Source organism: Gracilibacillus boraciitolerans JCM 21714, from assembly GCF_000521485.1.
GTDB classification, from domain to species: domain Bacteria; phylum Bacillota; class Bacilli; order Bacillales; family Amphibacillaceae; genus Gracilibacillus; species Gracilibacillus boraciitolerans.
Genome location: NZ_BAVS01000005.1, coordinates 57,672 through 115,342, shown reverse-complemented (window position 1 = coordinate 115,342; position 57,671 = coordinate 57,672). Strand labels below are relative to the sequence as shown.

The following is a 57,671-nucleotide window of genomic DNA, read 5'->3' as shown; positions in this document are numbered from 1 at the left end:
AAATCTCATTTCATAGACAATTTTCTTAAGCTGGAGGACATCTTTAGCAAATAAGGTGACACTCCATTCCCAATCATCAAAGCCCATGGAACCTGTAACAATTTGTTTGATTTCACCCGCATATTTTCTGCCGGTTAAACTATGCTCATACATTAATTGACGACGTTCATCCATTGGTAACATGTACCAATTATCATTACCTTCCCGACGCTTGTCCATTGGATAGAAACAAATGTGATCCCAATCTGGCAATTTTGGTTTTAGACGCGCGCGAACACCTGGATTGTCCTCTGGATTGTCATTCTCTTTTGACATATACTTCGATAATTCGACCACCGATACATAGGAATAACTAGGCGTGGTGAATTCTGCAAATGTTGATTTGTTAAAACGTAATTCAATTTCACTTAACTCTTGTATTGTAGGACGCAGGATCATTAAGATAAAGTCTGCCTTTTGGCCCATAATCGAATAGAACGCGTGACTGCCATCTCTATTTTCTGCTACATCTTCCCATTCGCGTAACATCGTCTGTAATTCCTCGACAGCCTGTTTACGTTCTTCTTCGGAGGCTTTTTTCCATTTTGTCCAATCTATTTTACGTAAATCGTGTAAACAATACCATCCATCCATTGTCTCAACTGCTTCTGGCATTTTGCTTCACTCCTTTTCAATGCTTCTTTCGTTTTAATATAACATATTTGGGGGGGAAAAATACTTATTGAAATGCTATAAGCGCTGATCAATATTTGACAATCGTATGAACATTTTTTGAAAAAAACAGGAAAAAACGCCTTCATTCCATCTCACACTTTCATTATGACACAAAAAGGCGTATCATATAATACAGATAATAAAATGGAGGGTTTCAAACATGAGTGATTTGTTTACGGATATAAAAGGTAGATTAGCAGGGAATGCAAGGAAAATAGTATTTCCAGAAGGTTTGGACGAACGAATTTTAACAGCAGCTAGTGCATTGCAAAAAGAAGGATTGGTAACACCTGTATTAGTCGGAATTAAAGAAAAAATAGAACAGAAGGCAACGGAATTAAACATTAATATTTCTGATGTGGACATATTAGATCCCAGCATATACGCAGACTTTGAAGAGATGGTCACCGCTTTTGTGGAACGACGTAATGGGAAAAATACAGAAGAAGATGCCCGCAAGATGTTATTAGATGAAAACTATTTTGGGACGATGCTTGTCTATATGAATAAAGCAGATGGTTTAGTAAGTGGTGCTGCTCACTCAACGGCTGACACTGTAAGACCGGCACTGCAAATAATTAAAACAAAAGAAGGCGTCAAAAAAACGTCTGGTGTATTCATTATGGTCCGTGACGAGGAGAAGTATGTGTTTGCAGACTGTGCGATCAACATTGCGCCTAATAGTCAGGACCTCGCAGAAATTGCGATAAGCAGTGCTGAAACAGCGCGTCTCTTTGATATTGATCCACGTGTAGCGATGCTAAGCTTCTCGACTAAGGGATCCGCAAAGTCAGAGGAAACAGAAAAAGTATCTGAAGCGGTATCAATAGCAAAAGAAATTGCACCAGACCTAACACTAGATGGTGAATTTCAATTTGACGCAGCATTTGTACCATCCGTCGCTGAGAAAAAAGCGCCAGGATCTGTCCTAAAAGGAGATGCAAATGTATTTGTTTTTCCAGGACTTGCAGCAGGTAATATAGGCTACAAAATCGCTCAACGACTCGGTGGATTTGATGCCGTTGGTCCGATCCTGCAAGGTTTAAATAAACCAGTGAATGATTTGTCACGAGGCTGCAGCAGTGAAGACGCCTATAAATTAGCATTAATTACAGCAGCTCAAGCATTAGATGCACAGTAGATTTCTACTGTGCATTTTGCTATACTTTTGGGAAACAGGAAAGGAGAGGAAAAAGTGATTCCAACCCATTCAATTAAATATCAGCAATACCAGGCCCTTCTCAACCTCCTCCCAGAGCATCATCATGAATATCCACAGATAATGGAACAATTTCGTATGATAGATGTAGGAGAGACAAGTGAGGATAACCTCGAATCTTCCTCGGACAAGCAAATGTTTCTTCGCTAACTTTTATTAAAAGACTCCGAGTCGAACAGCATATCCCTTTTCAAATCGATTGGATTGTATTAGCTCCAGGATTTCGTGTACTGTTTGAAGTGAAAGGTCATAATGGTGAAATTTATTTTGATGCAAAAGCTAATCAGCTAACACGCGTGAGAGAAGGTACTACAGAATCCTTTACCGATCCAATTTTACAGGTGGACCGTCAATATGCTAATCTTAGAACTTTTTTTATCGAACAGCAAATCGAACTTTTACCTACTTACCGTTTTGCTGTCTTTGTTAATCCTAAGGTTATTTTAAAATTATATGACTATCCAGATTATGAACGAGTAATAACTGGACAGTCCGTCCCCCCCTTCATCTTAGAAAAACTAGCAAAAAAGCATCCAACAAACCTCACTGAAACCAACAATCAATCTCTATCCCAATTTCTCATCGAACATCATTGTGAACGATTGAGTCCAATACTGGAAAGATATCATATTTTGTGGGAAGATCTTAAGAAAGGAATACCTTGCCCGCAATGTCAAAGACGTCCGATGATACGTGAACGTATGCGTTGGCAGTGCTTAGCATGCGGAACCCGCAGTACAGATGCTCATTATCCCATCTTGTATGCTCTAGCATTACTAATGCAGAACAGATTGACGACAATATTAGTGCAACATTTTCTTCATCTGGAATCACTAGAAGCTACAAGAAAGCTAATCAAAAGAGCAGGGTATATTAAATTTGGCGTGAGGAAAGCTGTGTACTATTCTCATCCGGATTTATTGATAATCACTAAAAGTAAAAGTGGCCATAAAACTATTGAAAGTGGCCATAAAGTATCAAAAAGTGGCCATAAAAGGACATGAAGCGGCCATAAAAAGTATCAAAAGTGGCCATAAAACACATAAAAGTGGCCATAAAAAGGAGCCATACGCCATGCTAGCATTTGAAAAGCTACTTATTCATCGATTCAAGATGCCGCTTAAGCATCCATTCTCAAATAACATAACTACTATTGAAGAAAAAGATATTCTGATTATCGAATTGATCGATGCGTATGGAATCAGAGGTTATGGGGGGGAATCCGTGGCATTTGCCTCACCTTGGTACACGGAGGAGACAACAGATACAGTCCAGTATATGATCGAGCATCATCTTTGGCCATTGATCAAACATCAGCAGATGAAGCATCCATCTGAGCTGCAGCTTCAACAAGTCAGGCGCAATCATATGGCAAAAGCAGCGATCGAGGGTGCTGTCTGGGATCTTTTTGCGAAACGTCAAAAAAGCCGCTGTATCACACAATAGGTGGTATAACGAACAAAATTCCTGTCGGAGCAGCGATTGGCATCCAATCCGATGAATATCAACTGCTAACCAAGATTCAACAGTTGTTAGACGAGGGCTACCAGCGGATTAAATTAAAAATTAAACCAAATCAGGACCTTCATATCTTAGAAAAAGTACGCGAGCATTTCCCTGACACGCCACTGATGGTTGATGCGAATGCTGCCTACACATTAAAAGATATTGAGCATCTGAAACAGCTTGATCAATACAATTTGATGATGATCGAACAGCCATTAGCACATGATGATCTGATTGATCATGCCGAATTACAAGCACAGATCCACACGCCGATCTGCTTAGACGAAAGTATTAATACTTTAGCAGATGTCAAAGCCGCGATCGCACTAAAGAGCTGCAAAGTCATCAGCATTAAATTAGCAAAAGTTGGTGGCATCACAAATGCAATTGCAATCCACGATTACTGCGAACACCATCACATTCCGGTTTGGTGTGGGGGGGGTATGCTTGAAGCGGGGGGGGTTGGACGTGCACAGTCGTTGGCATTAGCCACCTTACCGAACTTTCAATTCCCGGCAGATCCTGGTGCGTCGAATCGATATTGGCACAAAGACATCATCACGCCAGAAGTGGAAGTACATGATGGTTATGTCACCTTACCGGATCAACCAGGCATCGGTTACGAGCTGAACCTGTCAGCACCTCAAAAAGTACTCATTTGAGTGCTTTTTGATTGCGCTCAATCATTTGCTGCATTCTTTTCTCAAAAATCAATAATTCATCACCGGTTAAATCCTCAAATACGACATCACCTAACATCTTCAATACACGCTGGATGCTATCCTCCACTGTCATTTCGACGCCGACTAACTCTGTTAAGGAGCGCATGGTATCTGGTACTACTTCTGGATAGGTAAATCGCTCAGAATCACGAGCCCCACCAGCTGCATAAAAGTCGCGAATTACTGCAGCCCGTTCGACCCCGCTGCCGCGAAGACATATATAAATTTGAACCGCGACACCTTTTTTGACACGACGTTGCGAGATTCCTGCAAACTTCCTGCCGCCAATACTTAAATCATAATCGCCTGGACAGTAGGATCCGACCACTTCAAACGCTTCAATTCCGTCGGTGACATCACGATACATATCCTTTACAAACGCAGTCATCAGCTCATAGCCCGAATGAATTCCCATTTCCGGAAAATCCGGCAAAATAAACGAAAAATTTAAGACATCCTGATCCAGCATCACCGCAAGACCCCCCGGAATTACGAATAACCACATCAAATCCTTTTTTCTGTAAAAGCGCCACTGCGTTGTCCACGTCAGGTAATCGACTATCTAAGATGCCGAGCACAACCGTGTTGTCATGGACCCAGAATCTGCACGCTGCCTCGTCAGCGCTGCGCCCAACGCTTTCACACAATGTATCATCTGCTGCAAAAGACGCCATCGCTGTCCCTAAAAGTGCTGGATCATGATGGTCGACAATTCGAATCCTTTTATTCTGAAAAAGTTGCTGCCAATCTTTCATAGTTTTCCTCCAAACCTTTTCGTTCACTTAAAACTATATTATACTAATAGTAAGAAAAAAGAGGAAGGTATTTGCCATGGCTTATAAAGATGAACAGTTACACGAGGAGAAAGTGTTCAAGGATCCAGTCCATCGCTATGTGCATGTGAGGGACCGGGTGATATGGGATTTGGTCGGCACCAAGGAATTCCAACGATTACGGCGGATTAAGCAGCTTGGCACGTCTTTTTTAACGTTTCATGGTGCAGAGCATAGCCGCTTAAATCACTCGTTAGGTGTCTACGAAATCGTAAGGCGGATTTTAATTAATTTTGAGGACAGGCCCAAATGGAATCAGGAAGAACGGCTGCTCTGTTTGTGTGCAGCACTCCTGCATGACTTAGGACATGGCCCTTTTTCCCATTCATTTGAAAAGGTATTTAAATTAGATCACGAAGAATTCACAAGACAAATTATTTTGGGTGATACGGAGGTCCATCAGGTATTATCTAAAGTAAGTGAAGGATTTCCACAAAAAGTTGCAGATGTCATTAACAAAACGTATCATGATAACTGGTAGTCAGTTTAATCTCGAGTCAAATTGATGCAGATCGCATGGATTATTTGCAGCGCGATGCCTATTTTACTGGTGTCAGCTATGGCCATTTTGATATGGAGCGAATTTTGCGTGTGATGCGGCCTGACGAAGATCAAGTTGTAATTAAGGAATCAGGCATGCATGCGGTGGAAGACTATATCATGAGCCGTTACCAAATGTATTGGCAGGTATACTTTCATCCCGTTACAAGAAGTGCTGAAGTAATTTTGACTAAAATTCTTCATCGCGTCAAAGAATTATATGGTCAGCATTATCCATTCAAAGTAAAGCCGACACCATTTACTTCTTTTTTTGAAGGGAAGGTATCACTCGCGGATTACATACGTCTCGATGAAGCAGTGGTGCTATACTACTTTCAGATGTGGACGGAGGAAGACGATCCAATATTACGCGATTTAGTCTATCGTTTTGTTAATCGTCGTTTATTTAAATATGTTGAATTTAATCCTAATTTGCAAATGAATGACTGGATGGAATTATATCAGCTTTTCAAAGAAGTTGATTTAGATCCTGATTATTATTTAGTCGTTGATTCGTCCTCAGACCTACCGTATGACTTTTACCGGCCAGGGGGGGAGGAAGAAGAGAGGTTACCGATTCATTTATTAATGCCCAATAATGAATTACGGGAATTGTCGCGTCAATCTGAGATCGTTGAGGCTATTTCAGGGAAAAAACGCACCGATCATAAACTTTATTATCCGAAAGATCTGATTGAAAAGCTTGCCGATGATCAACCTGAAAAAGAAAAAATAAAAAAAATCCTATATAAACAAGATCGTTAAATAGAAACAGGGGTGTTTTCATTGCTAGATAATCACGCAAAACTAGTTAAAGTAATTGCAGCAGCAGATGGAATAGTCGGCCGCAAAAAGTTACAAAAGATCATCTATATTTTAAAAAAACTTGGACTGCCGTTTGAAGAGAAATATACCTTCTATTTTTATGGACCATATTCTGAGGAATTAAGCCTGCAAATCGAAGAACTCACTAATCTTGGCTTTGTATCAGAGGTGAAGGAGAAAAAAAGTAATTATTACCAGTATCGCTACCAGGTGACAGATCAGGGTCAGGAATTTTTGGAACACTCGCTGGCAGAGGTGCCATTGGTCGAGTCTGTCGTTCGTGACATGAAGGAGCAGAGCTCTCGTTTTCTGGAATTAGTTGCTACGATGCTTTATTTTGATCATTTACCGAAAGAGGAAGTAGAACAAAAAGTACTGGAAGTAAAGAAAAAATCAAATTATACAACTGAGGACATGGAAGAAGCTTGGAACTTTATTGGAAAAATAACCCATTAAATAGATGGGTTATTTTTCTATTTAAGTGTTATTTATTGCTGCATGCATCACAAATTCATATCATTAATCAACTAGACGTTTGCCACCCACACCATAGTTGCGTTTGTCAATATCTTCGACAAATACGACAACCTTCTCACGAGCAGCTCCTGTTGTTTCCACTACTGCATCTGTTACTTTTTCAATTAACGCTTTACGCTGTTCATCTGTTCTTCCTTCTAACATCTGTACCGTTACATATGGCATATCAATCTCTCCTTCATTTCAATTTAATCTCATTGTATCGCAAAAAGCAAAAGAGGGGAAACAAAGAAGATGAAAACACCATTTCATACATGCTACAATAAAATAAACACAAATTGCGAAGTAGTGACAATTATGAAATTATGATAAGTGTAACGCAAAAGCTTCGTCCATTTACTTCGATTCAATAGTGTTCTACAACTTTTTGTGAAATTTAGCATCTTGTTACTTCGTAGTTAAGTTAAAATCTACAATAAATTAAGTTAATCATAACCAAAACTAACCAAGGAGGCACTATCATGAGTGAAGAGAAGAAAAAGAAGTCCAATCCGTTTACGATTATGAAGGATGATTCGACTGATGGTCATGGGGGGGATATGGAGTAGGAGCTGTGAGTTTAGAAAACATATCACCAGTAATTATTGATCCCAATGAAGATCGTGCCTTTGTCGACATGGGCGCGATGCATGCGAGAAGTGAAGTCGAACGCCGCGTGAAATTCATCCAGGATCGCGAAATAGTCAAAAACGGGAAACTTTACTGGATCGTCTGGGTAACCGTTGAAAGAGGTGAACATGGTCCCTATTTTTACGGTGTGACAGGTTGTGAAATTGTCGTAGACCGCTCGATCAAACGCGCCTATAAATCGATGCCAGAACACGTAAATAATATGGATAAATCGATGAAAGGCCATATAATAGTCGACCATATGGATGATAAATCAAAGCAATTATTAGCTGACTTTTTACGAGAATTCGACGGCGAAATGTGGAAAAACTCAACAGAGGAATTAAAACAAGCTTTACCCGAATAATGAACGTTTTGTGAACATTCGTTAAAAGTAGCCTTTTTCCCTTGTTCATTTGCCGTTTTATTTATAGAATATATAGACATGGTAACTCTTTGTTACTAGGACCGGAAGAGGCTGGGCAATTGCCCGGCCTTTTTCCGTTCTCTCAATTACTGTTCATCTTCCCCAGTCCACAGCCAATCCCACCAATTATCAATCAAGTCATCCTCCGATAATCTCATCAAATTCTTCTGGATGCTCATGCTGATCGTCCTCAATATGCAAGGTGCAATATTTTTCAGGTTCCGTTCCCTTTACAAAAAATAGCTTAGCGGTGTGGCTACATGTATCCGCAGCTAGAAATCCGGTATTTAAGTCAATTTCAACCTCGACTACATGCTCTGGAGGAACCTGTCGTTCCACCGTAATGTTCTCATGTGCCTTCTCCATGAAACTTGCCCATACTTCTTTTGCGTATTGATGATCACTCGTCTTTACAATTTCCCTGTTATCGTCATAGCCAACCCAAACGCCGGCAGTAAGAGATGGACTAAAGCCAATCATCCAATTATCCACATTGGTGGTACCTGACTTTCCAGCATAGTCATTGCTTAGCTTATTCGCAATCGAGGCGCCAGTAACACTCATATAGCCATTTAATTCTTCGCGAAACATGCCTTTCATTAGCTCTGAAATAATAAAAGCATACTTTTCATTAAGTATCTGGCCATCATCTTCTTTTGAAAACAGACTCCATCCATCCGTTTTTGCTTTAAGCTCATCTCGATCAAATAACACCTCACCATGTGCATCGGTCACTTTTGTAATCGTATGACCTTCTAACTCCTGACCGCCGTTCGCAAGGATGCTGTATCCCGTTACCATTTCCTTAACAGAGACGACCTCTGTGCCTAATGCTAAGGAAGCAACAGGCTCTAATTCGCTTTCAATTTTAAATTTTTCCTTGGCTACACGGACAAAGCGCTCAGGTGTGACATACATGTTTGTTTTGACCGCAAAGATATTATCAGATGATGCGATTGCCTGTGCCATTGTGATCGGCTGATTCGCATAATAATCATTATAATTACCTGGCTGATATATATTACCATCCGCCAGTTCAAATGTCGTAGGTTTACTCATTAATGTCGTGGCAGCAGTCATACCATTTTCCAATGCAGCATAATAAAGAAATGGTTTAAAAGCAGAACCTGGCATTCGCTTTGCCTGGGTAACACGGTTAAAAGGAGAATCTTCATAATTTCGGCCACCGACAAGCGCCTTTATCGCCCCTGTCTCAGGTTCCATCGCCATCGCGCCAATTTGTATGTCCGGATTATCGACAATCGTATCTGTCGCTGTCTGGAGAGCCTGTTGCTGCATCGTATTCAATGTGGTATAAACCTGATAGCCACCGGAACGAATTTCCTCGATATCAATCTCTAAGATATCTTTGAGCTCTTCTACAACCACATCCTGATAATAGGGAGCAATTCCCTTGGTAATAATGGTACGTTCGTCGGAAAATTGTAAGGGCTCATTTATCGCTGTTTCGTAAGTTTGGGCGTCGATGACCTGCATATCATATAAGTTGTTCAAGATGAATTCCTGACGGGTTTTTGCGTTTTCCAAATTATGAAAAGGCGAATAAAGAGAAGGACCTTTTGGAATACCTGCTAGCATCGCTGCTTCGGCCCAGGATAGCTCCGACGCGGATTTAGCAAAAAAGTACTTACTCGCCGCCTCAATACCATAGGCACCATGACCGTAATAGATCGTATTTAAATATCCTTCTAATAATTGATCCTTATCATAGAACATTTCTAATCGTATTGTATAAAATGCCTCATATAATTTTCGTTTCCATGTTTTTTCGTGTGTTAAATAAAGGTTGCGCGCATATTGCTGTGTAATTGTACTGGCACCTTCCTTCAATGACATGGTTTTAATATCCTTCCAAATAGCAGAAGCAAGACGTTTAAAATCAAAGCCGAAATGATTGTAAAAATATTGATCCTCTGTCCAAATCGTAGCCTTTTCTACACGATCATCTATCATATCCAAGGGCATCCAATATCTTTTCTCGGAACCAAACTCTTCCCCGATCACTTTCTGGTCTTCACTGTAATAAATCGTGTTTTGTGGCCGATCTAACGAAGGAGGGCCAAGTAAAAAGCTGGCAATTAACAGAACGGCAGAAAAGGAGCCAACTAATAAAAATAAAAAAATAAAAGCTTTCCATAACCGCCGTTTTTTCCTTCGACTTCTCCGACCCATCCCATTCCCCCCCTCCTTCGTTTCTTTCCTGAAATATTTAAAAAATCCAGTAGTAGCATTATGGTGCAAAAATGTAGAGTATAAACATAACAATTAAGGAATTACTTGATTTTTTGCTAAAAAACTCTAGAATAGTATTGTTTACAGTATACAAATATAAAAGTGGATATAGATTAAAGGAGTCGATCAAATGGGACTGTGGTTCACAGAAAAACAAACAGATAATTTCGGTATTACTGCCAAGATTAATCAAACGTATCATACAGAACAAACGGACTTTCAAAGGCTGGATATGGTAGAAACCGCAGAGTGGGGGGGTAATATGTTGTTACTTGATGATATGGTGATGACAACAGATAGGGATGAATTTGTCTATCACGAAATGGTCGCACACGTGCCATTGTTTACGCACCCCAATCCGAAAGCTGTGTTAGTAGTTGGTGGTGGCGATGGTGGAGTCATTCGCGAGGTACTTAAGCATCCATCGGTACAGAAGGCAGTTTTAGTCGAAATTGACGGAAAAGTGATCGAATATTCAAAGAAATATTTACCAAACATCGCTGGTAAATTGGAAGATCCACGTGTAGAAGTGCGTGTTGCCGATGGATTTATGCATATCGCCGAAAATCAAAATAAGTACGACGTAATTATGGTTGATTCAACAGAACCTGTGGGACCAGCTGTTAACCTTTTCACTAAAGGTTTTTATGACGGTATTTCGAAAGCGCTGAAAGATGACGGAATTTTCGTTGCCCAAACAGATAATCCATGGTTTAAAGCAGATTTAATCAAACAGGTCTATCATGATGTTAGAGAAATTTTTCCGGTTACGCGACTGTACACCGCGAATATTCCGACATACCCAAGTGGGTTATGGACGTTTACGCTTGGAAGTAAAATTCATGATCCCTTAAAAGTAAAAGATGACCGTTTCCATGAATTAGAGACGAAATATTATACACCGCAATTACATCGTGCATGCTTTGCATTACCAAAATTCGTGGAAGATTTGACAAAATAGGAGGATAAAAAATGCGCTTTGATGAAGCTTACTCAGGAAAGGTATTTATTAAGTCAAGACCAACACATGAAGATGCAAAGGCTATTATTTTTGGAATGCCAATGGACTGGACGGTGAGTTTTCGACCTGGTTCCCGTTTCGGCCCTAATCGAATAAGAGAGGCCTCCATTGGTTTAGAAGAGTATAGCCCATATTTAGATCGTCATTTAGAGGACGTCAGCTATTTTGATGCAGGAGACATTCCATTGCCATTTGGTAACCCTGCCAGAAGTATTGCGATGATCCGGGAATATGCCGATCAGATTATCGAAAAGGGTAAATTTCCGCTCGGACTTGGCGGAGAGCATCTGGTCACATGGCCGCTTATCGAAGCCATTTATCAGAAATATCCAGACCTCGCCGTGATTCATATTGATGCCCATGCTGATTTGCGTGTTGACTATGAGGGTGAGCCATTATCACATTCGACACCAATCCGGAAAGCATGTGAAAAAATCGGAGCAGAAAACGTCTACTCCTTTGGGATTCGCTCAGGGGGGGACAGGGATGAATTTCGCTATGCAGAGGAAAGTGGCCTGTATATGGCGAAATTTGAGGTCGCGAAGCCGTTAAAAGAAATCTTGCCTAAACTTGCCGGACGCCCTGTATATGTTACGATTGATATAGATGTGTTAGATCCAGCATTTGCGCCAGGCACCGGTACAGCAGAAGCAGGTGGTATTTCTTCAAGAGAAATGTTAGAAGCGATTCATGCGATTGCTCAATCAGATGTGCACGTAGTAGGCGCAGATCTTGTCGAAGTAGCTCCGAATTATGATCCGACCGAACAAACGGTGATAGCAGCGAGTAAATTTGTTCGAGAGATATTATTAGGCTGGGTCAAATAATTACATGTAAAAAAACCACGATTTATGATAAAATATGTTACGACTTAAAGACAAATTAGGGACATTACATGAGGAGAAAACAAGTTGTGCATAAATTTTTAGCAAATGTGCAGAAATGCCATTACATGTGATCTATCAGCAATTAAAAGGTCAGCCAAATGAATTAAGAGATATGAGTGAAATATGTCTGCTCAGTGAAAATGAAGATAACCAGCGGACGGCGATGGAATATTTATATGTAAATGGTTTATACGATGAATTGAAAGTGATGACCGATAAAATAAAATATGCAACAAATACAACGAATCGAAAATCCGCAAAAATTTACCAGATTATGTATGAACGCAAAATGCTGAAGCCTCAACAATTAAAGCCGGAAACGCCTTCTAATTTTATAAAGGCAACTAACCGGTTGAAAATAATGAATGAAGATTATACATTAAGAATTCTGAGGGATCTTGTCCATATATATAGTTATTTTGACATGAAACAGTATGGAGAAATCGGCAGCTTTAACGAGAATATAAAACACCTTATGTTAGAGGTTAAAGATCCAATGCTATATGAGTTATTTGAATCGAGATTGAATGAAACATTATTTATCTATCATTGGAAACGAAATGAATTAATATTATCACGCAAATATGGGTATCAATTATTAAAGAAAACCAGTAATTACCGGAAACAAATTGATATACACAATATTTTAGCTCAGGGTTATTTATTTGAAAGTTATCAGCAGGCGATTCATCATGTTTCGCTTGCCCTCGAGATGGCAGAACAGCTTTCCTATGAACGCGCGATTTATGGGTTGAAGAATTTCACGCTGCCGTTTATTGCAGCTTATCATAAGAAAACGGAAGGTATTACAAGTGAAGATATTGCAGAGCAAGCTCACATTGCCTTGGCCGAAGGGGGGGATGTGGATAAATGTATCGGACTTTTAGAAGGCTTAGATACATTAACTCCTTTTCAACAATACTATTTAGGACAAGCCAAACAAGACAAAGGATTATTACGCAAAGCATATCAACGATTTATCGAAGAGCGAGATGATTATTTTTATGCTAGACTACCTTTAGAGGCGTTACATGCCCTTGATTACTAAAAGGATGTTTGATAAAGTGTTGAAATCTCCAGTATCGATTAAAATGACAACGGAAATCGACGATGAAGGACAAAAAGACATTAATGTGATAGAGCAGAAGGGTCAACTATATGAAAAGGATGATACCACTGTATTAACATTCAGTGAAAACAATGAACATGGCGAGCGAACAGACTCATTAATTACGATTTATTCTGATAGGGTAAGTGTGAAACGGTCTGGAGCTGTATCCATGCTCCAGAAATTTCAAAACGATAAAGTAACTGAAACCAGCTATCGACACCAATTCGGAACAATCCAAATGACAACTGAAACAGATGAAATTATTTATACTCCCCCCCCGCTGGATCTCCAAGAGGGCAGACTGTTTATTCGCTATTCGACAAGTCTTAATGGTGATAAAGGAAGGCGTCATCGATTAACGATTACGGTAAAAAAAGAAAACTAATGGAGGAATAATTATGAACGTGATGCAACAAATGCAGGAAAATCTGAAGGCCGAAATAAGACAGGCTGTACTTGCCGCAAACGTAGCATCAGAATCAGAAATTCTTGCAGTTGTGCTGGAACAGCCAAAGGATAAAGCGCACGGTGATTATGCGACGAATATTGCAATGCAGCTTGCAAAAGTAGCTAAGAAGGCACCAAGACAAATTGCGGAAGATATCGTGGCACATATCGACCAGTCAAAAGGATCGATCAAAAGTGTCGATATTGCGGGACCGGGCTTCATCAATTTTTTTATCGATAATCAATACTTAACAAAACTGATCCCAACGATTCTGGAACAACAAGAGAATTATGGTTCATCAGATACAGGGAAAGGCGAAAAGGTTCAAGTTGAATTTGTTTCGGCCAACCCCCCCACCGGTGATTTACATTTAGGTCACGCTCGAGGTGCATCTGTCGGGGGATACATTGTGTAATGTTTTAGAGAAAGCTGGCTATGATGTCGCTCGCGAATATTATATTAACGATGCTGGTAATCAGATCAATAACCTTGCATTATCCGTACAGGCTCGTTATATGCAGGCACTAGGCAAAGAGTTCCCGATGCCAGAAGATGGCTATCAAGGGGGCAGATATTATCAAAATTGGTGAAACGTTAGTCAAAGAATATGGTGACAAATGGACGGAAAAGCCGGAACAGGAGCAACTCGCCTTTTTCCGTGAATATGGATTAAAAATCGAATTAAAAAAACTAAAGAAGGATTTAGAGCAGTTCCGTGTCAAGTTTGATCACTGGTTCTCCGAAACCTCGCTTTACAAGGAAAATAAAATCGAGCCGACTATTGATATCCTAAGAGACAAAGGCTATATCTATGAGCAAGACGGCGCAACCTGGTTCCGTTCCACAGAGTTTGGAGATGATAAAGATCGTGTGTTAGTTAAACAGGATAATTCGTACACCTATTTATCACCTGATATCGCCTATCATAAAAATAAGTTAGCGCGTGGCTTTGATAAATTGATTAATATTTGGGGGGGAGCAGATCATCACGGTTATATTCCACGTATGCGTGCAGCTATCCAGGCATTAGGCTATGATGCAGACACCTTGGAAGTAGAGATCATTCAAATGGTCAACCTTTTTGAAAATGGAGAAAAAGTTAAAATGAGTAAACGTACCGGCAAAGCTGTTACCTTACGTGAACTGATGGAGGAAGTTGGGATTGATGCGATGCGTTATTTCTTTGTCATGCGTTCAGCTGATTCCCATTTGGATTTTGATATGGACTTAGCGAAATCAGAATCAAATGATAATCCTGTTTATTACGTACAATATGCGCATGCCCGTATTTGTACGATGCTGAAACAGGCAAAGGAAAAGGGAATCGAATATTCACCGTCTAATGGACAATTATTGCAATCAGATAAAGCGGAGGAATTATTGAAAAAACTAGGGGGGGAATTCACCCAAGTCGTAGCAGACGCTGCCGTTAACCGGACACCGCATCGAATGACACAGTACATTTTTGAGTTAGCGGCCCATTTACACAGCTTCTACAATGCGGAAAAAGTTATTAATGAAGAGGACATGGAAGCAACCAAGCTCGTCTTGCCCTGATGGAAGCAGTCCGCATTACCCTGGCAAACGGTATGAAACTTGTCGGAGTAAACGCACCAGAAAGTATGTAACCCATAAAAAAACATATGACATCCTGCTCACAGCAGTTCAATTACTATAAAAATTGAACTGCTTATTTTTTATAGCATAGAATCAGTTCAGTGCTTATTAGAAGAAATGCTGGACCCATTCAAATAATCGGAATCCTAAGTAGATGCCGACAATGCCCATTATTCCTGCCAGTGCTGGAGGAGCTGGGATCGGCAGTTTAAGCAAAGCAAAAAGAAATCCAACAACTAAACCTGTAATAAGTGCTAAAAGAACTTGCATGTCTTATCAACCTCCATTTTCTATCATGATACTAACATCAAAAGTTTTACTTTATAAAAATGCTCTAAACGGAATCGTCAACCACATTAAAATCTTTAAATAAAGCGGCTGATGCTTCAGCCAACCCTTCGTCATGATTTTGCAGCTGCTTAGATCCTTCCTGAATACACGCTTCATTTCTTGAAAAATTGGATGCCCTTTCGTGACAATGATATTTAATTCCTGATTAAGGCGGAGACTGCGCCTGTCAAAATTAGCGGTGCCGATATCACAAATGCTCTCATCGAAAAATAACACCTTACCATGAAAAAACCGTCCTTATATAAATAAATGGCAGCACCAGATTTTTTCATTTTTTTAAGATAAGATAGCGCGGTTGCTTTGGTAAGCAAATGGTCCGCTTTATCTGGAAAAACAATTGTTACTTTTACACCTCGCTGTAATGCATCCATAAGAGCAAGATCGATTTTTTTAGTCGGGACGAAATAGGGGGGGAGCCGATTTCAATCGATTTCGATGATTGGGAGATAAATGTAATAATCTCCTGTTCCAACGCATTTCCTTCGGTGGCTAACACTCTAATATCTGGCGCATCCTTCAGATCATTCACGGTGATTCGCTGTATTTCCTCGCCCCCAATCGATATCAAAACTCTCTTTTAACACGTGTGTAATAGCCCCGGTAAAACGCAGATGATAATCACGCCACATGCCCAGTTTATTATCTTTCCCGACATATTCATTTCCTAAATTAAAACCGCCGACATAACTTATTGCTTCATCAATCATTAACACTTTCCGATGATTCCGCTGCTGCAAATGATAGAAAAAAGGAAAGATTGGAGGATTGCTTTTGCGAAATAAAACTTTATCCTTTAGCCATTTGCCACGGAAACGAAAGCTTCCAACCCAATCTGTCATCACTCTTACTTTTACCCCTTCCTGCTGTTTTTTATCAAGTAATGAGTAAAACTGATTGCCAATGCGATCATTTCGAATAATGAAAAATTGCAAATCAATAGAATTTCTGGCCTTTTCCATGTCTGTAAGCATGCTTTCGAACAATGCATCACCCGCGGTGAAAGATGTTACTTGATCGGCGTTAGTTAACCATGTCTTACTTTTATTTTGTTTGGCAATCAGTAGTTTACCTAGTTGAAAATCCAGAATTAGCAGAATTATTAGTTCAATAATAAAGATCATAATGTTGTCCCTCATTTCTATTCTTAATTTACCCAAAAAGATAAAGATCATTAGTAACTTAATGGATGCGTTTTTTTGATTATACGTTAACATATAGAGGGAATATATTAATCAAAAGAGGTGGATATCGTGCAAAAATTAGTATTCTTTGTAGGCGTGGCAGGTACTGGTAAAACAACCCTTGCAGAAAAAATATGTGAACAGATTCCCTGTGCATTTTTAGACCGTGATACAGTAGGGGGCCGTTTTGTCGAACGTTTTCTTGAAATGAATGATCTTGACCCCCCCAATGATCGCGATTCGGACTTTTATAAGAAGAATTTGCGTGATTTAGAGTACGATACAGCAAAAGATATATGTATTGAAAACCTGCGTGTTGGACAGAATGTTTTTATGATTTCTCCTTTTACATCCGAACTTAAAAATAAAGAATGGATCGAAGAAGTCATCACTGCAAGTGGAAAAACCAAAGACGAAATCGATGTGAAAGTAGTCGTTGTAACTTTACAGGATATCGAACAGCAGCGTCAGCGCATTGAAGAACGCGGTACAGAAAGAGACACATGGAAACTGGAAAATTGGAATTCCTATGAAACAAGAGTTAACTTTGTACCAGCGATTAATTGGGACATTCCACAAGACCATATCAACATATTTGACAACTCTGGTGATTTGACAGAAGCAAAGATTGAAAAGCTTGTCACTTTTATAAATAAATAGTTGCTTGAAAGATTGTTGCATTTCAATGAACAAAGCCATATAATATGAAAGTGGAACGTAACTATTCATTGGAAATTGTTTACATATAGATTTTGATAAAAGGAGTGCTAGCGCGTGGGCTTAAAGGATTTCACAAAAGCAGATGTAAAAGATATGGCATTTATCGATCTTGCAACATATGTGTTAGAAGATGAAAATAAAGCATTGGATTTTCGTAAGATATTTGATCGTATCGCAAAATTAAAAGGTTTGTCAGAAACAGAAAAAGATGATTGGATTGCTCAGTTCTATACAGACCTTAATATTGATGGGCGTTTTATGACAAAGGGATCAAATTTATGGGGGGGACTGAAAAAATGGTATCCTGTAGAAGAAATTGACGAGGATATCACACCAGTGCCAAAGAAAAAGAAGAAGAAAAAAGCAGCTAAGAAGAAAAAGGCACCAATTGAAGAAATTGACGAAACTGATGATTTGGATGAAACAGCTATTGATACAGACGTCGATGATTTTGATGATGATGATCTTGATACAGATGACGATATTGTAGATGATGATTTCGACTTTGATGATGATGACCTGGAAGATGATGATGATTTTGACACAGAAGATGACGATGACGAGGAAGACGAAGAAAAATAGTTTCAATAGATACTTGACTTTCCTTTAGCTTCTGAGTAAAATTTTTATTGGGCTCCATAATTTAATGGATAATATATAGCGTTCCCCCCCTGCTTAAGGGGGGGAGCGCTTTTTATTTTTTTATAAAGCCTGACATTACATATTGGCGTGGGAAACATCAATACTAGGCTATAGATAGAACAATTAAAATAGAAAGAGGGATCGAGCGTGACGAAATATATCTTTGTAACCGGTGGTGTAGTTTCTTCGATTGGAAAAGGAATCACAGCCGCATCTTTAGGACGTTTGTTAAAAAATCGCGGATTAAAAGTAACGATTCAAAAATTTGATCCATATATTAATGTGGATCCAGGTACGATGAGTCCCTACCAGCATGGAGAGGTTTTTGTTACGGATGACGGAGCAGAAACAGATCTGGATTTAGGTCACTATGAGCGTTTTATCGATATTAGCCTTAATAAATATAGTAATATTACTACAGGAAAAATTTATTCAACTGTTATCAAGAAAGAACGTCGAGGTGACTATTTGGGCGGAACTGTCCAGGTTATTCCCCATATTACCAATGAAATTAAAGATAAAGTGTTCCAGGCAGGGAAACAAACGAACGCAGATATTGTCATTACCGAAATTGGCGGAACCGTTGGGGGGGACATCGAATCGCTGCCTTTTATTGAGCAATTCGCCAAATCAAGAGTGATATAGGTAAGGAAAATGTGATGTACATTCATTGTACGTTAGTTCCATATATTAAGGCAGCTGCTGAATTAAAGACAAAACCAACACAGCATAGTGTAAAAGAATTGCGTTCCTTAGGAATTCAACCAGATGTGATTGTCTTAAGAACGGAACATGCGATAAGTCAGGACATGAAGGAAAAAATTGCTTTATTTTGTGATATCAATGAAAAAGCTGTGGTCGAATCTGGTGATGCCGATACATTATATCGTGTACCATTAGCGATGCAGGAACAAAATTTAGATCAGTTAACATGTGATCATTTTGGATTAGACTCGCCACCAGCGGATATGACAGAATGGAATGAATTAGTAGAACGTGTCTTACATTTATCAAAGAAAGTAACAATAGGTATTGTCGGGAAATATGTAGAATTACCAGATGCTTATATTTCTGTTGTAGAAGCTCTAAAACACGCCGGATTTACCTATGACGCAGATGTCGAGATCAAATGGGTTAATGCGGAAGATGTAGGCCCTGAAAATGTGGCAAGCGAATTAGGCGATGTAGACGGATTACTTGTACCGGGTGGATTTGGTGACCGGGGTATTGAAGGAAAAATCGAAGCGATCCGTTATGCCAGAGAAAGCAAGCTGCCTTTCTTAGGTATTTGCTTAGGAATGCAACTGGCAACCGTAGAATTTGCACGTAATGTGTTAGGCTTGGAAGATGCAAACTCGGCTGAAATCAATCCGAATACACCACATCCAATTATTGACTTATTACCTGAACAAAAGGATATTTCTGATTTAGGCGGTACTTTACGTCTTGGTCTTTATCCATGTCGACTTAAAAATGGTACCAAAGCCAAAGAAGCGTATGACAATGAAGATGTTATTTATGAACGCCACCGTCATCGTTTTGAATTTAATAATCAATATCGTGATCAAATGGAGCGAAATGGTTTTGTCTTTTCTGGGACGAGTCTGATGAAGAATTAGTAGAAACAATTGAATTGCCGGACCATCCTTGGTTTGTCGCTTCTCAATTCCATCCAGAATTCAGATCAAGACCAACCAAACCCCAGCAGCTATTTAAAGCATTTATCAAAGTAGCTGTAGAAAATACGAATCAATAATCAAAACATAAAAGCTAAGATAAAATGAATATGATAAAATGAATATGATAAAAGTAAAATCCGAATGATGATGCAAATTCTACAACGAGAGTTTGTTATCATTCGGATTTTTTCATTGCGTATTAGCTTTTGTAGCTATTTTGAAAGAATTTAAATGCTAAACAACCGCTCCGGCTTGCCCACTTTCCTTTCCGTGGGGTTTTTCCTTCAGCTAACTTTTTGAGCAAAAACCGCTCGAAAAAGTGGATCTTCAGGAAAAACGGTTCCCACAGGAGTGAAAGTGGGCGCCTTCGCTAATTAAAGTTCTACAATGTTGCAAGAGCTAACATATAGGAGCGATAGGATGGAATTCACAATGTTTATGTCATCATGTATTTAATCCTGGCATTTCCGTGAATATATTATGGCAATAATTTTATGCTGTCGAATTGGAAATATTCCATACCCATTCTTGCTAACATTGTAGCGCATTCCAACAGCGTAGGCGTCCGCTTCCACTCCTACGGGAAGTTTTTATCCGAAGATCCACTTTGGCTCGCCAAAGTTAGCTGAGGAGAAACCCGTGGAAAGGGAAGCGGGCAAGCCGGAGCGGCTGTTTAGCAGTTAAAACCTTTCAAAATGTCTAGAAGAGATTATGCACATATTCTCCTTAAAACGAGCAAGTTTATTTAATAAAAAGGTTCTTTTTTTAAAAAGATAATGAATTTTGCAGGATTTTTGATCAATATATCGAACTAAATTAAGTAGAAGGACATAATACAAAAAGAGAATAAATCATAATTTATTAGCATTCTATCAATAATTTTTACTATGCGCCGTGAAGACAGTATAGAGAGAAAAGGAGCTGGCTAAACATGAGCAAAACAGTATTAGTGGTCGATGATCAACTAGGGATACGTTTTTTATTAGAAGAAGTAATTAAACAAGAGGGGTTTCATGTCGAAGCAGCAGCAAATGGAAAGGAAGCATTGGACATGATAGTTGCTAATCCGCCCGATCTCATTTTCCTAGACTTTAAACTTCCAGTTATAGATGGGCCGAAAGTTGTGGAAAAACTAGAACAGCAAAATATTCATATACCGACAATTGTGATAAGTGGGCTTCCAGAGATAGCTGAGGAAAAAATGCAGCATTTTGCTTCCGTGGTTCAAACGATAGGTAAACCATTTCAATTAAATGATATTAGAGAGATTGTAAATAACTTATTAGACTAGTCAATTATTTTAAAAAAATACAAGTTTTTATAGAAAAACAATAAAGTAAGCGGTTTCTGTCGATTGTATTCTTGCACCTTTCCGTTGAAATTGGTATCCTATACTTGTGTGCAATCTTTCGTACGATGAACGATTGCTAAAACAATCTGATTTACATACCTTAAAGGAGGAGCAATTATGGCATTAGAATCAATGAAAGAAATGCTCGAGATAGCTAACAAAAATCACTATGCTGTAGGTCAATTTAATATTAATAACCTAGAGTATATCCAAGCTATTCTTCAGGCAGCAGAAGAGGAAAAATCTCCAGTAATTCTTGGTGTATCTGAAGGTGCTGGAAAATACATGGGTGGATATAACGTAGTAACAGCAATGGTAGAAGCTACAATGAAAGCACAAGGTACAACAGTTCCTGTAGCAATTCACCTTGATCACGGTTCAAGCTTCGAATCTTGTGCAAAAGCAATTCATGCAGGTTTTACTTCTGTAATGATTGATGCATCACATGATACATTCGAGGAAAACATTGCAAAAACTTCTAAAGTAGTTGAGCTTGCACATATGCACGGAGTATCTGTTGAAGCAGAACTTGGTACAGTTGGTGGTAATGAAGATGGAGTACAAGGTGGTATCATGTACGCAGATACTGACTGTAAAGAGTTAGTAGAACGTACTGGAATTGATTGTCTTGCACCTGCATTAGGTTCTGTTCATGGTCCATACCAAGGCGAACCAATTTTAGGTTTCAAGGAAATGGAAGAAATTAATACAATTGCAGGTGTACCTCTTGTTTTACATGGTGGAACTGGTATTCCAACAAAAGATATCCAAAAAGCGATTTCTTTTGGTACATCTAAAATTAATGTAAACACTGAAAATCAAATTCAACAAACGAAAGTAGTTCGTGAAGTATTAGAAGCGAATCCTGAAATGATTGATCCTCGTAAATACTTAGGACCAAGTCGTGACGCAATTAAAGATACGGTTATCGGTAAAATGCGTGAATTCGGTTCTTCAAATAAAGCATAATAATCATTTACTATTTAACCCTGTTCCAATAAAATGGAACGGGGGGTTTTTCTAAAAGTAAAAAGTAAACAAACTACTTCTCCATACTCTTCTGTTTTAAATAATTCACAAATAAGCTATAATAGAAATACATGCAAAAAACATTACATAATTTTGGCAGTTATGTGCAAATTAATGTTAAAGGACACCTTGGAAGCGAGGGAATAAATTATGCAGAAATTGCTAATAGAGGGCGGACATTTGTTAAATGGAAAAGTCCGAATAAGTGGTGCGAAAAATAGTGCAGTAGCGTTATTGCCTGCATCAATTTTAGCTGATTCGAAAGTAATTATTGAAGGGTTACCAGATATATCTGATGTAGAGACATTAAGTGGTTTGTTAGAGGAAATTGGTGGAAAGGTCGAAAGAAGAGGACAAACTGTACATATCGATCCGCTAGAAATGACAGCAATGCCTCTTCCAAATGGGCGTGTCAAGAAACTAAGAGCATCCTATTATTTCATGGGTGCGATGCTTGGGCGATTTAAGGAAGCAGTGATTGGTTTACCAGGTGGCTGTTATTTAGGGCCACGGCCGATCGATCAGCACATTAAAGGCTTTAAGGCATTAGGTGCTACGGTAACCAATGAACAGGGAGCCATTTACCTACGCGCTAATGAATTAAAGGGCGCGAGAATTTATCTGGATGTTGTAAGTGTAGGGGCAACAATAAATATTATGCTCGCAGCAGTCAAGGCTAAGGGTCGTACGATTATTGAAAATGCGGCACGAGAGCCTGAAATTATTGATGTTGCTACATTATTAACAAGTATGGGCGCGAGAATTAAAGGTGCAGGAACCGATGTGATTCGAATTGAAGGTGTGGAAGAGTTAATTGGTTGTATGCATACCATCATTCCCGACCGCATTGAAGCAGGAACCTATACAATTATGGCGGCAGCCCAGGGTGAGAAGGTATTAATTGATAATGTCATTCCCCAGCACTTAGAGCCTTTGCTCGCAAAGTTAAGAGAAATGGGGGATACAAATCGAAGAGGGCGAAGAACAATTATTAATCCACCGTGGCGTCAATTTAAAAAGTGTTGATATTAAAACCTTAGTACACCCGGGATTCCCAACTGATCTTCAACAACCTTTTACAACGCTATTGACAAAAGCCATGGGAACTGGCGTCGTAACCGACACGATTTATCAGGCACGGTTTAAGCATATCGATGAGTTAAGACGCATGAATGCTCAAATTAAAGTAGAAGGAAGTTCTGCGATTGTGCAAGGTCCTACTCAATTAGAAGGGGGCTAAAGTAAAAGCCAGTGACCTTCGAGCGGGCGCTTCCCTAATCGCTGCAGGACTTATGGCTAATGGTATAACTGAGATAACAGGCCTTGAACATATTGACCGAGGCTATGCAAATATTACAGAAAAATTAGCCAACCTTGGTGCTAAAATATGGCGAGAAGAAATGACAGAAAAAGAAATACAACAATTTCAAAATTCCTAAAAAAGAGACTCCAGTAGTCTCTTTTTTAAAGTTTGGTGAATAAAATAGATTTTTGCTCTTTTTTTTTGCTGAAATAATAGAAAATATGCTAAAAAAATCATTTTTCTTTAAAAAAAAGTTGAATATCTAGTTGGAACGATGTACTATATAGTAAGAATATAATAACGCAATTCAGCCATAAGTTTGCGTTCTTCCTTTCATCCTTACTTACTTCTATAGTAATGATGAGTCAAGCTTCCATCTCATACACTTCTTGAGATTTTAGGCGATCTCGGTGCTCCTTATTGAGTTTCCTTAACTGATTGATTAATGAAAGATAGTCCTATTTTTCCGTAATAGATCATTAAGGCAAAGAAAATGATAAGATTCCCCCCCACGTTTATAAAACTACAAACTGTAAATCTCTATTAAACAATGAAGATGGAATATATAAAATATAATTAGGTGTGGTGATTTTGTGAGTGAAGTAACAATTTCGGAATTAGAATCGTTAACATTAAAAGAGCTATATGCAAGAGCAAAGGAATATAAAGTTTCCTATTATGCAAAACTAACTAAAAGAGAGTTGATTTTTTCCATTTTAAAAGCACAGGCAGAAAAAAAGTGGCTTTCTGTTTATGGATGGTGTCCTGGAAATTATTCAGACGGAAGGGTTTGGCTTCTTACGTCCTATTAACTACTCTCCAAGTGCCGAGGATATTTATATATCTGCCTCACAAATTCGTCGCTTTGACTTGCGTAATGGGGGGGATAAAGTATCAGGGAAGGTCCGTCCCCCCCCTAAAGAAAATGAACGGTACTATGGTTTATTGCATGTTGATGCCGTTAATGGCGAGGACCCAGAGGTCGCAAAGGAACGTGTGCACTTTCCAGCGTTAACTCCCCCCCTGTATCCGGATCGATTAATGAATTTAGAAACGGATACGAAATTAATCTCAACCAGAATTATGGATTTATTAACACCTGTAGGTTATGGCCAACGTGGATTAATCGTTGCGCCGCCAAAGGCAGGGAAGACAATGCTGTTAAAACAAATTTCTAACAGCATCGCTAAGAATCATCCGAATGCAAAATTGATTATTTTATTAGTGGATGAGCGTCCGGAAGAGGTTACAGATATTGAGCGTTCTGTAAATAAAGATGTCGATGTCGTAAGCTCGACATTTGACGAAATGCCAGAAAATCATATTAAAGTTGCTGAACTTGTTTTAGAGCGAGCGATGCGACTTGTAGAACATAAAAAAGACGTGGTTGTTCTCATGGATAGTATTACGCGTTTAGCGCGTGCCTATAACCTTGTTATTCCTCCAAGCGGCAGAACATTATCCGGTGGTATTGATCCAGCTGCGTTCCATCGACCTAAACGATTCTTTGGTGCTGCCCGTAATATCGAAGACGGTGGAAGCTTTACGATTTTGGCAACAGCATTGGTGGACACAGGTTCACGTATGGATGAAGTTATTTATGAAGAATTTAAAGGAACAGGGAACATGGAATTACACTTAGACCGTAATTTAGCGCAACGTCGTATTTTCCCTGCTATCGATATCGCGCGATCAAGCACACGAAAAGAAGAATTACTGATTTCTAATAGTCACCTTGAAAAAATGTGGGCCGTCCGTAAAAGTATACAGGATTCTCCGGAATTTCTTGAACGGTTTTTACGTAAGCTTCGTTCAACGAAAAATAATGAAGAATTTTTATCCGTTCTTGATGACGAAATGAGAAGAAAAGGTACTGCTAAGAAAACGCATTAACATAAGTTTTTTAAAATACAGCTTGCAATCTTCAAGTGAGATTGATATAATTCTTCTGTATGAAAAACTCTGTTTCTTAAGGATTCAGGGCAAAAGGAGTGGACAGACATGAAACAAGGCATTCATCCAGAATACCATAAAGTTGTATTTCTTGATACAAGCTCAGATTACAAATTCTTAGGCGGATCTACTAAATCTTCTGCTGAAACAATTGAATGGGAAGATGGAAACAGCTACCCATTAATCCGTGTGGAAATCAGCTCAGCTTCTCACCCGTTCTATACTGGTAAGCAAAAAGCTGACAAAGTCGGTGGTCGTGTTGACCGATTCAAGAGAAAATACAATCTTGGCTAAAATGGTATTTTTAATTGAACGAAATATAACAGGATATTAATCCATAAAAACAGGCAAATAAACTAAAAATTTGCCTGTTTTTATATGGGACACGGGGGGGACAGGCTCTTATGCCCATATTACAAAAAATTCACTTCATTACTTAATATTATAAAAAACATGCTAAAATGATTAGATATAGAGTGAGCGTTGTAATAATGCAACAATATTGTTGGAAGGGGGCAACATCATCATGAATATAATGAAGCATGCCGGTTGGATAGAGCTTATTTGTGGCAGCATGTTCTCTGGGAAGTCAGAAGAGTTAATTCGCAGAGTGCGTCGTGCAACATATGGCAATCTATCTGTTGCCGTCTACAAACCGAAAATAGATAATCGATATAGCGATGAATGCGTCGTATCACATAATGGCTCTGAAATAATAGCAAAATCAGTCGAAAGAGCAATTGATATTCTCGAAGATATCTCAGATGATATCGACTTGATCGGAATCGATGAAGTACAATTTTTTGATGATGATATTGTCCATATTGTCAGTCAATTAGCAGATAAAGGTCATCGTGTTGTCCTTGCTGGATTGGATACAGACTTCCGTGGGGAACCATTTGGACCGATGCCGCAGCTTTTGGCTATCAGCGAATTTGTAACGAAACTCAATGCCATTTGTCCTGTTTGTGGTTCACCTGCGAGCAGAACGCAACGATTAATTAATGGTAATCCTGCTTCCTATCATGATCCGATTATATTGGTAGGAGCAAAGGAAGCATATGAACCAAGGTGCAGATACCACCATCAGGTACCAAATCATCCGAAAAGCAAGTTGAAGGTTCATCAATAAGCAAACTTTGACGCTGCCGGTAACATTGGATATACTATTTATACTGTTTGGTAACAGGATCGATTTTTTTCCGTTGTAAGCTTTTCGCGTCTTAGTTGCAGAGCTGCAGCGCCTCGAACCGCCGTTTTGACAAGCACTTACTGTAGAAAGAGGTGAAGAACGTGTTAGATCGTTTAGAATCCCTAGAAGCACGTTATGATAAATTAAATGAATTGTTAAGTGACCCGGAAGTCATCAATGATTCCAAGAAATTAAGAGAGTACTCAAAGGAACAATCTGATTTACAAGATATCATTACGGTATATCGTGAATATAAGGATGCTTCCTCACAAATAGATGATGCGAAAAACATGTTGGAAGAAGATTTGGATGACGAAATGCGTGAGATGGCTAAGATGGAAATCAGCGAACTTTCCGAGCAAAAGGTAGAGTTAGAGGAAAAATTAAGAATCTTATTACTTCCGAAGGATCCCAATGATGACAAAAACGTTATCATGGAAATCCGTGGCGCAGCAGGTGGAGATGAAGCGGCATTGTTTGCTGGCGATCTTTTCCGGATGTACTCTCGTTTTGCTGAAACAGAAGGCTGGAAGATCGACATTATGGATTCGAGTACAACAGGTGTAGGTGGACTGAAAGAAATCGTCTTTATGATCAACGGAAAAGGGTCTATTCTAAATTAAAATATGAAAATGGTGCCCATCGCGTACAACGTGTCCCTGAAACAGAATCGGGAGGACGTATTCACACTTCAACAGCAACGGTAGTGGTAATGCCAGAAGCCGAAGAAGTAGAAGTAGATGTTCATGAAAAGGATATCCGTGTCGATACCTTTACTTCCAGTGGTCCAGGTGGACAATCTGTAAATACAACAATGTCAGCAGTCCGTCTAACCCACCTGCCAACAGGTACGGTCGTATCGATTCAAGACGAAAAGTCACAAATTAAAAATAAAGAAAAAGCAATGAAAATATTGCGTGCCCGTATTTATGACCAAGTTCAGCAGGAAGCACAGGCGGAATATGATCAAACTCGTAAATCTGCAGTCGGTTCCGGTGATCGCTCTGAGCGTATCCGCACTTATAATTTTCCACAGAATCGGGTAACAGATCATCGGATTGGTTTAACGATCCAGAAGCTTGATCAGATTTTACAAGGAAAAATGAACGAGATCATCGAAGCATTGATTATTGAAGAACAAGCACAAAAAATGGAACAAATAGGTGAATAAGATGAAATCTCTCACCATTCATGAGGCCCTTCAATGGGCTTCTTCTTTTTTAGAGGAACATCATGCAGAAGCAAAAGTAGCGGAAATTCTATTGTTACATGAACTTCGTTATTCAAAAATAGAACTTATTAGCAATTTGCGTGAGCCAATAGATCAGATCATTCTCAAGCAATTCCAAAAAAACATTCAACGCCATGCCGATACCAAAGTACCTGTCCAGCATATTACAGGTGTCGAAATGTTTTACGGACGAACGTTTTATGTTAACCAGGATGTGCTGATTCCGCGACCTGAGACAGAAGAGCTCGTTTTCCATTTGTTAGCAAAGGTGACAAACGACTCCTTTTCCTGTGTCGATGTAGGAACTGGCAGTGGGATAATCGCGGTGAGTTTAGCAAAAGAGTGGGCAGATAAAACGGTTAAAATGATCGCAACAGATCTGTCAGATAAAGCACTGCACATCGCTCAGAGAAACGCTAATCAGCATCAGACCGACATCGAATTTTTCCAAGGAGACTTCCTGCAGCCATTAATAAACCACAATAGGAAAGTTGATATTATCATCTCCAATCCGCCATATATCGCGTATGAAGAAGCAGCGTCACTGTCAGAAACCGTTAGAAATTTCGACCCTGAGCTGGCCCTTTTTGCGGAAGACAATGGCTTAGCGGCATATCAACAAATTATCGAACAGGCACCACTTGTCCTGAATAAAAATGGAATACTCGCTTTTGAAATTGGTCATACTCAAGGAAAAGCTGTTACCAATCTGATAAAATATCATTTTCCGAATAGTAAGGTCGAGGTTATTCCGGATATCAATCAGAAAAATCGAATCGTCTTCGCAACAACATGATCTTCTTATTTAATCACGGGGGGGCCAAGCGTTTCTAAGACCCCACTGATCATATGCTCACTTTTTTAGTAAATTAATAGATTATAAGTTTAAAAGTTTTCGTAGTTGTCCACACTGTGATTAGACAGGGGGGGGAAACAAATATGCGAAAACTTATTTTATTTTCTGTACTCATTTTTCTTATTATTGGATTTTTTCCACAAAAAGTTGTAAGTAATGAACAAGCGTATCAAATGATCCCGGATGAAGCAATTCGCTTACGAATATTAGCGAACAGTGATAACGAGAAAGACCAGGAAATAAAACATGCTGTAAGAGATGCTGTGAATCAAGAGGTAACCAAATGTAGAAGATATGGATGATATTGAAGAAGCACGGACACTTATTTCGAGTCGAATCAGTGAGCTTGATCAAATTGTTGCCAATACTTTAGCAGAGGAACAAGTGAATAGTGCATTCAATGTGGAGTATCGTAAAGACGTCAAATTTCCAACGAAACTCTATGATAACTATCTTTACCCGGCAGGTGAATATGAGGCCATTTTAATCCAATTAGGAGATGCTGCAGGATCTAATTGGTGGTGTGTCGTTTTTCCTCCATTATGTTTTCTTGACTTTTCCTTTGGGACAACCGTTCAGGCAGAAGAAAAAGCTGATGATGATGATGACAAAATCAAAGAAGATCAGGAAGATCAAGAAGAAGAGCAAGAGCAAGAAGTAGAATATACTTTTTTCTTCTTAAAATGGTTTAGTTAATCATAAATCTATCATTTTGTCATAGAGTAATAATAAAACGAAATGATAGAGGTGTGAGAATGGAATTAAAATCAACGAAAGAACTCGACCAAGCAGCGTTCGAATCTTTTTTTAACGAAAATAGTAAAATGTTAGATGTGGATCAGGCAGAAATGAAAAAATACGGATACTTCCTTTATAAAGATCAGCAACCGACGGCGTTTTTTTCACTATTACCTGTCGACGGGGGGGAGTCTTATTGGCTGCGAACGCTGATGATCAAAAGAAGTCCATCCCTGATGTTACCTGTAACGATTATCCAATCCGCAGAGAACTTAACGAAAAGTTATGGAGCGAAGCATTTATTTATCCACAGTAAAACAGAAATCCTTAATCAGTTATTAGAACAATTAGGATATACCCAAACAGAGCAGTGTTTAGATCCACTGATTGAAGCAAATTGGTGGATAACCTCATTAGAATCTGTGGATAATTATGTGAATAGAATGGAATGATGAACGTTGTTATAACAGTGTTCTTAATTAAACCTGTGCATAAATCTCTTTTTATGCACAGGTTTTTACCTATCTGTGGAAAGATGTGTGGATAAGTATACTATGAATAGTAGTTGCTTGCAGAAATGTTAAAATATCTTCATACTATTTTTAGAATACAGCTAAATTGAGGGATAACAATGAAAACAAATTATTTAGATTCTACGGAACGATCATTAACAGTAGCAGCGGAACTATTAAATAAACAGGAAATAGTGGCATTTCCTACAGAGACCGTATATGGACTCGGTGCAGATGCAACAAATGAAGCAGCTGTTTCAAAAATTTTTCAGGCAAAAGGACGTCCGGCCGATAATCCGCTGATTGTTCATGTTCATGATCCACAGCAAATCACGGATTATGTTACAGAAATACCGGAAATCGCCCAACAGCTGATCGATGCATTCATGCCAGGACCGTTTACCATAATTTTAAAAAGTAACGGTACCGTAACAGAGACAGTGACAGCAGGCTTAGATACTGTCGCAATCCGGATTCCCAATCATCCGGTAGCACAGGCACTTTTGGCACAAGCAAATTTACCACTGGCAGCTCCGAGTGCCAATCTATCCGGGAAACCAAGTCCCACAACCGCCGAGCATGTCTACCATGACTTAAACGGCAGAATTGCAGGAATTATTGATGGCGGCGCTACAGGTGTTGGACTCGAATCAACCGTTGTCGATGCAACAGGCGAAATTCCTGTGATCTTAAGGCCAGGCGGAATTACAAGAAGCGAAATCGAAAACGTAATTGGAACGGTCGAGTTAGCAAACTCACTAAAGGTAACCCAACCAAAATCACCTGGCATGAAATATAACCATTATGAACCGGATGCACCATTATATCTAATCGAAGGCGACAACAATTTTTTTCAAGAACAAATCCGCCATTTTCAACAACAAGGGAACAAGGTAGGGGTGATTGCAAGCGCACCGTTAATAGATCAGTTACATGTCGATATTTCCTACCCGTGTGGTCACAGGGAGCACTTATCTGAAGTAGCAGCTAAACTGTATTATGCGCTGCGCTACTTTAATGATACCAGCGTCGACATCATCTTGGCAGAAACCTTTCCAACCCAGGGAATCGGGGAAGCCATCATGAACCGGCTTACAAAAGCCGCCACAAACCACCTAAAACAAAACATATAAATCCCCCCCTCCCCCCCGCATATGAATGGGACAAGGGGACAGGCTCGCTGTCCCACTTGTCTGTTCAATGACGAAGGGGGCTTTTAGTGTGTCAGCAATTGGTGAAGTGATATCGATTCTATGTTTAGCATTTGCGTTAGGAATGGATGCATTTTCTGTTGGTTTAGGCATTGGGATGCAGGAAATCCGCTTAAAAAGAATTCTATTAATTGGGTTTATAGTTGGTATTTTTCATGTTTTTATGCCCTTTATTGGCCTGTTTCTTGGAAAATTCTTATCCAGCCAGATGGAAGGTGTCGCAATAATAGGCTCTGGTCTATTATTATGCGCGATTGGCTTTCAAATGGTTTTTAATACGTTTCTCAAACAGGACAACCAGCTGTTAGCACCCGTTGGTATCGGTTTAATAATGTTTGCCTTTACAGTTAGTCTGGATAGTTTTTCAATAGGAATTTCACTTGGTTTATCAGGTGTCGCCACAGCTTTTGCAATTATCATGTTTGGCCTTTTCAGCATGGTACTGACATGGATCGCCCTGCTTATCGGCAGAAGAACGCATCATTTATTAGGTGCATATAGTGAAATTTTAGGTGGCAGTATTCTTTTTGGGTTCGGACTCCATGTGCTATTCTGATAATGTGATATAATGAAAGAAGCATCATTAGTTATGGAGGCAATCAAAATCATGAATATTTTGTTCGTTTGTACAGGTAATACGTGTCGAAGTCCGATGGCACAGGCAATTTTACAACGAAAAACAAATCATCACGTCCAGTCAGCGGGTATTTTTGCTGGACAAGGCAGTCCTGCATCAGAAGGTGCCAGTCAAGTCTTAAGACAGCAGGGAATCAGCTATGACCATCAATCACAGCCCGTTACGAAAGAACTGATGGAGTGGGCAGACCTGGTGCTAACGATGACACAGCAGCATCGGGACATGTTGAAACAAAACTATTCAGAATATGGTACAAAAGTATTTACGTTAAAAGAATACACAGCGTCAGATTATGAACAGGTATGGACGGCATTAAAAGAAGCATATGCGCAATTAGAAGAAGCTAAGCTAACCGACTCCGATGAAAAGGAACGATTAAGCCATAAAATCAAACAGTTAGAAGATATCGTTCAGAAGGTTGATGTTAGTGATCCGTTTGGCGGAAATCACATGACATATCAAAAAACTTATGAAGAATTAGATAAGTATCTTGCACTATTGATCAAAAAGTTAGAAAATATAGATAAGAGGGACTTCCTTTAAACTGAATGAGACAATTTTTTCTAAAAAAGGAGCAGGAAGAATGAAGGTTATTTTAGCATCTGATCATGGTGGAATTCATTTATCAAAGGAAATTGCATCACTACTCGAAGAACAAAACATCGAGTATGAGGATATTGGCTGTAATTGCGCCGATTCAGTCGACTACCCCGATTATGGCATTCCGGCTGCAGAGCGTGTCGCAAACGGAGAGTTTGATCGTGGTATTTTAATATGTGGTACAGGAATTGGCATGTCGATTGCTGCCAATAAGGTAAAAGGAATCCGCGCAGCACTTGTACATGATGTCTTCAGTGCGAAAGCAACGCGCGAACACAATGATTCCAATATGTTAACGATGGGTGAACGTGTGATAGGACCTGGCCTTGCCAGAGAGATTGTTCAAACGTGGTTAGGAACCGACTTTCAAGGTGGACGTCATGCGAATCGTGTTGGCAAGGTCACCGATTACGAAAATAATTAACAAACAGGAAAGAGGTGAGTATCCATGCAACTTGATCAATGGGCACAAGATCTGAGAGAGATAGTGGATGAGTGGATATCACTCGAATATCTTGCCAAAGGTGATTTATTCGTTGTCGGCTGTTCGACAAGCGAAGTGGCTGGCGAACGAATTGGAACAGCTGGCAGTGAAGAAGTGGCGGCGATCATTTTCCAGGAATTAAGTCGCCTAAAAGAACAAAAAGAAGTAAACTTGTGTTTTCAATGTTGTGAGCACTTAAATCGTGCGGTTGTCGTTGAAAAACAAGTGATGCGCGAACATAAATTTGACCAGGTCTCCGTGATGCCTGTGCTCAAAGCGGGCGGGGCAATGGCGGCATATGCTTATCAGCATCTAAATAATGCAGTTGTAGTAGAAAAGATTCAAGCAGATGCAGGAATCGATATTGGAGAAACAATGATCGGTATGCAACTGAAACCGGTAGCAGTTCCTCTTCGCTTTGAAAAACGCTATGTCGGTCACGCCAGAACCTCTCAAGCGAGAACGAGACCAAAATTAATTGGTGGTCCAAGAGCAGTATATCCACAATAAACGGATAGTAAATATGAACCTTTTTTCTCAATTTACGAATAAAGGTTCATATTTTATTGTTTTTATTCGTAAAAAGGTCTAGAATTATTTCCAAAATGATGTTATTTTAGTATAAGATGATTTAAATACGAATATTTGAAAGATACACCTACCAAACCAATTAGGGGGATCACAGATGGATCACGTTAAAAACTTTGATGTCGATGTTTTTCAAGCGATGGAAGACGAAAGAAAACGTCAGAACGACAAGATTGAATTAATTGCTTCAGAAAATTTTGTTTCGGAGGCAGTAATGGAAGCCCAAGGTTCCGTTTTAACGAATAAATATGCAGAAGGCTATCCAGGACGCCGTTATTACGGTGGTTGTGAATATGTCGATGTTGTCGAAAACTTAGCACGCGACAGAGCAAAAGAATTGTTTGGTGCAGAGCATGTCAATGTACAGCCGCATTCTGGTGCACAGGCAAACATGGCCGTCTATTTCACACTGTTAGAACCAGGTGACACCGTACTGGGAATGAACTTAAGTCATGGTGGACACTTAACACATGGCAGTCCGGTTAACTTCAGTGGAAAGCTGTTTAACTTTGTAGACTATGGTGTGAATGAAGATTCAGAGCAGATTGATTATGATGCTGTTCTTGCCAAAGCAAAAGAAGTTCAGCCAAAACTAATCGTAGCAGGTGCAAGTGCCTATCCACGACAAATAGATTTCGCAAAGTTCCGTGAAATCGCTGATGCTGTGGATGCGTATTTAATGGTGGATATGGCTCATATTGCCGGACTTGTAGCAACAGGTTTACATCCAGATCCTGTACCATATGCACATTTTGTGACCACTACTACACACAAAACGTTACGCGGACCTCGTGGTGGTATGGTGCTATGTAAGGAAGAATTTGCTAAGCAAATTGATAAAACCGTATTCCCTGGTATGCAAGGTGGTCCATTAATGCATGTGATTGCAGCGAAAGCAGTTGCACTTAAAGAAGCATTACAACCATCCTTTAAAGAATATGGGGAAAATATTATCAAAAATGCTAAACGTTTTGGTGAGGTATTAGAATCAGAAGGTGTACGCACCGTATCTGGTGGTACAGACAATCACCTATTATTACTGGATGTTCGCGGTTTGAATTTAACAGGTAAAATTGCTGAGAAAGCTTTGGACGAGGTTGGAATTACAACAAATAAAAATACAATTCCATTCGATCCGGAGAGCCCATTTGTGACAAGTGGTATTCGTGTTGGTACAGCTGCAGTCACCACTCGTGGATTTGGTGAGGCAGAAATGGACGAAGTAGCAAAAATCATCGCTCTCACCTTGAAAAATCCGGAAGATGAAGCGACACTATCTGAAGCACGTGAACGGGTGACAGCTTTAACAGCTAAGTTTCCTTTATATCAATAATAAAAAAGCTAGACAATTCGTCTAGCTTTTTATGTGTACAAAGGAAAGTGGCCATAAAACCAGTAAAAGTGGCCATAAACTCGACTAAAGTGGCCATAAAACCAGTAAAAGTGGCCATAAACTCGACTAAAGTGGCCATAAAAAATAAAGAGCTACCATCTTTATATTGAAAAATTCTAGATATTTTTTGATCTTGCTTGAAAGCTGGTCTTATTTTCAGTACAATTTCATGGATGAATAGTATTGAATTTAAGATAATAAGACCAAAAAAGGAGAGATTCCCTGATGAGCAACCTGTTTGTCCTAGACCATCCGTTAATCCAACACAAATTAACGTACATAAGAAATAAAGATACCGGTACAAAAGAATTCCGGGCACTAGTAGATGAAGTGTCTGCCTTAATGGCGTTTGAAATCACCAGAGATTTACCACTGGAGGAAACTACGATTCAAACACCCCGTAATGGAAGCCAAAACTAAAATACTCAGCGGTAAAAAATTGGGCTCATACCAATTTTAAGAGCGGGCCTTGGAATGGTGGACGGTATTTTACGATTAATTCCTGCAGCTAAAGTAGGACATGTTGGCCTATATCGTGATCCAGAAACACTAAAGCCGGTTGAATATTACATCAAATTACCTTCTGATATTCAAGAACGCGAACTTATTGTGATCGATCCGATGCTAGCAACAGGTGGGTCAGCAAATGATGCGATTGCCTCTTTGAAGAAGCGCGGCGCTACCAACATTAAATTGATGTGTTTAATTGCTGCACCAGAAGGCGTGGAAATGATTCAGAAGGAGCATCCGGATGTTGATATTTATCTTGGAGCCTTGGATGAGAAGCTAAATGAAAAAGGCTATATCGTTCCTGGATTAGGAGATGCCGGCGACCGATTGTTTGGAACAAAGTAAAAGTTCCATGACAAAAGCAATTTAAAAGAGATGAAATCCGAATGATAATACCAATTCCACGATGGAATTAGTTATCATTCGGATTTTTAAAATTTTAATAAGCAAAACAGCTCTGCTAACAATCCTCCATCCTTAGATGATTTCCAAAAACAATAAATAGTGTATAGCTTCTTCGCCATACGCAAACAATACTCCTAACTTATGACCAAGGAGTGCTGAAGTGATGTCCTTTTTCTTATCCCTTTTACTACTAGCTAATATCAATATCCAATCCCTCAACGAAGAACACTCCTTTATTATCGAAGTCGAGAACAACCCCCATCAGTTTGCCGAAGAAATGAAATCTGATTTCCCACGAGTAGAAATATTAGCGGTATATGATACGATATTTAACGGCGTGGCATTAAAAACAGACACCTATAATCTCGAGAATATCCAACGCAAAATGAAAATAAAACAAGTCTACCGATCGCAAACATATCAGACGCAGCAGCAACCAATTGAAGCAAATATTAATCAAAGTATCCCCTTCTTACTGCCCGAACCCCCCCTCCCGTTTACCGGAAAAGGGGGGGTAAAAGTAGGTGTGATTGATACAGGTATCGATCATCACCATCCAGACCTTCAGCAAAATTATCAAGGAGGCTATGATGTAGTCGATTTTGATAACGATCCAATGGAAACCACTATAGATCAAGGAATGCCTACATTACATGGTACCCATGTGGCAGGAGTTATTGCAGCTAATGGAAAAATGAAAGGTGTGGCACCAGATGCCGAGCTCTATGCCTATCGTGCTCTTGGACCTGGTGGAACCGGAACCTCCGTTCAAGTAATGGCTGCTATCGAACAAGCTGTCAAGGATGGAATGGACATTATTAATCTCTCGCTCGGCAATACCATCAATGGACCAGACTGGCCAACAAGTGTTGCGGTTAATCGTGCCACAGAAAAGGGAGTAGCCGTGGTTATTGCAAATGGCAATACCGGTCCAGAACTTTGGACGGTAGGTTCACCAGCGACAGCCGATCGTGTTATCTCAGTCGGCGCCTCCACACCAGCACTAAAGCGTCCCTATCTATATGATTCCTTTCAAGATAAAAAGATTGAGATGATTCCGATGCAGGGCTCTTCCGAATGGCAATTCACTAGAGACTTAGAAGTGACCTCACACAAGGAAAAGGCAAAGGACGCCATATTAATTATCGACCGTGGCAAAATTCCATTTGGACTGCTTGCACTTGAAGCAGAAAAGCAAGGCGCTGCAGCAGTATTGATTGCAAATAATGAAAAAGGAATCTTTCAGGGAGCATTAGATGCCCAAGTATCGATCCCGGTGGCGGCTATTAGTAAAGAAGACGGGGAATGGTTAAAACAGCATGCCGATTATCTGAAATTGGCAAATGAGCACATACAAGATACGATCACCGATTTTAGTTCGCGTGGCCCGGTTACAGTCAATTGGGCAATCAAACCAGAGATCGTGGCACCAGGCGCAAGCATTTTAAGTACTGTACCAAATGGTTATCAGGCATTAAGTGGCACAAGTATGGCAGCACCACATATTGCCGGCGTACTTGCCTTATTAAAAGAAGCCATCCAAATTGGACACCTAAGCAGTTAAAAGCGGCAATCCTTACAACGGCAAAGCCTTTTCCAGATTTTTCACCAACGGAACAAGGAGCTGGAAAAGTTGATCCAAAAGCGGCAATCGAAACGGATACATTAGTTTATCAATCGCTATTGCAATTTGGGAAACTGGAGAAGATAAACGAGCAGCGGATAGAAAGAATTGTCGTCGAGAATATCTCAGATCGTGCACAGAAATATTCCTTTTCCCTTCCGAAACAACAGCAGGATATTCGTTTTCAGTTACCCCCCCAGACGTTCACATTAGCGCCCAAGGCAAAGAAAGAGCTGGAAGTAAAAATGACGGTTAGAACCAGTCAATTGGATCAAAATATTAAACAGGGTTATCTCTATTTAAATAACATTCCACTTCCGTATATGTTCTTAACTGAAACTGCAGAAATACCGGAGGCGATGGGACTGGAATTCACGTTATCACCAATTGATTCTGCCTATCAATATCAGCTTTATCTAGTTGAGAATGCAAAAAAACTAACGATTGATTTATATGATGCCACAACATTTGCCTTTGTTACAAATGTTTTAGAATTAAAAGAGCCAAGTACAGGTGTCATCGAAGGATCAGTCGAATTAAATGAGCAAAAAGGAGAATATATTGCCAATATTAAGATAGAAAAAGAGTCTGATGAAACATATGACTATCAGGTACCAATTTGGTTGGAGTAATTGGTATGATTGATGTTTCGAAACACGAACGAATTGTCACAATTTGTTCGAAAAGTGTCTGAAAATTCAAAAAGACTATGATCAATAGGGGTAGCAAGTTATATAATGTAATTTGTACGTATATTCTTCATTTTTTTGCTGTAAAATCGATTGACATTAGTTTACCCCCCCTATTGTATGCTAATCTAGTGTAGATGATAAGGGTTACAAGGTTGATGTAAATCATAGCAGGTGCAACACATATATGCATACGCTAGCATTTCTTCTATTATACATAATCTTCACGTTCTTATTTTAGGAGTGATCATATTTCACCCAATAAGAAAAGCCCTTATTATGGAATGGCAATTTACAGTATGATTTTGTCACAAATTGTCGGTGGTCCATTAGTAGGTTTGTTTCTCGGCAGATTAGTCGATAACTATTTTTTCACAACACCACTTTTTCTGGTAATCGGTCTCTTTCTAGGAATTGGCGCCGGTTTATATGGAATTATTCATTACGTAACAGAAATAACGGGAGACGAGTAAACAATGGATCAATACAAAAAAATGATAACCCGTCAACGTAAATGGATGTTCTACCTTCTTGCTTTAATCGTTCTTGGCTGGGGGGGTTTCACACCTTTCACAAGAATATTCCTCGGACTTCTCCTGGGAACAACTTTAAGCCTTTATAATTTATGGGTAATGCAGCGTAAGATCGACCGGTTTGGACAAGCTGTAAGCGGTCAGGGTCGAACAACTGGAATTGGTACATTTACCCGATTAGCCACTGCAGCATTAGCGGTGATCATCGCGATGCGCTTTGAAGAACATTTCCATTTGATGGCAGTAATTTTAGGACTAATGACAACTTATGTTGTTATTATGATAGATTTTGCACTATTTAGAAAACAAGACTAGCAAAGGGAAGTGAGGTGAAGAAATTGGATCACGAATCACCGATGTATTTTGACCTGTTTGGGATACCATGGTTGGACTTTAACTTATCCACTACGATAATGACGTTTGTTTCTTCTGTGATTGTATTTATTATATGTACATTAGCAGCAAGGAATTTGAAAATGAAACCGACTGGCTTTCAAAACTTCATGGAGTGGGTAGTCGATTTTGTCAAAGGCATTATCGGGGATACCATGGATTGGAAAACAGGTAAAGTGTTTTTACCACTAGGTTTAACATTATTAGTGTTCATTTTTATTAGTAACATCCTTGGTGTAATTACCATGGGAGTATGGGGGACATACATTATGGTGGAAATCACCAACCTCAGATGCGACAATAACGTTAACTTTATCTGCATTAGTAGTAGTGTTAACGCATTATTATGGGGGTAAAAGTGAAAGGGTTCAAGGAGTATGCAAAGGATTATGTGCGCCCTGTGCCATTTCTACTACCGTTTAAAATTATTGAAGAATTTACTAACACTTTAACATTAGGTCTGCGTCTTTTCGGTAATATCTTTGCTGGTGAAATTTTATTAGGCCTAATAACAAAAATGGCGTTTATCGCTGCACCAATTACGTTTGTAGCTATCATACCGATGATGGCATGGCAAGGATTCAGTTTATTTATTGGTGCCATTCAAGCATTTATTTTCACCATGTTAACAATGGTTTATATGTCTCATAAAGTGAGTTCAGACCATTAAAATAATAATATCTAATATTTTTATACATTTTAAAGGAGGAAACAAATAATGGGAGCTTTAGCAGCAGCAATTGCAATTGGTTTAGCGGCACTAGGTGCTGGTTTAGGTAACGGTATGATCGTAAGTCGTACAGTAGAAGGGATTGCACGTCAGCCAGAACTAAGAGGTGCACTTCAAACTACCATGTTTATCGGGGGGGTAGCGTTAGTAGAGGCGATTCCAATTTTCGCCGTAGTAATTGCCTTCATGGTAATGTAATCATACTTAATCAGATAGAATGGCGAAGATCGTCTAAGACAACCTTCGCCATTCCTTTGTAAAAAGAAAAGCGAAGAGCGCCCGAATAGCAACGTACAAACTGGACTGAACCGGAAGGAGATAAAGGAAACACGGTGAGCTAAAAGCGAATCGATGTTGACTTATCGTACGGAGGTGAAGGAAGTTTGCTAGTTGCTGGGCGCTCGGAGCTAGAAAAAGAAAAGCGAACAGCGCACTTAATTCGAAATGTAATGGAATGCAGAAATAGATGATGACTAATTGTGGGAAGGAGTGAACACTGTGCAACTTTTAGAAAGTGGGTTCATCATTCAGGCAGAAATTGGTGGTTTGCAAGGTGGGAATATGTTATTCGCCATTATCAGTTTCTTGGCACTATTATGGTTATTAAGAAAATACGCGTGGGGTCCATTGATGAACAAAATGGAAGAACGCGAAAACCATATTGCGAATGAAATTGATATTGCGGAAAAAAACCGCACAGATGCTGAAAAAGCATCACGAGAAGCAAATGATCAGTTAAAAGCAACACGTCAGGAAGCACAACAAATTATTGAAGATGCGAAAAAAGCTGGCGTAGAGCAGGAAAAGGCGATTATCGAAGCAGCAAATCAAGCAGCAGCACGTTTGAAAAAGTCTGCTGAAGAAGATATTACACGTGAGAAAGAAAAAGCAATCGAAGCATTGCAGGCACAAGTGGCAACATTATCTGTACAAATTGCTACCAAAGTGATTGAGAAAGAAATTAATGCAAAAGACCAGGAACAGTTAATCAGTGACTACATCAAAGAGGTAGGAGAAGAGCGATGAGTAATACAAATGTAGCAAAACGATATGCAGAAGCTCTTTTCCAAATCGCTGTCGAAAAAGAAACGATTGATTTCCTGGAAACAGAATTAACTACTGTGAAGGAAGTTTTTCAAACAAATCAAGAAATTCTTCCATTCTTACAGCATCCAAAAGTAAATGTTAAAGAGAAAAAACAGCTTCTTAACGAAGCATTCGCAGGCTTTTCGAAGGATGTATTACATACACTTTCGTTACTTGTAGATCGTCACAATGAAGAAATTATTCCAGATGTAGTCGATCACTTTATTTCTTTTGCCAATGAAGCTAACGGAATAAAACAAGCAACAGTCTTTTCAGTTCGTGCATTAACAGATGCAGAAAAAGAAGAAATTTCCCAAGTCTTTACTAAAAAACTTAATGTAAAAGAATTAAAAATAGATAATCAAATTGATCCTGAGATTATTGGTGGAGTAAAAATCAAAGTCGATAACACGATATATGATGGCTCTGTTAAAGGAAAACTGGATCGTTTGGAACGTCAAATTGTAACAGTAAATTAGGAAACGATAGGGGGGGTGAAATGGCATGAGCATAAAAGCTGAAGAAATCAGTGCACTGATTAAACAGCAAATCGAAAGCTATGATGCAGACATCCAAGTAAGTGATGTAGGTACGGTTATTGAAATTGGTGACGGTATCGCACGTGCACACGGACTTGATAATGTAATGTCTGGTGAGTTGGTTGAATTTTCAAATGGTGTCATGGGTATGGCACAAAACTTAGAAGAATCTAATGTAGGGATCGTCATTCTTGGACAGTACAAAGATATTCGTGAAGGTGACGAAGTTCGTCGCACAGGTCGTATTATGGAAGTGCCAGTAGGAGAGGAATTAATCGGTCGTGTGGTTAATCCATTAGGACAACCAATCGATGGAAAAGGTCCAATCGAAACTACTAAAACACGTCCAATTGAATCTCCAGCACCTGGTGTAATGGATCGTAAATCAGTTTATGAACCAGTACAAACGGGGGGGATAAAGGCGATTGACGCTCTTGTGCCAATCGGACGTGGTCAGCGTGAGTTAATTATCGGTGACCGTCAGACAGGTAAAACAACGATAGCAATTGATACGATTTTAAATCAAAAAGGCGAAAACATGATCTGTATTTACGTCGCTATTGGCCAAAAAGATTCAACAGTCCGTGGTACAGTAGAAGTTCTTCGCAAACATGGAGCACTGGATTACACGATTGTAGTAACTGCTGGTGCCAGTGAACCTGCACCACTTCAATACCTAGCACCATATGCAGGGGTATCGATGGGTGAAGAGTTCATGTATAACGGTAAACACGTATTAGTGGTATATGATGATTTAACAAAACAAGCCAACGCATATCGTGAACTGTCCTTGTTATTACGTCGTCCACCAGGTCGTGAAGCATTCCCAGGGGGGGATGTATTCTACTTACACTCCCGTTTACTTGAGCGTGCAGCAAAACTTAGTGATGCCAAAGGTGGAGGTTCTTTAACAGCTCTTCCATTTGTGGAAACTCAGGCAGGCGACATTGGTGCCTATATTCCAACCAATGTTATTTCGATTACAGATGGACAAATCTTCTTACAATCAGACTTGTTCTTCTCCGGAGTACGTCCAGCGATTAATGCCGGTCTATCGGTATCCCGTGTAGGTGGTTCTGCACAAATCAAGGCGATGAAAAAGGTTGCAGGTACATTGCGTCTGGATTTAGCTTCCTTCCGTGAACTGGAATCATTCGCACAGTTTGGTTCAGATTTGGATAAAGCAACCCAAGCCAAATTAAATCGTGGGGGGGCACGTACGGTAGAAGTACTTAAACAGGGTCTCCACAAACCATTAGTAGTTGAAAAACAAGTAATGATTATTTATGCCTTAACGGAAGGATTACTAGATGATATTCCGGTAGCAGATATTACGCGTTTTGAAAATGAAATGATAACATGGTTAGACCATAACAAGAAAGATCTGCTTACAACAATTAAAGAAACAGGTAATTTAGCAGATACAAATGAAATGAATAATGCAATTGAAGAATTCAAAAAAACATTTGTAATTTCTGAATAAAAATCCTGTTCCATAGATCGCAACAAACGATCGTCAACCTTTTAGGAAAAGGCGGTGAAATATAGTGGCATCTCTTAGAGATATCAAAACGCGAATTAATTCCACTCAGAAAACAAAGCAAATTACGAAAGCGATGCATATGGTGTCGGCATCCAAGCTAAGTAAAGCAGAAGATTTTGCCAAGGCCTTTAACCCTTACAGCGATAAAATCAAAGAAGTGGTGAATAGTATTGCCGGTAGTGGTCAGGATGCAGAACATCCGATGCTTGAGCATCGTGAGGTGAAAAAGACAGCCTATTTTGTGATTGCCTCTGATCGAGGTCTTGCAGGTCCATTCAATAGTGGAGTACTTCGTGAAGTCTATCGCACGATTCAACAGCGACATCAGTCCAAAGAAGAGTATGCAGTGATTACTATTGGTAAAATGGCACGGGATTTCTTCAAAAAGCGCGAAATGCCTGTGTTAAAAGAAATTACTGGTTTATCTGATCAGCCCAATTTTGCAGATATTAAAGACTTAACCTCAGAGACTATTCAGCTGTTTATTGATGGAGAAATTGATGAATTAGTGATTGTCTATAATCATTTCATCAGTGCGATCTCACAAGAAGTAACTTCAAAAAAACTGTTACCACTTTCTGAGCTGAAAGAAGAGAGTGCTGGTACAACAAGTTCTTATGAATATGAACCAAATCAACAGGAAATATTAAATGTTTTATTGCCACAATATGCGGAAAGTTTAATTTTCGGTGCTATATTGGATAGTAAAGCAAGTGAGCATGCCGCCCGTATGACTGCAATGAAAAGTGCAACAGATAATGCAGAAGATATTATTGACGACTTGTCGTTACAATATAACCGTGCCAGACAAGCTGAAATCACTCAGGAAATCGCTGAAATTGTTGGTGGAGCAGCGGCATTAGATTAAAAATAAAGATATGCTAGGTAATCAATTAGTTAGGAGGGAAATCGATGGCAAAAGGACACGTTATTCAGATTACGGGACCGGTTATCGACGTTAAATTCGATGATGGCCAACTCCCTGCGATATACAACGCTTTAGTAATCCAGTATGATGTTGCAGGCGAAAGACGCGATCTTACAGTAGAAGTAGCACTTCACCTCGGAGATGATGCTGTTCGTACCATCGCAATGTCATCTACGGAAGGTGTACAACGCGGAGCAACAGTTACCGATATGAATTCGCCAATCACAGTACCTGTCGGTGATGTGACATTAGGTCGTATTTTCAATGTTTTAGGTGAAAAAATTGATTTGGAAGAAGAAATTCCTGCAGATGTTCGTCGTGATCCAATTCACCGCGAATCACCAAAATTTGAAGATTTAGCAACGGAAACAGTAATTCTGGAAACAGGTATTAAAGTAGTAGACTTATTAGCACCATATATTAAAGGTGGTAAAATCGGTTTATTTGGAGGTGCGGGTGTAGGTAAAACCGTACTTATTCAAGAATTGATCAACAACATCGCACAAGAACACGGTGGTATTTCCGTATTCGCAGGTGTTGGTGAACGTACACGTGAAGGAAATGACCTTTACTTTGAAATGAAGGACTCTGGAGTTATCAACAAAGCAGCCATGGTGTTTGGTCAAATGAACGAGCCACCTGGAGCGCGTATGCGTGTAGCACTAACTGGTCTTACAATGGCGGAGTATTTCCGTGATGACCAAGGACAGGACGTGTTATTATTTATTGATAACATTTTCCGTTTTACTCAAGCAGGTTCAGAGGTATCAGCACTATTAGGCCGTATGCCATCTGCCGTTGGTTACCAGCCAACACTTGCTACGGAGATGGGGCAATTGCAAGAGCGTATTACGTCAACGAATAAAGGATCTGTAACATCGATTCAAGCAGTGTATGTACCTGCAGATGACTATACGGATCCAGCACCGGCTGGAACATTTGCACACTTGGATGCAACAACAAACCTTGATCGTAAGTTATCAGAACAAGGTATCTACCCTGCGGTGGATCCACTTGCTTCTACATCGCGTGCCCTTGACCCTGAAATTGTTGGGGAAGAACATTATAATGTGGCGCGTGAAGTTCAACAGACGATTCAAAAATATAAGGAATTACAAGATATCATCGCGATTCTGGGTATGGATGAATTATCTGACGAAGATAAACTAACTGTATCCCGTGCACGTCGTATCCAGTTTTTCTTGTCACAGAACTTCCACGTGGCAGAACAATTCACTGGACAAAAAGGTTCCTATGTACCAGTACAGGAAACCATTCAAGGATTCCGCGAAATCCTCGACGGCAAATACGATGACCTACCAGAAGACGCATTCCGTCTAGTAGGACGCATCGAAGAAGTAATAGAAAAAGCCAAACAAATGGCATAAAGGGACACGGGGGACAGTTTTTTTATGTCCCACTGCCTTTTTCCGAGTTTATCAAGCCTAAGGAGGGGTTCTGTTGAAAACACTAACAGTAAGTGTTGTTACTCCGGATGGCCCTGTTCTGGAAGATTCATTTGAAATGGTTAGCTGTAAAGCTGAGAGTGGAGAGCTCGGGATTCTGCCAGGTCACATTCCGCTCGTTGCACCACTATCGATTAGTGCCGTGCGCCTAAAGGGAGAAAATCCACAACGGATCGCTGTAAGTGGAGGATTTCTGGAAGTTCGTCCTGATAAAGTGACAATTCTTGCACAATCAGCAGAGCGTCCTGACGATATCGATGTCAAGCGGGCACGTGCAGCGAAAGAACGGGCAGAGCGTCGTTTACTAGCTAAACAAGATGAAATAGATTTCAGAAGGGCAGAACTAGCACTAAAACGTGCTTTAAACCGCATCGAAGTCGTAGAAAATAAATAAGCAAAAGGACCGCCACCATCCAACAGGATAAAGTGCCGGTCCTTTTTTTGTAATAAAATAGGAAAGTAAATAAGCAGCTTTACTTTGTTATTGTAGTAGTCATTTTGATATGTAAGTATAGAGGAGACCGCCGCTCCGGCTGCCCACTTCCCTTTCCATGGCATTTTCCCGAATTGCACAATTCCGAATTTTACATAGTAGTTAGAGCACATTACTTATGTTAATGATAAAGACCGGATGATTTTTAAAGTTTTTCTTATATACAAAAAAATGTCAAGAAGGTATATATTGAGTAGAAATAACAAAATGAAAATCACATTTTGACACAGTTCTTAATTACATTTCCCGGGAAATATCAAATAAGGACGAATCACCCCCCCTATATATGTTAGAATAAAGGAAACTAGATAAAAAAGAGGGATTCATATGATGCAGACTTTAGCGCAAGAAGGATTAATTGGAATGCTGTCACACTTAATTTTTGTTATCATTACCTGGCAAGTGTTACAATCACTTAACTTTGACGAATTATTCCGTAAACATAAAGTGTTCGAAGCTAGAATATTAATTATATTTATCACCATTGCAATTGGTTCCACCGTAAGTAACTTCTTTTTAGATTTCCTGCAATGGGCCCAACAATTAATATACTTATTTTAAATAGCATACATACGTATAAATAATTCATTCCCTGCTCATACTTGAAGTAAAAAAGGAGTGCGGGAAATGAAGTATTTATTTTTATTTTTATTTTTATTCACATGGAGTAGCATTTTTGCGTTGCATGTAGAGTCCCATAAAGACACTAATAATGTTAAGCAAATAGAGGATATGCTGGAACTTGTTGATCAGCAAAACTTAAATCTATTAAAATGGCAAACTATTATAAAGGAAACTAGAGAAATTAATAATATAAATCAGTTTAAAGATCATCTTAAAGGGTATCAAATGAGTGTGACTAAAAATAAATCCCATATTACATTTACTAAAGACACCCAAGAAACAGGAGGTTTTAACGAACAGATATTATTAGTGAAAGCAAATATGCAAAACACTTATCAGGTGATTTATATAATCGAGTCATCTAAAACAACGACAGAAGTACTAGAAGCATACAAAAAACGAATGAATACAATTACTTCTGACTTATTTACAAAGAATGCCCAAACTTTCTCTTGTATAGAGGCATGGAAAAATGATATCATAGATATTGTGCGTTTTATAAATATTGTAAATTCAACATTAAAAATGTCAATAATCGACGAAACAAAAGAAAATAATTTTTATACGTGGACGGGCTACACAAAGAAATGGACAGATACGATACAACAGGATGAAAAAGAATTTAATATACAGATAGCTGTAAGAGCAGGATTAGGGGACAGAACAAATGTCACAATAGGAACACCTATCCTAATAAATGAATATTAATAATAATGAATATGGACTATAGAGGAGAATGAGCCTTGGAGAATATCATCGTTCGTGGTGGGAGGCAATTAAATGGTACTGTTAAAATAGAAGGTGCTAAAAATGCCGTACTACCTGTCATCGCTGCAAGCATAATTGCGAGCAAAGGAATAAGCATAATACATGAAGTACCTGCACTTGCAGATGTACAAACAATTAATCAAGTTATAAAACATATGAACGCAGAAGTTTCTTACGTTGGAAACACGGTTACAGTGGATGCAACTAAACCTTTATTAACAGAAGCCCCCCCTTTTGAATATGTCCGTAAAATGAGAGCATCTGTATTAGTTTTAGGGCCTCTTTTAGCACGTTATGGTCATGCGAAAGTAGCTTTACCAGGTGGTTGTGCAATTGGATCACGTCCAATTGATTTACACTTAAAAGGATTTGAAGCAATGGGCGCCAATGTCCATGTCGGTAATGGTTTTGTAGAGGTTTCCACAAAAGGAAGACTATTTGGAGCAAAAATATATCTAGATATGCCTAGTGTGGGCGCCACTGAAAATATTATGATGGCAGCTGCACTAGCAAAAGGAAAATCTATCATCGAAAATGCGGCTAAAGAACCTGAAATAGTAGATTTAGCAAATTATCTTAATAAAATGGGTGCACGTATTGTGGGCGCTGGAACGGAAACCATTAAAATTGAGGGTGTTGACCAATTGTATGGAGCAGAACATACGATTATCCCAGACCGGATTGAAGCAGGCACATTCATGGTTGCTGCTGCAATTACGCGAGGTAATGTTTTAATAGAAAATGCCGAGATGGAACACCTTCGTGCGTTAGTATCAAAAATGGAAGAAATGGGTGTTCGTGTTTTAGAAGAAAAAAATGGCATAAGGGTAATCGGACCAAAAACCTTACATGCAACAGATGTTAAAACATTGCCACATCCTGGTTTTCCTACGGATATGCAGTCTCAAATGATGTCACTTATGCTTCAGGCATCAGGTACGAGTGTCATAACAGAAACCGTATTTGAAAACCGTTTTATGCATGTGGAAGAGTTTCGTCGTATGAATGCGAAATTGAAGATAGAAGGACGTAGCGTGATTGTGGAAGGTCCAGTGAATTTACAGGGTGCAGAAGTTGCTGCAACAGATTTACGTGCAGGAGCAGCTCTTATATTGGCTGGATTAGTGGCTGAAGGATATACGAGAGTGACGTCACTTTATCATATTGATCGCGGATATGTTGATATTACAGAGAAATTCGCAAAGCTCGGAGCTGATATTGAGCGAGTAAATCAGATGGAAACTGCTTTTGTTACAGAACAGGACATGGCACACAAACAAATAGAAGTGCACTAAGATATGCAAGAGGACAGCTACTAGGCTAGTCCTCTTTTTTCTATTAAAAAAACAACTGTTTTGCAGCGTAATTGTGGTGAAAATAGTAAGATATTTGAAACATTTCTTCGCTTTCTACCTACATGTGTTTAGCTCATTTCTTTAAGTTCTAATCTTCTATTTTAGTGAATAAGATAGAGTAGAAGTACGAAAGAGATAGAGGAGGTTATTCATGTCAAAATGGAAGCAAAATAATCAACAAGCCAATTGGAAATGGCCACTGCTACTTGGAATTATTGCATTATTAACATTGATGTTTGTGATCCCGACTATAATCGTTATACCATTTAAGAGTGATCAAATGATCCAGGCATCGATCGAAACAGTAAATAACGACACACCAGCTAAAGAAGAAATAGCAGCATTAGAATCTCCTTTTGATGTCGGTGTTCTCCGCACTGCTAAAAATGAAGTCGAACAAATTCCATTAGAGGAATATGTAGCACATGTCATTGCATCCGAAATGCCAGCTGATTTTGAAATGGAGGCATTAAAGGCACAGGCACTTGCAGCACGAACCTTCATCATTAAATTTCTTATGCAGGAGAACACAGATAAGCTCCCAGGTGACGCAGATGTGAAAGACACTGTTGAACATCAGGTATATAAAAGCACGGATGAATTAAGGCAAATATGGGGGGCAGTGATTACCATTGGAAAATGGATAAAATTATGGGAGCAGTTACAGCTACCCAAGGACAAATTATAACGTACAGTAATGAACCAATTACCGCATCCTTCTTTTCAACCAGTAACGGCTACACGGAAAATTCTGAAGATTACTGGGAAGGAGAACTACCTTATTTACGATCTGTTAAAAGCCCATGGGATGAAGAAGTTTCTCCTAAGTTTATTGATCAGAAGATCTTTACAAGAGCAGAACTGGAAGCAAAATTAAACATCGACCTCTCGAATCAAATTGGAGATTTTCAATTAACAAGAACAGAAGGTCAACGAGTAGCAACTGCAACCATTGGGGGGGAAACATTTACTGGACGTGACGTTCGTGATCATCTTCAGCTTCCATCCAATGATTTTACGATTACAAAAAAATGATCATTTCGTATTTACCACAAAAGGGTACGGTCATGGGGTAGGGATGAGCCAATATGGCGCAAACGGAATGGCACAGGAAGGTAAAACCTATTCAGAAATTGTCGGATATTATTATCAAGGTACGCAAATTAGTACGTTAGAACAAGCAACACCGGCACTTTTAGTAAAAAAATAAGAAAATTCTCAAAACTATGTATAATTTTACCTCTATTTGATCACAATGGTAGCTGAGGTGATGCATAATGGAGGAAAACAAAAACGTTTCAAAAAAAAGCTGGAAACGTGTATTCAAGAAAAAATGGTTTTTTCCTGCTGTATATCTAGCGGTAGCTGCTCTACTTTTGACAGGTGTATTATGGTATCAGAATGCTATTAATCAGGCACCTAATATCGCAGAAGATATGGAAAATCAATTAAATGATTTAGCAGGGGGGGATCAAGAAGGTCAAGATCAGGAAGATGCAACAACGGTAATGCAACAACAGGAAGTATTGATGATGCCAGTTCCAGAAGACCTGCAAGTAGAAATTGTGACCAAATTTTATGATTATGGAGCAGATGCAGCAGATCAAGAACAAGCGCTTATTTTACATCAAAACAAATTTTATCAAAGTGATGGAATTGCAATCTCAACGTCTGATCAACAGTCATTTGATGTAAAAGCTTCCTTATCAGGTAAAATTGCGGAAATCGAACAGGATCCACTTCTTGGCAATGTGGTGAAGATGGAACACGAAGAAGGACTTACCACTTATTACGCAAGTTTAGGTGAGGTATTAGTAGAAGAAGGAAGTCAATTGAAACAAGGTGAGACAATCGGTACGGCTGGACAGAATATGATGGGTAAGGATAATGGGGGGGTTCATGTACATTTTGAAGTAAGAAAAGACGGAATTCCTGTCAATCCGGAAAACTTTATCAATCAGCCTATTCATAAAATTGTAGCACCTGATCAGTCAGAGAAAGACAAGGAAGCTACAGAAGAAGATACTGATCAAGGCACAGAAGAAAATGCAGATGAAAATGAAAATAAGCAAGAAGATGAAGATGAAGCAAACGAAACAGACAGCGGAAATCAATCATCTAGCGCGATGGAACATGCGTAACAATATACTCCCTGCCAAATGAAAAGGTGGGGGGAGTTGCTTTTTTGTCAAAAAAATTAATAATATCTGATATGTTTCCTTCTGTTTCCTACTTTTTCTACTCTAAAATTGATAAAAGGTATCAAAAGCTGTCGATATCGCCAACAATTTGACGAACGATTCTAGTAAAAAACTATTGCATAATTTCTCGAATGTGAAATAATTAATTATTGTGAAAGGAGATAATTTATGGAAAAAATAAACGGAATTTCTAGAATAATTATGGAATATCTTGAATCAGATAAACAACTCCAATTTCCGCAATTTCTAACGATGATTAGCTTAGATAACGATGAAGCAACCGAGTTAAAGATTGCTAAGGAATTTTTGTTTCATAGTCATTCTGATCTTGACAAGCGATTAGCCTTAGAGTACTTTTATATCAATCGTTGTCATCCAGAATTAATCTACTTTATTGAACATAATAATCATAGTTCGAATGAGTTAAATAGAGAAGCAGCGAAATTGTATCAGTTTATGCTAGATTTACGAAATGGTAAACCAACTCATAAAATCAGAGTAATTTCGAAATCGATTTCCCCCCCTAATCATCCAGAGCTGAAGTGCCTGAAATACTTCTTGAATATGGAAATAGATGTAAACGTATATCATTATGATCGCATCGGATATTATATCAATAAAGTACAAAATAAGCTGCGACAAATCGACAATCCACTCTATATCAATTTCTTCAAGCAGAGAATGCAATTAATTATGTTTACCTATTATTGGAAACGGAATGAATTAATTTTAGCTAGAAAGCATGCATATGAAGCACTGCAAATGCCACATCACGTCAAACAGAAAGCCCAACTTCATTTAGATTTAGCACTAAGTTATATTTATGAAGACTTCGAATCTAGTTTCTATCATATTGAAGAAGCTCTTTATTTAGCTAAATGCTTACAAGATCACGATACCTTAGACAAAATTTCGAATTATACGTATCCTTTTATTTGTGCAAATTTCGGCAGGATAGATGGCGTGACTACAAATGATCCCATCGAAGCTGCACATCTTGAAATTGTAAAAGGGAATCATCAACAAGCAAAGGAAATGCTTGAAAAACTGTCAATCTCAACTCCATTTGCGCAATATTACTTAGGTTTGGCTACGAAGAATCATCACTATTTTATCCATTCGTATCAACAATTTATGGAAATAAGAAATGATCATTTTTTGCGAAATTACCTCTTAGAGCTTCAGAAGGCCTGCATATATAGAAAAATATGGTAATAGGAGCAGAGTAGATCATGGTCAAACTAAACAGTTCAGATCCAGATTATGGCGATATTGGTTGAAAGAAGCGGGGGGGACAAAATTTATCTGATAAAAGTAAAATCCGAACGAGTACAAATTAAGCAATCAAAATTTGTAAACGTTCGGATTTTTAATTGCATAACAAAAAGATAATGTTCACTAACTGAAGCGACTATTACGCATATACTTCCTTTCAAGATGACTACTTTGATTTATAGGTTCTGCTACATTAGTTACTGCGAGTTATGCTACTTATCATATCAGCATTGTGGTGGAAAATATTTGATATATCCCTACCCTTTATACTTGTCCTACTCACACCGTCCTGAAAGTATCTGTCATATTGCCTCTCTAACGATAATATGATGATACAAATTATCTTTTATTTTGTCTGGGGGGGTGAGGATGTGATCGTTTTATCATGGGTGAATAATTGTATATAGTACTTGTCTCTGTTCACACCTTGGACTGACAACTTTTGGGAGGCGAGTGAAGTGCATGACTACATCAGAGAAAGAACATTAAAGATTGGCAGGTATATTATCGAAACAAAAAAAACAGTTCGAGTAATTGCCAAAGAATTCGGAGTCTCAAAAAGCACGGTTCATAAAGATTTGACAGAACGCTTACCAGAAATACATCCTGAACTTGCAAATGAAGTAAAAACGATTCTAACCCACCATAAAGCAATACGTCATCTGCGAGGCGGTGAAGCAACTAAAATGAAATATAAACTGCATGGAAAAAACGCGCCACAAGAAGCAGAACAACTCATCACCAAATAAACAAGAATGATTCCTCTCTAATTCAAATATACTCTTCCTTACATATGATCCCTATCCCATAAAATTAAGATAAGATAAATTCCAACAATTTTTTAAAAAAATTGACAAATTTTATGGAAAGTTGTATACGGCATTCTCCATTTTATGTTATTATATATAATTAGAGGTATTCAATATCATACTAACATAGAAATCTACTGCAAAAATATATAATAAAAATAAAATAATGAGATAAATCAGAGCATGGTACTGAAATAGGGAGGATTAACATTCATGTTTTCACGAGATATTGGAATCGATTTAGGAACGGCAAACGTATTAATTCATGTTAAAGGTAAAGGGATTGTATTAGATGAACCATCTGTTGTTGCGATGGATCGTAATACAGGTAAAGTATTAGAAGTCGGTGAAGAAGCACGTAAGATGGTAGGTCGAACACCAGGAAACATTGAAGCGATACGCCCATTGAAGGATGGCGTAATTGCAGATTTTGATGTAACAGAGGCCATGCTGAAATATTTTATTAACAAAATTAATGTAAAGGGTTTTTTATCTAAACCACGAATGTTAATCTGCTGCCCAACTAATATTACAAAAGTAGAACAAAAGGCAATTAAAGAAGCAGCTGAAAAATCCGGCGGTAAAAAGGTTTACTTAGAGGAAGAACCGAAAGTAGCAGCGATTGGAGCAGGGATGGATATTTTTCAGCCAAGCGGAAATATGGTCGTCGATATCGGTGGCGGTACAACAGATATCGCTGTACTATCAATGGGAGATATTGTGACGGCTCAATCGATTAAAATGGCTGGGGGGGATAAATTCGATGCTGAAATTCTTCAATATGTAAAGCGAAAATATAAATTACTGATTGGTGAGCGTACCTCAGAGGATATCAAAATAAATGTTGCCACCGTTTTCAAGGGAGCGCGTAATGAATCAATTGATATTCGTGGCCGTGATATGGTTTCAGGCTTACCACGGACGATTACGATTCATTCAGCAGAAATAGAAGAGGCTCTAAGAGAATCGATTTCCTTAATTGTCCTGTCAGCGAAATCCGTCCTGGAAAAAACGCCACCGGAATTATCAGCAGATATTATTGATCGAGGTGTAATTTTAACAGGTGGGGGGGGAGCACTATTAAATGGACTTGATCAGCTTTTGGCAGAGGAATTAAAAGTACCTGTCTTATTAGCTGATGAACCAATGAGCTGTGTAGCAAAAGGTACAGGCATCATGTTAGATAATATTGATAAACTAGAACGTTCTATTGTCTAATACATAAAAGAGATCGGCTTCACTTGAAGGGAGATATTAGCAATGCTCAGAGGATTTTATACGGCAACGAGCGGAATGATGGCGCAGCAACGCAGACAGGAAGTGTTGTCTAACAATATTACAAACGCTCAAACACCAGGATATAAGCAAGATCAAACGTCACTACGGGCCTTCCCGGAATTGTTAATTCAGCGTATGGAAAATCGCCAATTACCAACAACACAAAATCGTTCTATGCCAACGATGACTGAAATTGGTGCGATAAATACGGGTGTATATGTCCAGGAGACCATTCCTGATTTTGTACAAGGCTCATTAAGGGAAACAGGCGTTTCTACCGATCTGGCACTTGTACAGGGGGGAAACACCGGATGAAGAGGGTTCAATCTTTTTTAGTGTGCAAAACGGCGAAGGTGACGTACGCTATACAAGAAATGGAAACTTCACGGTAGACGGTCAGGGAAATTTAACGACAAACCAAGGACACTATGTCTTAGATGCGGCAGGTAATCCAATTAATACAGGTGGACTAGAATTCACGATCACACCAGAGGGAGTTATGGAAGTAGATGGTGCTGAGATTCCATTAGCAGTCACCTATACGGCCAACTCTAATGACTTAGTTAAAAATGGCCAAGATTTATTTGAATTAGCAGAAGATGGCGAAGCATTAATCGACGCAAGAGCCGTGGACGGGTTGCAATTCAACGTCCAGCAAAATCATTTAGAGAACTCTAATGTGGATGCAGCTCAAGCCATGACAGACATGATGCAAGCCTATCGTAGTTTTGAAGCAAACCAAAAAATCGTTCAGCAATACGATCGCAGTTTGGATAAAGCAGTAAACGAGATTGCACGACTTGGTTAAAAAAAAGGGGGGGTAGAAATCAATGACAAGAATAACCTTTCAAGCCGCCGCAACGATGGGGGGGCAATTACAAAAACGACTTGATAATATTGGTAACAATATTGCCAATCTAAATACAACAGGTTATAAAAAACGAGATGCTAATTTTTCCTCCCTATTGTCCCAACAAATAAACACGGAGCCTGATCCAACAAATGCGGATGGACGGCTGACTCCAGATGGATTACGGATTGGTGCAGGTGCAAAATTAGGACATACTAATTTTAACTTTGCCCAGGGATCGATCCAACGTACCGATCGAAATCTCGATGTGGCCTTGTTAGAGGATAATCATCTTTTTCAAGTAGCAGTTAATGAAAATGGGATCGAAGAGGTTCGGTATACAAGAGCGGGTAATTTTTATCTGACTCCATTGGAAAATGATCAGGTAATGCTTGTGACTTCAGATGCAATCCTGTTTTGAGTGAAGCAGGTGAGCCGATTATTTTGAATAATAATATGGAAGATCTGAAAATTGAAAACAATGGACAATTAACGGTAACGAGAAATGGTGTTCAGGCAGTGGAAGCTGAGCTTGGTGTTGTAGAGGCAGTGCGACCGCGATTATTAGAAGCAGCAGGTAATAATTTGTTTCGTTTGTCCGAGCAATCGCTTGAAAATTATCCACTGGAGACAATCATTAACGGTGTTGGTTTGCAGGATATACGTATCGATAGTGGGGGGGCATTAGAAGCTTCAAATGTCGACTTGGCACAGCAAACAACAGATATGATTGAAACCCAACGAGCCTATCAGTTTAATGCAAGATCGATATCGATGCATGATCAGATGAAAGGCTTAATCAACCAATTACGATAAAGTGAAATTACGATTAGTAGATGATTAGCACCGTGATAAAGTATGGTAGTTTTACCAATAAGGAGCCATCTCGTATGTCAAAGGAAACAAGATCAAAAAAACCAAATAAACAACAAACAGATGAACAGAAGCAAATAACAGATAATACACAATCAAAAAAAGAAAAACGAGCAGAAAAGAAAAAGCAAAATAAAGAAGAAAAAAAATATCTGCGTCGTGTGGTGCCAGTTTGGCTGAAAATTCTGATTGTCGTCGTGTTAAGTTTATTTGCTTTAATGATCGGTCTTATCATAGGCTTCAGTACACTCGGAGATGGTAGGCCTCTAGATGTCCTCAGATGGGATACATGGCAGCATATTATCGACTTTGTTCGCACAGAATAAAATAAAAAAATGCAAGGGATTAGGTTCTTAACCTAATCCCTTTATCATAAACCATATGCAAAAAAAAAGGAGTTACATAACATGGATATAGAACAAATAAAAGCAACAATTCCACATCGTTACCCATTTTTATTAGTAGATGCCATTATCGAACAGAATGAAAATCGAATCGCAGGAAAAAAGAATGTAACGATCAATGAACCATTTTTTCAAGGACATTTTCCTGATTACCCAGTAATGCCAGGAGTCTTAATTATCGAAGCGTTGGCACAAGTTGGCGCGGTAGCAATATTAAGTAAAGAAGAAAACAAAGGGAAAATTGGTTTCTTAGCAGGTATCGATAAATGCCGATTTAAACGTCAGGTAATACCAGGAGATACCTTACACTTAGAAGTAGAAATTATTCGCATTAAAGGACCAATTGGTAAAGGCAAAGCCGTAGCCAAAGTAGATGGCGAATTAGCATGTGAAGCAGAAATAACATTCGCCGTAAAATAACCCTAAGCATTCACTGAAAGACTTATATCTAATTGTTCCATGAGTCTCTTCTTAAAAAAAATTTATTCGCTGAGCATAGTTTATGAATTATTTGGTTATGCTAGTATTGAACAAGAATTTAAGGAGGACATCTAATGGAATTAAAATACGTCAAGTATCTCTCAGCATTTTTATTATCACTATCACTTTTAGTTGGTTGTGCACAAAGTGACGAAGAAGAACCAATAGAAGAAGAGCAACCAACAGAAGAGCAACCACAAGAAGAACAGGAACAACCGCAAGAAGGACAAGAAAATGAAGAAGCACCTGCAGGAGACGAAGAAGACGGAACTGGCGAAGACGTAGGTGAGAATGTAGAAGAAAATATGAATGAAACAGAAGAAAATATGGAAGACGCTGTAGAAAACGGTGATGATAAAATGAACGAGGAAAATAAAGAAGAATAAATGGAAAAAGCCAATCACTCGATTGGCTTTTTTTCAGCTGTAATAAATGATCCGACATTCAATCTAAAAAGTTTTTAACGTCATTATTTATTGCAGGAAATCTCTAATAGAAATTTTGTGGATTTCATGCAAATATTCATTATTAAATGAAATCTTTCGTTTTTTGTTAAAGGATTTTATGTTATAAGCAGTTATTGCATGAAATCATAGATAAGAAATGACGTCATTTTATGCAATAACGGGTTTTATTTGGTTTGTAGCACATTATCACAGCGGAGGCCGCCCGCTTCCACTCCTGTAGGAATGTTTTCTCTGAAGATCCACTTTTCCAAGCGATCTATGCTTGGAAAAGTTAGCTGAAGAGAAAACCCTACGGAAAGGGAAGTGGGCAGCCGAAGCGGCAGTATTACTGTATCAATAGTTCAAAATTGATATTTAGAAGTTAGTGCATAATATTTGAGTTATAAATAAGGATCGGACGATTTATGTCCGGCTTTTTTTTGTATTAG

58 protein-coding genes and 12 pseudogenes (1 of these 70 only partly in view) are annotated in these 57,671 nt (G+C 39.0%); 59 read left to right on the top strand and 11 right to left on the bottom strand.

The features are described 5' to 3' along the window. On the bottom strand, positions 1–654 hold the 5' portion of the coding sequence (hemQ, locus tag JCM21714_RS05785) for a hydrogen peroxide-dependent heme synthase (RefSeq protein WP_035722556.1). It extends 93 nt beyond the left edge of the window; only the first 654 of its 747 coding nucleotides appear in the window; its start codon is at positions 652–654; its stop codon lies off the left edge, out of view. A gap of 220 nt (positions 655–874) precedes the next feature. Between hemQ and pta the strand changes: the two genes are divergently transcribed. The 5 genes from pta (at position 875) to menC (ending at position 4,101) form a co-directional block, all read left to right on the top strand. After that, complete coding sequence (gene pta, locus JCM21714_RS05780) at positions 875–1,855, top strand: phosphate acetyltransferase (RefSeq protein ID WP_035722553.1); 981 nt, start codon at positions 875–877, stop codon at positions 1,853–1,855. A gap of 54 nt (positions 1,856–1,909) precedes the next feature. Next, positions 1,910–2,083, top strand: a complete 174-nt coding sequence (locus JCM21714_RS20065; RefSeq protein WP_158413471.1) for a hypothetical protein — start codon at positions 1,910–1,912, stop codon at positions 2,081–2,083. Then, positions 2,050–2,937 carry a nuclease-related domain-containing protein gene (locus JCM21714_RS05775; RefSeq protein WP_084040596.1) on the top strand — a complete coding sequence of 296 codons (888 nt, stop codon included), beginning with the start codon at positions 2,050–2,052 and terminating at the stop codon, positions 2,935–2,937. Before JCM21714_RS20065 ends, JCM21714_RS05775 begins: the two co-directional genes overlap by 34 nt. 70 nt (positions 2,938–3,007) lie before the next feature. Continuing rightward, on the top strand, positions 3,008–3,379 hold the full coding sequence (locus tag JCM21714_RS23825; protein ID WP_369403481.1) for an enolase-like domain-containing protein: 372 nt from the start codon (positions 3,008–3,010) through the stop codon (positions 3,377–3,379). Then, positions 3,331–4,101, top strand: coding sequence for an o-succinylbenzoate synthase (gene menC, locus JCM21714_RS05770; RefSeq protein ID WP_369403482.1), 771 nt, complete (start codon positions 3,331–3,333; stop codon positions 4,099–4,101). Before JCM21714_RS23825 ends, menC begins: the two co-directional genes overlap by 49 nt. On the opposite strand, the gene JCM21714_RS05765 is transcribed toward menC, so the two are convergent. Further along, a complete protein-coding gene (locus JCM21714_RS05765) occupies positions 4,094–4,630 on the bottom strand; it encodes a lipoate--protein ligase family protein (RefSeq protein ID WP_235182642.1) in 537 nt (178 codons plus the stop codon). The genes menC and JCM21714_RS05765 overlap by 8 nt on opposite strands. Beyond that, positions 4,554–4,916 carry a lipoyl protein ligase domain-containing protein gene (locus JCM21714_RS21005; RefSeq protein WP_235182641.1) on the bottom strand — a complete coding sequence of 121 codons (363 nt, stop codon included), beginning with the start codon at positions 4,914–4,916 and terminating at the stop codon, positions 4,554–4,556. Before JCM21714_RS21005 ends, JCM21714_RS05765 begins: the two co-directional genes overlap by 77 nt. Positions 4,917–4,992: 76 nt before the next feature. Between JCM21714_RS21005 and JCM21714_RS05760 the strand changes: the two are divergent. Further along, positions 4,993–6,299: pseudogene (locus JCM21714_RS05760) on the top strand (HD domain-containing protein). 21 nt (positions 6,300–6,320) lie between these two features. After that, entirely contained in the window at positions 6,321–6,815 is a 495-nt protein-coding gene (locus JCM21714_RS05755; protein ID WP_035722549.1) for a YwgA family protein, read from the top strand. A gap of 63 nt (positions 6,816–6,878) precedes the next feature. Here JCM21714_RS05755 and thmT read toward each other — a convergent pair whose 3' ends face one another. Next, entirely contained in the window at positions 6,879–7,061 is a 183-nt protein-coding gene (gene thmT, locus JCM21714_RS05750; protein ID WP_035722546.1) for a 2-hydroxymuconate tautomerase, read from the bottom strand. 296 nt (positions 7,062–7,357) lie between these two features. Between thmT and JCM21714_RS05745 the strand changes: the two are divergent. Next, positions 7,358–7,872, top strand: a pseudogene (locus tag JCM21714_RS05745) (YwhD family protein). 198 nt (positions 7,873–8,070) lie between these two features. Here the strand turns inward: JCM21714_RS05745 and JCM21714_RS05740 are convergent. Beyond that, positions 8,071–10,125, bottom strand: a complete 2,055-nt coding sequence (locus JCM21714_RS05740) for a transglycosylase domain-containing protein (RefSeq protein ID WP_035722544.1) — start codon at positions 10,123–10,125, stop codon at positions 8,071–8,073. Between the two features lie 190 nt (positions 10,126–10,315). Between JCM21714_RS05740 and speE the strand changes: the two genes are divergently transcribed. The 5 genes and pseudogenes from speE (at position 10,316) to argS (ending at position 15,280) form a co-directional block, all read left to right on the top strand. Beyond that, positions 10,316–11,146 carry a polyamine aminopropyltransferase gene (gene speE, locus JCM21714_RS05735; RefSeq protein WP_035722540.1) on the top strand — a complete coding sequence of 277 codons (831 nt, stop codon included), beginning with the start codon at positions 10,316–10,318 and terminating at the stop codon, positions 11,144–11,146. A gap of 11 nt (positions 11,147–11,157) precedes the next feature. After that, the gene (gene speB, locus JCM21714_RS05730; protein ID WP_035722538.1) at positions 11,158–12,033 is read left to right on the top strand and encodes an agmatinase; all 876 of its coding nucleotides are present in this window, start codon (positions 11,158–11,160) and stop codon (positions 12,031–12,033) included. 115 nt (positions 12,034–12,148) lie between these two features. Further along, positions 12,149–13,141 carry an AimR family lysis-lysogeny pheromone receptor gene (locus JCM21714_RS05725; protein ID WP_035722536.1) on the top strand — a complete coding sequence of 331 codons (993 nt, stop codon included), beginning with the start codon at positions 12,149–12,151 and terminating at the stop codon, positions 13,139–13,141. Between the two features lie 16 nt (positions 13,142–13,157). Further along, on the top strand, positions 13,158–13,589 hold the full coding sequence (locus JCM21714_RS05720) for a YwiB family protein (protein WP_052000421.1): 432 nt from the start codon (positions 13,158–13,160) through the stop codon (positions 13,587–13,589). Positions 13,590–13,602: 13 nt separating this feature from the next. After that, positions 13,603–15,280: pseudogene (argS, locus tag JCM21714_RS05715) on the top strand (arginine--tRNA ligase). Positions 15,281–15,377: 97 nt separating this feature from the next. Here the strand turns inward: argS and JCM21714_RS05710 are convergent. The 5 genes from JCM21714_RS05710 to JCM21714_RS05700 are packed head-to-tail and all read right to left on the bottom strand — an operon-like array spanning position 15,378 to position 16,741. Then, a complete protein-coding gene (locus JCM21714_RS05710; RefSeq protein ID WP_035722535.1) occupies positions 15,378–15,539 on the bottom strand; it encodes a XapX domain-containing protein in 162 nt (53 codons plus the stop codon). A gap of 51 nt (positions 15,540–15,590) precedes the next feature. Next, positions 15,591–15,836 (bottom strand): phospholipase D-like domain-containing protein, encoded by a 246-nt coding sequence (locus tag JCM21714_RS23820; protein ID WP_084040595.1) that lies wholly within the window; start codon positions 15,834–15,836, stop codon positions 15,591–15,593. Next, the gene (locus JCM21714_RS19755; protein WP_148294974.1) at positions 15,755–15,991 is read right to left on the bottom strand and encodes a phospholipase D-like domain-containing protein; all 237 of its coding nucleotides are present in this window, start codon (positions 15,989–15,991) and stop codon (positions 15,755–15,757) included. Before JCM21714_RS19755 ends, JCM21714_RS23820 begins: the two co-directional genes overlap by 82 nt. Beyond that, on the bottom strand, positions 15,967–16,149 hold the full coding sequence (locus tag JCM21714_RS05705; protein WP_035722531.1) for a hypothetical protein: 183 nt from the start codon (positions 16,147–16,149) through the stop codon (positions 15,967–15,969). Before JCM21714_RS05705 ends, JCM21714_RS19755 begins: the two co-directional genes overlap by 25 nt. Beyond that, a complete protein-coding gene (locus JCM21714_RS05700; RefSeq protein ID WP_035722530.1) occupies positions 16,142–16,741 on the bottom strand; it encodes a phospholipase D-like domain-containing protein in 600 nt (199 codons plus the stop codon). The genes JCM21714_RS05705 and JCM21714_RS05700 overlap by 8 nt, the downstream gene beginning before the upstream one ends. A gap of 129 nt (positions 16,742–16,870) precedes the next feature. Here JCM21714_RS05700 and JCM21714_RS05695 point away from each other — a divergent pair, with 129 nt between their 5' ends. The 19 genes and pseudogenes from JCM21714_RS05695 to glyA all read left to right on the top strand — a co-directional run bounded on the left by JCM21714_RS05695 (position 16,871) and on the right by glyA (position 34,860). Further along, the gene (locus JCM21714_RS05695; RefSeq protein ID WP_035722526.1) at positions 16,871–17,461 is read left to right on the top strand and encodes a P-loop nucleotide/nucleoside kinase family protein; all 591 of its coding nucleotides are present in this window, start codon (positions 16,871–16,873) and stop codon (positions 17,459–17,461) included. Between the two features lie 114 nt (positions 17,462–17,575). After that, the gene (rpoE, locus tag JCM21714_RS05690; RefSeq protein ID WP_035722524.1) at positions 17,576–18,103 is read left to right on the top strand and encodes a DNA-directed RNA polymerase subunit delta; all 528 of its coding nucleotides are present in this window, start codon (positions 17,576–17,578) and stop codon (positions 18,101–18,103) included. A 207-nt stretch (positions 18,104–18,310) separates the two neighbouring features. After that, positions 18,311–19,919: pseudogene (gene pyrG / locus JCM21714_RS05685) on the top strand (CTP synthase). 854 nt (positions 19,920–20,773) lie between these two features. Then, positions 20,774–21,133 (top strand): response regulator, encoded by a 360-nt coding sequence (locus JCM21714_RS05680; RefSeq protein ID WP_035722522.1) that lies wholly within the window; start codon positions 20,774–20,776, stop codon positions 21,131–21,133. Between the two features lie 177 nt (positions 21,134–21,310). After that, positions 21,311–22,162, top strand: coding sequence for a class II fructose-1,6-bisphosphate aldolase (fba, locus tag JCM21714_RS05675; protein WP_035722520.1), 852 nt, complete (start codon positions 21,311–21,313; stop codon positions 22,160–22,162). Positions 22,163–22,372: 210 nt separating this feature from the next. Next, positions 22,373–23,661, top strand: a pseudogene (murA, locus tag JCM21714_RS05670) (UDP-N-acetylglucosamine 1-carboxyvinyltransferase). Positions 23,662–24,118: 457 nt separating this feature from the next. Next, positions 24,119–25,418: pseudogene (gene rho, locus JCM21714_RS05665) on the top strand (transcription termination factor Rho). 108 nt (positions 25,419–25,526) lie between these two features. After that, complete coding sequence (locus JCM21714_RS05660; protein ID WP_035722516.1) at positions 25,527–25,772, top strand: type B 50S ribosomal protein L31; 246 nt, start codon at positions 25,527–25,529, stop codon at positions 25,770–25,772. Between the two features lie 232 nt (positions 25,773–26,004). Then, positions 26,005–26,610, top strand: coding sequence for a thymidine kinase (locus JCM21714_RS05655; RefSeq protein WP_035722515.1), 606 nt, complete (start codon positions 26,005–26,007; stop codon positions 26,608–26,610). A gap of 161 nt (positions 26,611–26,771) precedes the next feature. After that, positions 26,772–27,841 (top strand): annotated as a pseudogene (gene prfA / locus JCM21714_RS05650) (peptide chain release factor 1). 1 nt (position 27,842) lies between these two features. Further along, positions 27,843–28,697: a peptide chain release factor N(5)-glutamine methyltransferase gene (gene prmC / locus JCM21714_RS05645; RefSeq protein ID WP_035722514.1), complete on the top strand. Its 855-nt coding sequence runs from the start codon at positions 27,843–27,845 to the stop codon at positions 28,695–28,697. 143 nt (positions 28,698–28,840) lie between these two features. Next, a pseudogene (gene spoIIR, locus JCM21714_RS05640) lies at positions 28,841–29,453 on the top strand (stage II sporulation protein R). A 59-nt stretch (positions 29,454–29,512) separates the two neighbouring features. Then, a complete protein-coding gene (locus JCM21714_RS05635; RefSeq protein WP_035722511.1) occupies positions 29,513–29,947 on the top strand; it encodes a hypothetical protein in 435 nt (144 codons plus the stop codon). A 179-nt stretch (positions 29,948–30,126) separates the two neighbouring features. Beyond that, positions 30,127–31,140: an L-threonylcarbamoyladenylate synthase gene (locus tag JCM21714_RS05630; protein WP_035722509.1), complete on the top strand. Its 1,014-nt coding sequence runs from the start codon at positions 30,127–30,129 to the stop codon at positions 31,138–31,140. An 88-nt stretch (positions 31,141–31,228) separates the two neighbouring features. Continuing rightward, complete coding sequence (locus tag JCM21714_RS05625; RefSeq protein WP_369403480.1) at positions 31,229–31,774, top strand: manganese efflux pump MntP; 546 nt, start codon at positions 31,229–31,231, stop codon at positions 31,772–31,774. Between the two features lie 12 nt (positions 31,775–31,786). Beyond that, on the top strand, positions 31,787–32,398 hold the full coding sequence (locus JCM21714_RS05620; RefSeq protein ID WP_305037891.1) for a low molecular weight protein arginine phosphatase: 612 nt from the start codon (positions 31,787–31,789) through the stop codon (positions 32,396–32,398). A 40-nt stretch (positions 32,399–32,438) separates the two neighbouring features. After that, entirely contained in the window at positions 32,439–32,879 is a 441-nt protein-coding gene (gene rpiB / locus JCM21714_RS05615) for a ribose 5-phosphate isomerase B (protein WP_035722502.1), read from the top strand. Between the two features lie 24 nt (positions 32,880–32,903). After that, positions 32,904–33,449, top strand: coding sequence for a TIGR01440 family protein (locus JCM21714_RS05610; protein WP_035722500.1), 546 nt, complete (start codon positions 32,904–32,906; stop codon positions 33,447–33,449). 175 nt (positions 33,450–33,624) lie between these two features. Then, on the top strand, positions 33,625–34,860 hold the full coding sequence (gene glyA, locus JCM21714_RS05605) for a serine hydroxymethyltransferase (protein ID WP_035722499.1): 1,236 nt from the start codon (positions 33,625–33,627) through the stop codon (positions 34,858–34,860). On the opposite strand, the gene JCM21714_RS21000 is transcribed toward glyA, so the two are convergent. Then, complete coding sequence (locus JCM21714_RS21000) at positions 34,838–34,999, bottom strand: hypothetical protein (protein WP_235182640.1); 162 nt, start codon at positions 34,997–34,999, stop codon at positions 34,838–34,840. The two genes, glyA and JCM21714_RS21000, sit on opposite strands and share 23 nt — an antisense overlap. A 146-nt stretch (positions 35,000–35,145) precedes the next feature. Between JCM21714_RS21000 and upp the strand changes: the two are divergent. The 27 genes and pseudogenes from upp (at position 35,146) to JCM21714_RS05485 (ending at position 57,162) form a co-directional block, all read left to right on the top strand. Next, positions 35,146–35,775 (top strand): annotated as a pseudogene (upp, locus tag JCM21714_RS05600) (uracil phosphoribosyltransferase). Positions 35,776–35,998: 223 nt separating this feature from the next. Continuing rightward, on the top strand, positions 35,999–37,399 hold the full coding sequence (locus tag JCM21714_RS05595) for a S8 family serine peptidase (protein ID WP_052000417.1): 1,401 nt from the start codon (positions 35,999–36,001) through the stop codon (positions 37,397–37,399). A gap of 119 nt (positions 37,400–37,518) precedes the next feature. Further along, positions 37,519–38,091, top strand: coding sequence for a hypothetical protein (locus tag JCM21714_RS20060; RefSeq protein WP_052000416.1), 573 nt, complete (start codon positions 37,519–37,521; stop codon positions 38,089–38,091). 341 nt (positions 38,092–38,432) lie between these two features. Then, entirely contained in the window at positions 38,433–38,621 is a 189-nt protein-coding gene (locus JCM21714_RS19100) for an AtpZ/AtpI family protein (protein ID WP_148294973.1), read from the top strand. A 3-nt stretch (positions 38,622–38,624) separates the two neighbouring features. Beyond that, complete coding sequence (locus tag JCM21714_RS05590) at positions 38,625–38,996, top strand: ATP synthase subunit I (protein ID WP_035722498.1); 372 nt, start codon at positions 38,625–38,627, stop codon at positions 38,994–38,996. 23 nt (positions 38,997–39,019) lie between these two features. Next, positions 39,020–39,744: pseudogene (atpB, locus tag JCM21714_RS05585) on the top strand (F0F1 ATP synthase subunit A). A gap of 48 nt (positions 39,745–39,792) precedes the next feature. Then, on the top strand, positions 39,793–40,002 hold the full coding sequence (gene atpE, locus JCM21714_RS05580; RefSeq protein ID WP_035722497.1) for a F0F1 ATP synthase subunit C: 210 nt from the start codon (positions 39,793–39,795) through the stop codon (positions 40,000–40,002). Positions 40,003–40,302: 300 nt separating this feature from the next. Further along, on the top strand, positions 40,303–40,830 hold the full coding sequence (gene atpF, locus JCM21714_RS05575) for a F0F1 ATP synthase subunit B (protein ID WP_084040592.1): 528 nt from the start codon (positions 40,303–40,305) through the stop codon (positions 40,828–40,830). Continuing rightward, positions 40,827–41,369 (top strand): F0F1 ATP synthase subunit delta, encoded by a 543-nt coding sequence (locus JCM21714_RS05570; RefSeq protein WP_035722496.1) that lies wholly within the window; start codon positions 40,827–40,829, stop codon positions 41,367–41,369. The genes atpF and JCM21714_RS05570 overlap by 4 nt, the downstream gene beginning before the upstream one ends. A gap of 25 nt (positions 41,370–41,394) precedes the next feature. After that, positions 41,395–42,912, top strand: coding sequence for a F0F1 ATP synthase subunit alpha (gene atpA, locus JCM21714_RS05565; RefSeq protein ID WP_035722495.1), 1,518 nt, complete (start codon positions 41,395–41,397; stop codon positions 42,910–42,912). 64 nt (positions 42,913–42,976) lie between these two features. Further along, positions 42,977–43,840, top strand: coding sequence for an ATP synthase F1 subunit gamma (gene atpG, locus JCM21714_RS05560; RefSeq protein ID WP_035722494.1), 864 nt, complete (start codon positions 42,977–42,979; stop codon positions 43,838–43,840). A gap of 44 nt (positions 43,841–43,884) precedes the next feature. Further along, complete coding sequence (atpD, locus tag JCM21714_RS05555) at positions 43,885–45,288, top strand: F0F1 ATP synthase subunit beta (RefSeq protein ID WP_035722492.1); 1,404 nt, start codon at positions 43,885–43,887, stop codon at positions 45,286–45,288. A 73-nt stretch (positions 45,289–45,361) separates the two neighbouring features. Next, complete coding sequence (locus tag JCM21714_RS05550; RefSeq protein WP_035722491.1) at positions 45,362–45,760, top strand: F0F1 ATP synthase subunit epsilon; 399 nt, start codon at positions 45,362–45,364, stop codon at positions 45,758–45,760. Positions 45,761–46,186: 426 nt separating this feature from the next. Further along, a complete protein-coding gene (locus JCM21714_RS05545) occupies positions 46,187–46,420 on the top strand; it encodes a DUF1146 family protein (protein ID WP_035722489.1) in 234 nt (77 codons plus the stop codon). 66 nt (positions 46,421–46,486) lie between these two features. Next, on the top strand, positions 46,487–47,191 hold the full coding sequence (locus tag JCM21714_RS05540) for a YwmB family TATA-box binding protein (RefSeq protein ID WP_035722488.1): 705 nt from the start codon (positions 46,487–46,489) through the stop codon (positions 47,189–47,191). A gap of 35 nt (positions 47,192–47,226) precedes the next feature. Beyond that, entirely contained in the window at positions 47,227–48,546 is a 1,320-nt protein-coding gene (murA, locus tag JCM21714_RS05535; RefSeq protein ID WP_035722486.1) for a UDP-N-acetylglucosamine 1-carboxyvinyltransferase, read from the top strand. 211 nt (positions 48,547–48,757) lie between these two features. After that, positions 48,758–49,816, top strand: a pseudogene (gene spoIID, locus JCM21714_RS05530) (stage II sporulation protein D). 67 nt (positions 49,817–49,883) lie between these two features. Next, positions 49,884–50,747, top strand: coding sequence for a stage II sporulation protein SpoIIQ (spoIIQ, locus tag JCM21714_RS05525; protein WP_035722484.1), 864 nt, complete (start codon positions 49,884–49,886; stop codon positions 50,745–50,747). A gap of 228 nt (positions 50,748–50,975) precedes the next feature. Beyond that, positions 50,976–52,022 (top strand): AimR family lysis-lysogeny pheromone receptor, encoded by a 1,047-nt coding sequence (locus JCM21714_RS05520; protein WP_235182639.1) that lies wholly within the window; start codon positions 50,976–50,978, stop codon positions 52,020–52,022. 518 nt (positions 52,023–52,540) lie between these two features. Further along, positions 52,541–52,831 (top strand): sporulation transcriptional regulator SpoIIID, encoded by a 291-nt coding sequence (gene spoIIID / locus JCM21714_RS05515; protein WP_035722483.1) that lies wholly within the window; start codon positions 52,541–52,543, stop codon positions 52,829–52,831. Positions 52,832–53,104: 273 nt separating this feature from the next. Then, a complete protein-coding gene (locus tag JCM21714_RS05510) occupies positions 53,105–54,109 on the top strand; it encodes a rod shape-determining protein (protein WP_035722481.1) in 1,005 nt (334 codons plus the stop codon). A 42-nt stretch (positions 54,110–54,151) separates the two neighbouring features. Then, positions 54,152–54,977, top strand: a pseudogene (locus tag JCM21714_RS05505) (flagellar hook-basal body protein). A 22-nt stretch (positions 54,978–54,999) separates the two neighbouring features. Then, positions 55,000–55,440 carry a flagellar hook-basal body complex protein gene (locus tag JCM21714_RS23815; RefSeq protein WP_369403479.1) on the top strand — a complete coding sequence of 147 codons (441 nt, stop codon included), beginning with the start codon at positions 55,000–55,002 and terminating at the stop codon, positions 55,438–55,440. After that, positions 55,437–55,835 carry a flagellar basal body rod C-terminal domain-containing protein gene (locus tag JCM21714_RS23810; protein WP_369403478.1) on the top strand — a complete coding sequence of 133 codons (399 nt, stop codon included), beginning with the start codon at positions 55,437–55,439 and terminating at the stop codon, positions 55,833–55,835. The genes JCM21714_RS23815 and JCM21714_RS23810 overlap by 4 nt, the downstream gene beginning before the upstream one ends. Before the next feature lie 74 nt (positions 55,836–55,909). Continuing rightward, the gene (locus JCM21714_RS05495; protein WP_035722480.1) at positions 55,910–56,218 is read left to right on the top strand and encodes a DNA-directed RNA polymerase subunit beta; all 309 of its coding nucleotides are present in this window, start codon (positions 55,910–55,912) and stop codon (positions 56,216–56,218) included. An 81-nt stretch (positions 56,219–56,299) separates the two neighbouring features. Further along, positions 56,300–56,716 (top strand): 3-hydroxyacyl-ACP dehydratase FabZ, encoded by a 417-nt coding sequence (gene fabZ, locus JCM21714_RS05490; RefSeq protein ID WP_035722478.1) that lies wholly within the window; start codon positions 56,300–56,302, stop codon positions 56,714–56,716. 134 nt (positions 56,717–56,850) lie between these two features. Continuing rightward, complete coding sequence (locus tag JCM21714_RS05485; RefSeq protein ID WP_035722477.1) at positions 56,851–57,162, top strand: hypothetical protein; 312 nt, start codon at positions 56,851–56,853, stop codon at positions 57,160–57,162. The last annotated feature ends 509 nt before the right edge of the window (positions 57,163–57,671 follow it).

Coding starts and splice junctions, on each gene's coding strand:
- speB (WP_035722538.1), top strand. CDS start 11,158: ATGCGCTTTGATGAAGCTTACTCAGGAAAGGTATTTATTAAGTCAAGA.
- JCM21714_RS05485 (WP_035722477.1), top strand. CDS start 56,851: ATGGAATTAAAATACGTCAAGTATCTCTCAGCATTTTTATTATCACTA.
- JCM21714_RS23815 (WP_369403479.1), top strand. CDS start 55,000: ATGACAAGAATAACCTTTCAAGCCGCCGCAACGATGGGGGGGCAATTA.
- JCM21714_RS05570 (WP_035722496.1), top strand. CDS start 40,827: ATGAGTAATACAAATGTAGCAAAACGATATGCAGAAGCTCTTTTCCAA.
- JCM21714_RS05545 (WP_035722489.1), top strand. CDS start 46,187: ATGATGCAGACTTTAGCGCAAGAAGGATTAATTGGAATGCTGTCACAC.
- JCM21714_RS05610 (WP_035722500.1), top strand. CDS start 32,904: ATGCAACTTGATCAATGGGCACAAGATCTGAGAGAGATAGTGGATGAG.
- rpiB (WP_035722502.1), top strand. CDS start 32,439: ATGAAGGTTATTTTAGCATCTGATCATGGTGGAATTCATTTATCAAAG.
- JCM21714_RS05725 (WP_035722536.1), top strand. CDS start 12,149: ATGCCATTACATGTGATCTATCAGCAATTAAAAGGTCAGCCAAATGAA.
- JCM21714_RS05655 (WP_035722515.1), top strand. CDS start 26,005: ATGAATATAATGAAGCATGCCGGTTGGATAGAGCTTATTTGTGGCAGC.
- JCM21714_RS05495 (WP_035722480.1), top strand. CDS start 55,910: ATGTCAAAGGAAACAAGATCAAAAAAACCAAATAAACAACAAACAGAT.
- prmC (WP_035722514.1), top strand. CDS start 27,843: ATGAAATCTCTCACCATTCATGAGGCCCTTCAATGGGCTTCTTCTTTT.
- atpA (WP_035722495.1), top strand. CDS start 41,395: ATGAGCATAAAAGCTGAAGAAATCAGTGCACTGATTAAACAGCAAATC.
- JCM21714_RS05520 (WP_235182639.1), top strand. CDS start 50,976: ATGGAAAAAATAAACGGAATTTCTAGAATAATTATGGAATATCTTGAA.
- JCM21714_RS19100 (WP_148294973.1), top strand. CDS start 38,433: ATGGCAATTTACAGTATGATTTTGTCACAAATTGTCGGTGGTCCATTA.
- JCM21714_RS05635 (WP_035722511.1), top strand. CDS start 29,513: ATGGAATTAAAATCAACGAAAGAACTCGACCAAGCAGCGTTCGAATCT.
- speE (WP_035722540.1), top strand. CDS start 10,316: ATGGGACTGTGGTTCACAGAAAAACAAACAGATAATTTCGGTATTACT.
- JCM21714_RS23825 (WP_369403481.1), top strand. CDS start 3,008: ATGCTAGCATTTGAAAAGCTACTTATTCATCGATTCAAGATGCCGCTT.
- JCM21714_RS21005 (WP_235182641.1), bottom strand. CDS start 4,916: ATGAAAGATTGGCAGCAACTTTTTCAGAATAAAAGGATTCGAATTGTC.
- JCM21714_RS05540 (WP_035722488.1), top strand. CDS start 46,487: ATGAAGTATTTATTTTTATTTTTATTTTTATTCACATGGAGTAGCATT.
- JCM21714_RS05630 (WP_035722509.1), top strand. CDS start 30,127: ATGAAAACAAATTATTTAGATTCTACGGAACGATCATTAACAGTAGCA.
- JCM21714_RS05700 (WP_035722530.1), bottom strand. CDS start 16,741: ATGATCTTTATTATTGAACTAATAATTCTGCTAATTCTGGATTTTCAA.
- JCM21714_RS21000 (WP_235182640.1), bottom strand. CDS start 34,999: ATGGCCACTTTAGTCGAGTTTATGGCCACTTTTACTGGTTTTATGGCC.
- JCM21714_RS05710 (WP_035722535.1), bottom strand. CDS start 15,539: ATGCAAGTTCTTTTAGCACTTATTACAGGTTTAGTTGTTGGATTTCTT.
- JCM21714_RS05620 (WP_305037891.1), top strand. CDS start 31,787: ATGAAAGAAGCATCATTAGTTATGGAGGCAATCAAAATCATGAATATT.
- JCM21714_RS05590 (WP_035722498.1), top strand. CDS start 38,625: ATGGATCAATACAAAAAAATGATAACCCGTCAACGTAAATGGATGTTC.
- fabZ (WP_035722478.1), top strand. CDS start 56,300: ATGGATATAGAACAAATAAAAGCAACAATTCCACATCGTTACCCATTT.
- JCM21714_RS05510 (WP_035722481.1), top strand. CDS start 53,105: ATGTTTTCACGAGATATTGGAATCGATTTAGGAACGGCAAACGTATTA.
- glyA (WP_035722499.1), top strand. CDS start 33,625: ATGGATCACGTTAAAAACTTTGATGTCGATGTTTTTCAAGCGATGGAA.
- atpD (WP_035722492.1), top strand. CDS start 43,885: ATGGCAAAAGGACACGTTATTCAGATTACGGGACCGGTTATCGACGTT.
- JCM21714_RS19755 (WP_148294974.1), bottom strand. CDS start 15,991: ATGGATGCATTACAGCGAGGTGTAAAAGTAACAATTGTTTTTCCAGAT.
- thmT (WP_035722546.1), bottom strand. CDS start 7,061: ATGCCATATGTAACGGTACAGATGTTAGAAGGAAGAACAGATGAACAG.
- JCM21714_RS05680 (WP_035722522.1), top strand. CDS start 20,774: ATGAGCAAAACAGTATTAGTGGTCGATGATCAACTAGGGATACGTTTT.
- fba (WP_035722520.1), top strand. CDS start 21,311: ATGGCATTAGAATCAATGAAAGAAATGCTCGAGATAGCTAACAAAAAT.
- JCM21714_RS05660 (WP_035722516.1), top strand. CDS start 25,527: ATGAAACAAGGCATTCATCCAGAATACCATAAAGTTGTATTTCTTGAT.
- JCM21714_RS05595 (WP_052000417.1), top strand. CDS start 35,999: ATGTCCTTTTTCTTATCCCTTTTACTACTAGCTAATATCAATATCCAA.
- atpE (WP_035722497.1), top strand. CDS start 39,793: ATGGGAGCTTTAGCAGCAGCAATTGCAATTGGTTTAGCGGCACTAGGT.
- spoIIQ (WP_035722484.1), top strand. CDS start 49,884: ATGGAGGAAAACAAAAACGTTTCAAAAAAAAGCTGGAAACGTGTATTC.
- pta (WP_035722553.1), top strand. CDS start 875: ATGAGTGATTTGTTTACGGATATAAAAGGTAGATTAGCAGGGAATGCA.
- JCM21714_RS05765 (WP_235182642.1), bottom strand. CDS start 4,630: ATGCTGGATCAGGATGTCTTAAATTTTTCGTTTATTTTGCCGGATTTT.
- JCM21714_RS05740 (WP_035722544.1), bottom strand. CDS start 10,125: ATGGGTCGGAGAAGTCGAAGGAAAAAACGGCGGTTATGGAAAGCTTTT.